General features: G+C 62.8%; 43 protein-coding genes, 1 tRNA gene and 2 pseudogenes. 22 read left to right on the top strand and 24 right to left on the bottom strand.

Annotated elements, in window-relative coordinates:
• Together E8M83_RS10755 and E8M83_RS10750 are read left to right on the top strand one after the other, a co-directional pair.
• Positions 1 to 122, top strand: a pseudogene (locus E8M83_RS10755) (IS481 family transposase); the annotation flags it as partial.
• A 44-nt stretch (positions 123 to 166) separates the two neighbouring features.
• The gene (locus E8M83_RS10750; protein ID WP_137173362.1) at positions 167 to 547 is read left to right on the top strand and encodes a hypothetical protein; all 381 of its coding nucleotides are present in this window, start codon (positions 167 to 169) and stop codon (positions 545 to 547) included.
• Between the two features lie 78 nt (positions 548 to 625).
• Here the strand turns inward: E8M83_RS10750 and gltA (E8M83_RS10745) are convergent.
• The 9 genes and pseudogenes from gltA (E8M83_RS10745) to E8M83_RS10705 form a co-directional block, all read right to left on the bottom strand.
• A pseudogene (gltA, locus tag E8M83_RS10745) lies at positions 626 to 781 on the bottom strand (citrate (Si)-synthase); the annotation flags it as partial.
• Positions 782 to 950: 169 nt separating this feature from the next.
• Positions 951 to 3,251, bottom strand: a complete 2,301-nt coding sequence (locus E8M83_RS10740) for a GGDEF domain-containing protein (RefSeq protein ID WP_170976762.1) — start codon at positions 3,249 to 3,251, stop codon at positions 951 to 953.
• A 377-nt stretch (positions 3,252 to 3,628) separates the two neighbouring features.
• Entirely contained in the window at positions 3,629 to 4,930 is a 1,302-nt protein-coding gene (gene gltA, locus E8M83_RS10735; RefSeq protein WP_137173360.1) for a citrate synthase, read from the bottom strand.
• Between the two features lie 95 nt (positions 4,931 to 5,025).
• Entirely contained in the window at positions 5,026 to 5,304 is a 279-nt protein-coding gene (locus E8M83_RS10730) for a succinate dehydrogenase assembly factor 2 (protein WP_137173359.1), read from the bottom strand.
• A 283-nt stretch (positions 5,305 to 5,587) separates the two neighbouring features.
• Entirely contained in the window at positions 5,588 to 6,298 is a 711-nt protein-coding gene (locus tag E8M83_RS10725) for a succinate dehydrogenase iron-sulfur subunit (RefSeq protein ID WP_137173358.1), read from the bottom strand.
• A gap of 47 nt (positions 6,299 to 6,345) precedes the next feature.
• Positions 6,346 to 8,124, bottom strand: a complete 1,779-nt coding sequence (gene sdhA / locus E8M83_RS10720) for a succinate dehydrogenase flavoprotein subunit (RefSeq protein WP_137173357.1) — start codon at positions 8,122 to 8,124, stop codon at positions 6,346 to 6,348.
• Positions 8,125 to 8,126: 2 nt separating this feature from the next.
• Positions 8,127 to 8,495 (bottom strand): succinate dehydrogenase, hydrophobic membrane anchor protein, encoded by a 369-nt coding sequence (gene sdhD, locus E8M83_RS10715; RefSeq protein ID WP_137173356.1) that lies wholly within the window; start codon positions 8,493 to 8,495, stop codon positions 8,127 to 8,129.
• Positions 8,496 to 8,497: 2 nt separating this feature from the next.
• Positions 8,498 to 8,923 (bottom strand): succinate dehydrogenase, cytochrome b556 subunit, encoded by a 426-nt coding sequence (gene sdhC, locus E8M83_RS10710; RefSeq protein WP_170976761.1) that lies wholly within the window; start codon positions 8,921 to 8,923, stop codon positions 8,498 to 8,500.
• A 272-nt stretch (positions 8,924 to 9,195) separates the two neighbouring features.
• Entirely contained in the window at positions 9,196 to 9,960 is a 765-nt protein-coding gene (locus E8M83_RS10705; RefSeq protein WP_137173355.1) for a GntR family transcriptional regulator, read from the bottom strand.
• Positions 9,961 to 10,299: 339 nt separating this feature from the next.
• Between E8M83_RS10705 and E8M83_RS10700 the strand changes: the two genes are divergently transcribed.
• The 4 genes from E8M83_RS10700 (at position 10,300) to acnA (ending at position 15,764) form a co-directional block, all read left to right on the top strand.
• Entirely contained in the window at positions 10,300 to 11,289 is a 990-nt protein-coding gene (locus E8M83_RS10700) for a malate dehydrogenase (protein WP_137173354.1), read from the top strand.
• A 102-nt stretch (positions 11,290 to 11,391) separates the two neighbouring features.
• A complete protein-coding gene (locus E8M83_RS10695; protein WP_137173353.1) occupies positions 11,392 to 12,381 on the top strand; it encodes a CoA ester lyase in 990 nt (329 codons plus the stop codon).
• Between the two features lie 10 nt (positions 12,382 to 12,391).
• Positions 12,392 to 12,940 carry a hypothetical protein gene (locus E8M83_RS10690; RefSeq protein WP_137173352.1) on the top strand — a complete coding sequence of 183 codons (549 nt, stop codon included), beginning with the start codon at positions 12,392 to 12,394 and terminating at the stop codon, positions 12,938 to 12,940.
• A 115-nt stretch (positions 12,941 to 13,055) separates the two neighbouring features.
• On the top strand, positions 13,056 to 15,764 hold the full coding sequence (gene acnA / locus E8M83_RS10685) for an aconitate hydratase AcnA (protein WP_137173351.1): 2,709 nt from the start codon (positions 13,056 to 13,058) through the stop codon (positions 15,762 to 15,764).
• A gap of 94 nt (positions 15,765 to 15,858) precedes the next feature.
• Here the strand turns inward: acnA and E8M83_RS10680 are convergent, their stop codons facing one another.
• Entirely contained in the window at positions 15,859 to 16,542 is a 684-nt protein-coding gene (locus E8M83_RS10680) for a Fe2+-dependent dioxygenase (RefSeq protein WP_137173350.1), read from the bottom strand.
• 414 nt (positions 16,543 to 16,956) lie between these two features.
• On the opposite strand from E8M83_RS10680, the gene E8M83_RS10675 reads away from it, so the two are divergent.
• Positions 16,957 to 18,210, top strand: a complete 1,254-nt coding sequence (locus tag E8M83_RS10675; RefSeq protein ID WP_137173349.1) for a DUF2863 family protein — start codon at positions 16,957 to 16,959, stop codon at positions 18,208 to 18,210.
• A gap of 124 nt (positions 18,211 to 18,334) precedes the next feature.
• On the opposite strand, the gene E8M83_RS10670 is transcribed toward E8M83_RS10675, so the two are convergent.
• A complete protein-coding gene (locus E8M83_RS10670; protein ID WP_137173348.1) occupies positions 18,335 to 19,279 on the bottom strand; it encodes a LysR family transcriptional regulator in 945 nt (314 codons plus the stop codon).
• A 135-nt stretch (positions 19,280 to 19,414) separates the two neighbouring features.
• Here E8M83_RS10670 and E8M83_RS10665 point away from each other — a divergent pair, with 135 nt between their 5' ends.
• Entirely contained in the window at positions 19,415 to 20,158 is a 744-nt protein-coding gene (locus E8M83_RS10665; protein WP_137173347.1) for an SDR family oxidoreductase, read from the top strand.
• 11 nt (positions 20,159 to 20,169) lie between these two features.
• On the opposite strand, the gene glf is transcribed toward E8M83_RS10665, so the two are convergent.
• The 6 genes from glf to E8M83_RS10635 form a co-directional block, all read right to left on the bottom strand.
• On the bottom strand, positions 20,170 to 21,324 hold the full coding sequence (glf, locus tag E8M83_RS10660; RefSeq protein WP_137173346.1) for a UDP-galactopyranose mutase: 1,155 nt from the start codon (positions 21,322 to 21,324) through the stop codon (positions 20,170 to 20,172).
• A gap of 217 nt (positions 21,325 to 21,541) precedes the next feature.
• A complete protein-coding gene (locus E8M83_RS10655; RefSeq protein WP_137173345.1) occupies positions 21,542 to 22,726 on the bottom strand; it encodes a serine hydrolase in 1,185 nt (394 codons plus the stop codon).
• Positions 22,723 to 23,202, bottom strand: coding sequence for a CYTH domain-containing protein (locus tag E8M83_RS10650; protein WP_137173344.1), 480 nt, complete (start codon positions 23,200 to 23,202; stop codon positions 22,723 to 22,725). The genes E8M83_RS10655 and E8M83_RS10650 overlap by 4 nt, the downstream gene beginning before the upstream one ends.
• A 4-nt stretch (positions 23,203 to 23,206) precedes the next feature.
• Positions 23,207 to 24,328 (bottom strand): M14-type cytosolic carboxypeptidase, encoded by a 1,122-nt coding sequence (locus E8M83_RS10645; RefSeq protein ID WP_137173343.1) that lies wholly within the window; start codon positions 24,326 to 24,328, stop codon positions 23,207 to 23,209.
• Between the two features lie 150 nt (positions 24,329 to 24,478).
• A complete protein-coding gene (locus E8M83_RS10640) occupies positions 24,479 to 24,880 on the bottom strand; it encodes a hypothetical protein (RefSeq protein WP_137173342.1) in 402 nt (133 codons plus the stop codon).
• Positions 24,881 to 25,020: 140 nt separating this feature from the next.
• The gene (locus E8M83_RS10635; protein WP_137173341.1) at positions 25,021 to 25,344 is read right to left on the bottom strand and encodes a KGG domain-containing protein; all 324 of its coding nucleotides are present in this window, start codon (positions 25,342 to 25,344) and stop codon (positions 25,021 to 25,023) included.
• A 341-nt stretch (positions 25,345 to 25,685) separates the two neighbouring features.
• On the opposite strand from E8M83_RS10635, the gene E8M83_RS10630 reads away from it, so the two are divergent.
• The 4 genes from E8M83_RS10630 (at position 25,686) to E8M83_RS10615 (ending at position 29,051) form a co-directional block, all read left to right on the top strand.
• Positions 25,686 to 26,567, top strand: coding sequence for a hypothetical protein (locus tag E8M83_RS10630; RefSeq protein ID WP_137173340.1), 882 nt, complete (start codon positions 25,686 to 25,688; stop codon positions 26,565 to 26,567).
• Between the two features lie 173 nt (positions 26,568 to 26,740).
• Positions 26,741 to 27,748, top strand: a complete 1,008-nt coding sequence (locus tag E8M83_RS10625; RefSeq protein WP_137173339.1) for a glycosyltransferase family 2 protein — start codon at positions 26,741 to 26,743, stop codon at positions 27,746 to 27,748.
• Positions 27,749 to 27,753: 5 nt separating this feature from the next.
• Entirely contained in the window at positions 27,754 to 28,476 is a 723-nt protein-coding gene (locus tag E8M83_RS10620) for a glycosyltransferase (RefSeq protein WP_137173338.1), read from the top strand.
• 11 nt (positions 28,477 to 28,487) lie between these two features.
• A complete protein-coding gene (locus tag E8M83_RS10615) occupies positions 28,488 to 29,051 on the top strand; it encodes an HAD-IIIA family hydrolase (protein ID WP_137173337.1) in 564 nt (187 codons plus the stop codon).
• Positions 29,052 to 29,056: 5 nt separating this feature from the next.
• Here E8M83_RS10615 and E8M83_RS10610 read toward each other — a convergent pair whose 3' ends face one another.
• The gene (locus E8M83_RS10610; protein WP_137173336.1) at positions 29,057 to 29,782 is read right to left on the bottom strand and encodes a cation transporter; all 726 of its coding nucleotides are present in this window, start codon (positions 29,780 to 29,782) and stop codon (positions 29,057 to 29,059) included.
• A gap of 71 nt (positions 29,783 to 29,853) precedes the next feature.
• Here E8M83_RS10610 and cadR point away from each other — a divergent pair, with 71 nt between their 5' ends.
• Positions 29,854 to 30,255 carry a Cd(II)/Pb(II)-responsive transcriptional regulator gene (cadR, locus tag E8M83_RS10605; protein ID WP_229491488.1) on the top strand — a complete coding sequence of 134 codons (402 nt, stop codon included), beginning with the start codon at positions 29,854 to 29,856 and terminating at the stop codon, positions 30,253 to 30,255.
• Between the two features lie 42 nt (positions 30,256 to 30,297).
• Here cadR and E8M83_RS10600 read toward each other — a convergent pair whose 3' ends face one another.
• Positions 30,298 to 30,585 carry a hypothetical protein gene (locus E8M83_RS10600; protein WP_137173335.1) on the bottom strand — a complete coding sequence of 96 codons (288 nt, stop codon included), beginning with the start codon at positions 30,583 to 30,585 and terminating at the stop codon, positions 30,298 to 30,300.
• Between the two features lie 247 nt (positions 30,586 to 30,832).
• Between E8M83_RS10600 and E8M83_RS10595 the strand changes: the two genes are divergently transcribed.
• The 4 genes from E8M83_RS10595 to E8M83_RS10580 all read left to right on the top strand — a co-directional run bounded on the left by E8M83_RS10595 (position 30,833) and on the right by E8M83_RS10580 (position 37,450).
• On the top strand, positions 30,833 to 31,852 hold the full coding sequence (locus E8M83_RS10595) for a transporter (protein ID WP_137173334.1): 1,020 nt from the start codon (positions 30,833 to 30,835) through the stop codon (positions 31,850 to 31,852).
• A gap of 150 nt (positions 31,853 to 32,002) precedes the next feature.
• Positions 32,003 to 33,724: an FAD-dependent oxidoreductase gene (locus E8M83_RS10590; protein WP_137173333.1), complete on the top strand. Its 1,722-nt coding sequence runs from the start codon at positions 32,003 to 32,005 to the stop codon at positions 33,722 to 33,724.
• Positions 33,725 to 33,811: 87 nt separating this feature from the next.
• Entirely contained in the window at positions 33,812 to 36,631 is a 2,820-nt protein-coding gene (locus tag E8M83_RS10585) for a PAS domain S-box protein (RefSeq protein WP_137173332.1), read from the top strand.
• Positions 36,632 to 36,808: 177 nt separating this feature from the next.
• A complete protein-coding gene (locus E8M83_RS10580; protein ID WP_137173331.1) occupies positions 36,809 to 37,450 on the top strand; it encodes a hydrolase in 642 nt (213 codons plus the stop codon).
• Positions 37,451 to 37,479: 29 nt separating this feature from the next.
• Here the strand turns inward: E8M83_RS10580 and E8M83_RS10575 are convergent, their stop codons facing one another.
• The 3 genes from E8M83_RS10575 to E8M83_RS10565 all read right to left on the bottom strand — a co-directional run bounded on the left by E8M83_RS10575 (position 37,480) and on the right by E8M83_RS10565 (position 40,547).
• Positions 37,480 to 38,352, bottom strand: coding sequence for a helix-turn-helix domain-containing protein (locus E8M83_RS10575; RefSeq protein WP_137173330.1), 873 nt, complete (start codon positions 38,350 to 38,352; stop codon positions 37,480 to 37,482).
• Between the two features lie 137 nt (positions 38,353 to 38,489).
• Positions 38,490 to 38,566: transfer RNA gene (locus tag E8M83_RS10570), tRNA-Pro, on the bottom strand.
• Positions 38,567 to 38,657: 91 nt separating this feature from the next.
• Positions 38,658 to 40,547, bottom strand: a complete 1,890-nt coding sequence (locus E8M83_RS10565; protein WP_137173329.1) for an MFS transporter — start codon at positions 40,545 to 40,547, stop codon at positions 38,658 to 38,660.
• 200 nt (positions 40,548 to 40,747) lie between these two features.
• Between E8M83_RS10565 and E8M83_RS10560 the strand changes: the two genes are divergently transcribed.
• A complete protein-coding gene (locus E8M83_RS10560) occupies positions 40,748 to 40,948 on the top strand; it encodes a hypothetical protein (RefSeq protein WP_137173328.1) in 201 nt (66 codons plus the stop codon).
• Position 40,949: 1 nt separating this feature from the next.
• On the opposite strand, the gene E8M83_RS10555 is transcribed toward E8M83_RS10560, so the two are convergent.
• On the bottom strand, positions 40,950 to 42,269 hold the full coding sequence (locus E8M83_RS10555; protein ID WP_137173327.1) for a homoserine dehydrogenase: 1,320 nt from the start codon (positions 42,267 to 42,269) through the stop codon (positions 40,950 to 40,952).
• Between the two features lie 39 nt (positions 42,270 to 42,308).
• Positions 42,309 to 43,580, bottom strand: coding sequence for a pyridoxal phosphate-dependent aminotransferase (locus tag E8M83_RS10550; protein ID WP_137173326.1), 1,272 nt, complete (start codon positions 43,578 to 43,580; stop codon positions 42,309 to 42,311).
• Between the two features lie 84 nt (positions 43,581 to 43,664).
• Here E8M83_RS10550 and E8M83_RS10545 point away from each other — a divergent pair, with 84 nt between their 5' ends.
• The 4 genes from E8M83_RS10545 to E8M83_RS10530 all read left to right on the top strand — a co-directional run bounded on the left by E8M83_RS10545 (position 43,665) and on the right by E8M83_RS10530 (position 47,183).
• Positions 43,665 to 44,039: an Mth938-like domain-containing protein gene (locus E8M83_RS10545; protein WP_137173325.1), complete on the top strand. Its 375-nt coding sequence runs from the start codon at positions 43,665 to 43,667 to the stop codon at positions 44,037 to 44,039.
• Positions 44,040 to 44,224: 185 nt separating this feature from the next.
• On the top strand, positions 44,225 to 44,689 hold the full coding sequence (locus tag E8M83_RS10540) for a peroxiredoxin (RefSeq protein WP_267874207.1): 465 nt from the start codon (positions 44,225 to 44,227) through the stop codon (positions 44,687 to 44,689).
• A 262-nt stretch (positions 44,690 to 44,951) separates the two neighbouring features.
• A complete protein-coding gene (locus E8M83_RS10535; protein WP_137173324.1) occupies positions 44,952 to 46,784 on the top strand; it encodes a PhoH family protein in 1,833 nt (610 codons plus the stop codon).
• Between the two features lie 105 nt (positions 46,785 to 46,889).
• A complete protein-coding gene (locus E8M83_RS10530) occupies positions 46,890 to 47,183 on the top strand; it encodes a hypothetical protein (RefSeq protein WP_137173323.1) in 294 nt (97 codons plus the stop codon).
• Positions 47,184 to 47,212 lie beyond the last annotated feature (29 nt).

Genomic DNA, 47,212 nt, shown 5'->3' with positions numbered 1-47,212 from the left:
ACCATATTCCGCAACGCGCCATCGGCAGCAAAACGCCCGTCCTCGCGCTCAAGGAATGGCAACAGAAGCGACCTGAGTTATTCGTTAAACGCGTTTATGATCAAACGGGACTCGACAGTTAATCGCGTCACTGATCCTTGGCGTAACGACAGGCGCGCCGCCGGTAATGGACGATAGCTTGGGGACTGTACAGGCAATGGGTCAGATACATCTGCCCCCGATCAGCACGATCACGATCAGGCACAGTGACACAGGATCCCCGGCTTCAGACGAAGCGGCGCACCAGTGCACCGCTTTCAAGCTCAGCCATCAGGAAATCCGTGCCTACATCGGCAAAGCCTCCCAAGTCACCGAACATGATTACCTGCACATGCTCGACTGGTCGCCCTGCCATGCGAGCGGCGAGATAATATTCAGTGACGGCGTCACGGGAACCTGGGCGATCCACCAGTATCGCGCCGGTTCGCTCAAGCTGAGCGACGGCCGAACCCTCTACCTGTATTGTCCTCGATGCCAGGCGAGAGCCTTCCCGATGACGGACGAATGAGCGGGCCACTGCGTGCCGGTGCAAGGGGCAAAAAAAAAGCAGACCGAAGCCCCGCTTTCCCAGTGACAGCGCGTTCAGTCAACGCTTGGCGATATCCTGCACGTCACGCGACGGCGAACCGACGAACAGCTGGCGTGGACGGCTAATCATCCGCTCCGGATCAGCGATCATTTCGTTCCACTGGGCGATCCAGCCGATGGTGCGGGCAATGGCGAAGATAGCCGCTAATCTGGACCAGATCCAATATTTGGACACGGGCTGGAGCTTTTCAAGAAGGAACCAACGTAGAGGCCATGTCCGAATGTTAGACCTGACCCGCTTACTTGTGTTTAAAAAAGTGAGCCCGCAGCTCGCCTTCTCAAGTAAAAGCGAAATATTTTATGCACATCAATAATTCAATTTTTCAACTTGTGATTTCAGATAGTACACTCGAAATTATCGCGTAATCGGCTTTCTTTTCTACTCTAATTTTCTCATCATAAGCACACGCGGCATTAGCGACAAGAATAAACCTATTTTTGTCGAAATTCGGACTTTTATTCTTGAAGGCATTTGCTAGTAGAACCGCATAACCAATCAATGCATTTCGGTTATTTTTTGCAACTTCGGATAATTGCTCGTCAGTCAATGAATTGAACGCCTTAAGTGCACGCTCCGTCTCTCCAAGCCCCCTAAGCACAACTCCCAAATTACTTTTATACGTAGAAACATCGGGGGACATTGCTACTGCAGCCTCGTATTGCTCAGCTGCCATTTTTTTGTTTCCAGCTCCACTATATATCAATCCGCCAAGATTTAGTAATGGAGCCTTTACAACAGCCAAGCGTAATAATCGTTCGAAATCTGCCTGACCGGACGTGTAAGCGCGAGTGTCAAGCTGAGTTCTAAGCAATCGCTGGGCCACTTTATAACCGAAATGAGTTATGCCTAGCTCACTTTCCCGACCAAATTGAGATGCAGCCAATTGAGCAAACTCTACAGAGTTTTCTGGATCAATCGCCAAGTCCATTTTTTTCAAGCGCTCCAGATCGCTATTATCAAAAACTCCAACAACCAATCCTAACTCAGGGAAATCAGAATGGAACTCATCGACAAGACGGACAATAACATCTTCATCATAAGCTTGCTGCAAACCAACAACACCCACGCTGTTGGCGTCTAGAGGCGCAATTTTTCCTACTGGACGCACACGAGCCAGGATATCTCTGTAAATCTGAGTCAAAGCGACATTTAAGGCAGCAGTTCCATATTTTCTTAAATATTCCTGATCATTTACAAACTTGAACACTGCCGAAAAAACTTTCTTTTGTACCACCTTCTGTTCTTGCAAGTAGGATTTAAGGGTTGCAGCGTCATCTTTAGACCCAGTCTCCACGCTGGAAGTGAAGTATCTAGATCGATGCGCTGTGACATATCCAATACTGCCGACGGGAATCGCTTCCAAATGAGAACCAACCTCAATATGAGTATTCTTGTCGTGTTCCTCGGAAATGAAAGCAAACGAAATCTCCGCTTGGACATTAAATGTGGTGATACGTGTCAATTCGACCCGTGGATAGATTCCGAGAGTTCGTGTTGTGCGCCCATCCTTTAAATAAAACTTCGTTGCACCATTGAATGTAGGCGAATAGACCTTGAATTCCTGTCCAACAGCTACACCAATCTTCGCACCGATATCAATCACAACTACTTGATTACTAGAATCATGCTCGAGTACTCTTCCACACGACTCAAGAATTCCATCAAAAACAATTACCTGATTTCGTCCGCCTGCCTTAGCTCGATATAACGCAATATCGGCGCGATCAAGAAGAAATTTTGCTTCGTCTGTATTAGGATCGGACGATGACGCTACAGATTGGAACGCGACGCCTATACTTGCCTTGACTGCGCGTTCTTGCTGAGGAGGGAGTTGCAAAACTGCGAGATTTTCTCTTAGAGAAAGAGCAGCCCACTCTTTAGCATTAGGCAGAATCTCATCTGCAATTCTGGACCGGAATTCTTCAGCCCACATCAGAACGTCCTCTCGACTACAGTTACCTGAGATGTATGCTAAGAATTCTTCTCCTGAGGGGTGACCCAGTACGACTTTGACTTTATTTAAAGCTCTACTTTCGATCTCAGTTGCAGCTGACTCAAGGCGCGTTGCAAACGTCTTTAGAACTTGATCACCGTATAAGTGACCATACGTGTCATTCACCTGCTTAAAATGGTCAATATCAAAAGCTAAAACTGCTAACAATTGCAAATTTGAGCTTTCATGCGCATCAGCATCTAATGCTTCCAGCGCATTAGGCGTCTTGAGAGCCATCGACAAACTTGAATGAAATGCATCTTTTGCGAGCAAAAGTGTTAACGGGTTGTGAGCGACTCTGAAGGAGTTCCGAGCTCGCTCCAACACCATCTGAAGACGGTCGCGGTAAATTTTTCTCTTAGCCAACTGCGGAGAAGTCGCAAACTTTAACGCAACAACGACCTCCAACTCCGAAAGACTAAACCACGCGAATCGCGAACTCGTTCCATGATAGGCAATCTGCTCGTCCTTTGCGCGATCGAGTGCGGTTACCTCATTTGCTGTGGGGATTCGTAATGAATCAACCGAGTTCCATTTGTCAGCGTAAAAATAGAACACTTCAAACGAAACGTCCCGCTCCAGATCTTTACCTATCTCGACCTGCAGAAACCTTAACTGCTCGAGCTTCATATGCATACACCTTCAGAAAAATATTACCAGATATTGCAATAGAAATGCTCTTTGAGCAAGTTAAAATTCGCTTATGTAACAACAACAATGGAAAGTCATCCCTACTATTTCATAATAGAGCGCTTAGTAGCAAAGCATGATGCCGGATGCGTCTAAGGCATACCTAAAGGTGCTATTTTTGATTTATGTTTATAGCATAACCGATGTGAAGTTTATTCTATACATACTAAGACCAATATCTAGCCTAACCAAACTGCGCTGCTTTGTAATTCTTTGATTTTTTATCCCTCCTCGTAGGCCAAAATTTTGCAAAATTAATCACTGCGCAACAAAAAAGCGGGCCTCGGCCCGCTTTTTTGATGATGCAGCGTCAAGAATTAACGCTTGGCGATATCCTGCACATCACGCGACGGCGAACCGACGAACAGCTGGCGTGGACGGCCGATCTTCTGCTCTGGATCGGCGATCATTTCGTTCCACTGGGCGATCCAGCCGATGGTGCGGGCCATGGCGAAGATGCCGGTGAACAGCGAGACCGGGATGCCCAGTGCCGATTGCACGATGCCCGAGTAGAAGTCGACGTTCGGGTACAGCTTGCGCGACACGAAGTATTCGTCGTTCAGGGCGATCTTTTCCAGTTCCATCGCGAGCTTGAACAGCGGGTCGTCTTGCAGGCCCAGTTCGTTCAGCACTTCGTGGCAGGTTTCGCGCATCAGGGTGGCGCGCGGGTCGAAGTTCTTGTACACGCGGTGACCGAAGCCCATCAGCTTCACGCCCGAGTTCTTGTCCTTGACCTTCTCGATGAAGGCAGGGATGTTCTCGACCGAGCCGATTTCCTTCAGCATGGTCAGGGCGGCTTCGTTCGCGCCGCCGTGGGCAGGGCCCCACAGGCAGGCGATGCCGGCTGCGATACAGGCGAACGGGTTGGCGCCCGACGAACCGGCCAGGCGGACGGTCGAGGTCGATGCGTTCTGCTCGTGGTCCGCGTGCAGGATCAGGATGCGGTCCAGGGCGCGCACCAGCACGTCGTTGACCTTGTACTCTTCGCACGGGTTACCGAACATCATGTACATGAAGTTGGCGCTGTACGACAGGTCGTTGCGCGGGTACATGAACGGCTGGCCGACGTTGTACTTGTAGGCCATCGCGACCAGGGTCGGCAGCTTGGCGATCAGGCGGATCGCCGAGATTTCGCGCTGCTTGGCATCGTTGATGTCCAGCGAGTCGTGGTAGAACGACGCCAGCGCGCCGACGGTGCCGACCAGCACCGACATCGGGTGCGCGTCGCGACGGAAGCCACGGAAGAAGAATTGCATCTGCTCGTGGATCATCGTGTGCTTGGTCACGGTGTCGCTGAACTTCTCTTTATCCACTGCGTTCGGCAGTTCGCCATTCAGCAGCAGGTAGCAGGTCTCCAGGAAGTCGCAGTTGACGGCCAGTTGCTCGATCGGGTAACCGCGGTACAGCAGCTCGCCCTTGTCACCGTCGATGTAGGTGATGCTCGAGTTGCAAGCGGCGGTCGACATGAAGCCAGGGTCGTAGGTGAACTTGCCGGTCTGGCCGTACAGCTTGCGGATGTCGATGACGTCCGGGCCGATGGTGCCCTTGTAGATTGGCATGTCGACCGACGGGCTGCCGTCCGAGAACGACAGGGTGGCTTTGGTATCAGAGATGTTCATGGCACTTCCTTCTTGTGGGAGTGGGTCTACAAAATAAAACGAAACCAGGGGGCGCCGCGACCCGCCCGCGAGACGGATCGGATGCCCAATTTCGCTTACGCTTGCCGCAGGCGCGCCAGCAAGGCGCGCACGTGCGGCAGGTCGACTTCGCCTTCGGGCTCGGAACGGCCCAGCAGCAGGTCCATCAACGGGTTGTCGGCCAGGTCCAGGAGACGCGTCAGCGCGTCGACCTCTTCGTCGGACATGTCCTGCTCGTGCGCATCGAGGAAGCGCGTGAGGATCAGGTCGTTCTCGAGGAGGCCCCGGCGTGCGCGCCAACGCAGGCGGGCACGGTTGGCAGGATCGGCTTGATGTGCGTTTAAACTGGATATCACACTAGAGTCCGTTGTGGGGTGGTCAACACTATACTCCGGCTGCCGCGATTCGGCAGTACGGTACTTTTACTGTATTGCTTCGGCATATTTAGCGCCGAAACGGGGTATGCACACGTTCGTTGAACGCGTCGGCGGGGAACCGCGGGGCCGCCGAGGCCAACCCTACGTAGGGTTGGCGGCTATGCCGCCGACGCGTTCAACCGACGCTGGAAGAACCGCGTCGCCAAACGCACGTCTGCACACCGCATGCGGCGCCCTACCGGCCGCCGCATGCAGGCGCCAATCAAATGGCGCGACGAACCAGCAGTTCCTTGATCTTGCCAATCGCCTTGTTCGGATTCAGGCCTTTCGGGCACACGTCCGTGCAGTTCATGATCGAGTGGCAGCGGAACAGGCGGTACGGATCTTCCAGGTTGTCCAGGCGATCGTTGGTCGCTTCGTCGCGGGAGTCGGCAATGAAGCGGTACGCTTGCAGCAGGCCGGCCGGGCCGACGAATTTATCCGGATTCCACCAGAACGACGGGCACGAGGTCGAGCAGCAGGCGCACAGGATGCACTCGTACAGGCCATCGAGCTCTTCGCGCTCTTCGGGCGACTGCAGGCGCTCTTTCTCGGGCTTGATCGACTCATTGATCAGGTACGGCTTGACCGAGTGGTACTGCTTGAAGAAGTTGGTCATGTCGACGATCAGGTCGCGCACCACCGGCAGGCCCGGCAGAGGACGCAGCACGATCGGCTGGGTCAGCTCGTTCAGGTTGGTGGTGCAGGCCAGGCCGTTCTTGCCGTTGATGTTCATCGCGTCCGAACCGCACACGCCTTCACGGCACGAGCGGCGCAGCGCCAGCGAGTCGTCGACGTCCGACTTGATGCGCTGCAAAACGTCCAGCAGCATCTTGTCAGTGTCTTGCAGCTCGACGGTCACGTCTTGCATGTATGGCTTCGTATCCTTGTCCGGATCGTAGCGGTAAATTTTCAGTTGGACGGTGCGTGCCATTTGATTACCTGTTCTAGGCCGGGGCCGAGCCCCGGCGCTTCACAATATTAGAAAGTACGGGCCTTCGGCTTGAAGGTGTCGACGGTCAGCGGTTTTTGCACGACAGGCTTGTAGTCGAGACGATTGCCTTCCGAGAAGAACAGCGTGTGCTTCATCCAGTTCTCATCGTCGCGGTTCGGGAAGTCGCTGTGCGCGTGGGCGCCGCGCGATTCCGGACGCGCCGCTGCCGACACGATGGTTGCCTTGGCGGTCTCGATCAGGTTGTCGAGTTCCAGCGCTTCCACGCGGGCGGTGTTGAACACCTTCGACTTGTCCTGGAACGACACGTGCTTGCGACGCTCGTCGAGCTTCATGATCTCGCGCACGCCCGTCTCCAGCAGTTCCTGGGTACGGAACACGCCGCAGTATTTCTGCATGGTGGCGCGGATGTCGTTGGCGACGTGCTGCACTTTTTCGCCGCCGACCGAGGTCTCGAGCTTGTTCAGGCGCGCCAGCGCGAAGTCTGCTGCGTCTGCAGGCATCGGCTTGTTCGACTTTTGCTTGAGGTTCGAGGCCACCACGTGGTTGCCGGCTGCGCGGCCGAACACCACCAGGTCGAGCAGCGAGTTGGTGCCAAGGCGGTTCGCGCCGTGGACCGAGACGCAGGCGCATTCGCCGATTGCGTACAGGCCGTTGACGATCTTCTGTCCGCCAGTGCCGTCAGGAGCGACGACTTGACCGTGGATATTGGTCGGGATGCCGCCCATCTGGTAGTGGATGGTCGGCACGACAGGAATCGGTTCCTTGGTCGCGTCGACGTTGGCGAACTTGTGGCCGATTTCCAGGATCGACGGCAGGCGCTTCTCGATGGTGTCCTTGCCGATGTGGCGCAGGTCCAGCAGCACGTGGTCTTTATTCGGACCGCAACCGCGGCCTTCCTTGATCTCCTGGTCCATCGAACGCGACACGAAGTCGCGCGGCGCCAGGTCCTTCAGGGTCGGCGCATAGCGCTCCATGAAGCGCTCGCCGTTCGAGTTGATCAGGATACCGCCCTCGCCGCGCACACCTTCGGTGATCAGGACGCCCGCGCCCGAGACACCGGTTGGGTGGAACTGCCAGAACTCCATGTCTTGCAGCGGCAGGCCGGCGCGCGCCGCCATGCCCATGCCGTCGCCGGTGTTGATGAAGGCGTTGGTCGATGCGGCGAAGATGCGGCCTGCGCCGCCGGTGGCGAAGATGGTGGTCTTCGCTTCCAGGATCATCACGTCGCCGGTTTCCATTTCCAGGGCCATCACGCCGACCACGTCGCCATCGGCGTCACGGATCAGGTCCAGCGCCATCCACTCGACGAAGAAGTGGGTGCGGGCGCGGACATTACGCTGGTACAGCGTGTGCAGCAGTGCGTGGCCGGTACGGTCGGCCGCCGCGCAGGCGCGCTGGACCGGCTTTTCGCCGAAGTTCGCGGTATGGCCGCCGAACGGACGCTGGTAGATGGTGCCGTCGGGGTTGCGGTCGAACGGCATGCCGAAGTGTTCGAGCTCGTACACGACTTTCGGTGCTTCGCGGCACATGAATTCGATCGCATCCTGGTCGCCCAGGTAGTCGCCACCCTTGACGGTGTCGAACATATGCCAGTACCAGTCATCCTCGCTCATATTGCCCAGCGAAGCGCCGATGCCGCCCTGCGCCGCCACGGTGTGCGAGCGGGTCGGGAAGACTTTCGACAGGACTGCGACGTTCAGGCCGGCTTCGGCCAGTTGCAGCGAGGCGCGCATGCCGGAACCGCCGGCGCCAACGATGACCGCGTCAAAACGACGGGTAGGGATTGCGGTTTTGATTGCTGCCACGATTACACACTCCACAGAATTTGCACGGTCCAGGCGGCGCAGGCGATCAGCCAGAAGATCGTTGCGAGCTGGAGCAGCAGGCGCACGCCTGCGTTCTTGACGTAGTCCATCCAGATGTCACGAAGGCCAACCCAGGCGTGGTAGTACAGGCCGAGGAAGGTGACCAGCGAGAACAGCTTGAACCACTGGCGGGCGAACAGGCCGGCCCAGCCTTCATAGGTGAAGTTCTGGCCGGTCAGGAACATGACCAGCAGGACGATGGTGTAGACGGCCATGACGATGGCGGTGACGCGCTGCGCCAGCCAGTCCTTGACGCCATAGTGCGCGCCGACGACGAGGCGGCGTGGACCGATATTATTCTTGCTTGCCATGATTAGAACACTCCGAACAGTTTCAGGCCGACCAGTGCGGTCAGCAGCAGGCTGATGACCAGGACCCAGCGTGCGGTCTTCTGGGCTGCATCCTTGTCCAGGGCGAAGTGGTTATCCATGAACAGGTGGCGAATGCCGGCGGTGAAGTGGTGCAGGTAAGCCCACGACAGGCCCAGCAGGATGATCTTGACCAGCGGGTGCGAAACGATGCCGGCGAAATAGCCGAACGACGATTCGGACAGCAGGCTTTGCTGGAACAGGTAGAGCAGGAAAGGCAGCATCAGGAACAGTCCGGCGCCGCTGACACGGTGCAGGATCGACACGATGGCCGATGGGGGCATGCGATATTTGCCAGTGATATCGCCGATGCCAATATTGCGGAACTCCGGCCGCCCTTTCTGCTTTGCTTCTCTCACGGCTTCGGACATGATGGTACACCTCCCTTATGACAACAGTTTTTATGTGAACCCTTTGGATTGTCGCCGATTTCCCGACCGGCCCGCCGAAAGTGGGGCCAGTGGGCGGGACAGCGAGCGGCGAACCGGGTCATGTCCGTCGCGTACCCAAAACCAATATATTCTAATCGCATTCGTGCGATTGCCGCAGGGAGTGGAATTATCCCATTCGGCTATTTTCCGAATTATTTGAAAGGACAGAAATCAGTGAATATTTACCTTGCCGATTCCTGCCTTGTTTCTCCTTACGACAGCTCGTTCAAATAATGGTGCTTGGCGGTCGAATACATCTCGCGGCGCAGCTCGACGGCCTTGTCGCCATAGGTGAACGACACGCGCTCGCCGCACAGCAGCGGCGTGCCGGGCGCCACCTTCAGGTGCTCGGCCGTGACGGCATCGGCCGACACCGCGCGGATCTTCTCGGTCGCGCGGATCATGCGGGTGCCAAATTCCGTCTCGAACAGGCCATACATCGGCCCCTTGTACTCCACCAGCCGCTCCGCGCTCAGGCCCTTGAACAACTGCCCCGGCAGCCACAGCTCTTCCAGGATGGTCGGCTGGCCGTCGAACGACTGCACACGCTTGATGTAGACGACGGCGTCGCCCGATTTGAGCTCGAGCAGGCGCGCGACCTCGGCCGGCGCACGGATGCGCTTGACTTCGAGGAAGCGGTTCTCTGGATGATGGGGGAGGCCTTCGTCGGGCATCAGGCGCAGGAAGCGGAAATGGGCGCGCTCTTCGGCGTGGCTGGCCACGAAGGTGCCCTTGCCCTGGCGCCGCAGCACGAGATTTTCCGCGGCCAGCTCGTCGATCGCCTTGCGCACCGTGCCCTGGCTGACCTTGAAACGGGCCGCCAGCTCGACTTCGCTCGGCATGAGTTCGCCAGGTTTCCACTCACCGGCCTGCAGGCTCTGGGTGATCAGCGCCTTGATCTGCTGGTACAGGGGCCGGAACGAGGGCGAACCACTGGCGACAGGATCAACGGCCGGATTGGACGGGGTGGAATTCATAGACCGCGATTTCACCACAAAAGTGCATGACCGTCCAGTATTAGAGGTCTTTAGATATGTGTCTTATATAAGACATATGATATTGAATTGACAGATCAAACGGCAGAGGAATACACTCATGGCCGACCGGGAGTCGGCGCCACTCTTCCACCATTGTACGCGCGCGACACCCGTCTTCCGACGCTGGAGGCAATCAGTGCGCTCCTGGTATCAATGTGTGCGCTTTTGGTATCATTGCAGCTTCATCAAACGCTGTGAAAGCAAACCGTAACCAGACAGGCGTATGCTCGGCGTCGACCTCGGCGCAAACCGTTTTCATTCCCACTTTGGAGATTCATCATGGCTAAAACCCCAATGCGCGTCGCCGTTACCGGCGCGGCCGGCCAGATCGGCTATTCCCTGCTGTTCCGCATCGCCAATGGCGACATGCTGGGCAAGGACCAGCCGGTCATCCTTCAGCTGCTCGAAATCGACAACGAGAAGGCACAGAAGGCGCTCAAGGGCGTCATGATGGAAATCGACGACTGCGCATTCCCCCTGCTCGAAGGCATGACCGCCCACTCCGACCCGATGACCGCCTTCAAGGACGCCGATGTCGCCCTGCTGGTCGGCGCCCGTCCACGCGGCCCGGGCATGGAACGCAAGGACCTGCTGGAAGCCAACGCCCAGATCTTCACCGTGCAAGGCAAGGCCCTGGACGCCGTCGCTTCGCGCAACGTCAAGGTGCTGGTGGTCGGCAACCCGGCCAACACCAACGCCTACATCGCGATGAAATCGGCCCCGAGCCTGCCGGCCAGGAACTTCACCGCCATGCTGCGCCTGGACCACAACCGCGCCCTGTCGCAAGTGGCCGCCAAGACCGGCAAGGCCGTCAAGGACATCGAAAAAATGGTCGTCTGGGGCAACCACTCGCCAACCATGTACGCCGACTACCGCTTCGCGACCGCCGGCGGCGATGCAGTCAAGGACCTGATCAACGATCAGGAATGGAACGCCAACACCTTCCTGCCGACCGTCGGCAAGCGCGGCGCCGCCATCATCGAAGCGCGCGGCCTGTCGTCGGCAGCGTCGGCAGCCAACGCCGCCATCGACCACGTGCGCGACTGGGTGCTGGGCACCAATGGCAAGTGGACCACCATGGGTATCCCTTCAGATGGTTCCTACGGTATCCCTGAAGGCACCATGTTCGGTTTCCCTGTCACCACCGAGAATGGCGAGTACACCATCGTCCAGGGCCTGGACATCGATTCGTTCTCGCAAGAACGCATCAACCTGACCCTGAAAGAGCTGGAAGAAGAGAAAGCCGGCGTCGCTCACCTGCTGGGTTGATCCTGATCATGGCGCGCGGCGATTGCCGTGCGCCAACAACGCCGTGCCCTTCAACCGGCACGGCGGTTTTACGTGGTAACCAAGCGTTGTACATAGAGAGATATGCATCCATCCGAGGTTTTATTCCAGGGCAAACGCCAGCCGCTCCTTCTGCCAGCCTGCGATCACTACGCCGGTTCCGAGAAGCTGATGCGCAAATCGATGGCCCTGCAACAAGAGCTTGGCCCCCTGTTCGACATCACTTTCGACTGTGAGGACGGCGCCACCGCCGGCAGCGAACTGGAACACGCCATCCTGGTCGCGCAGCTCGTCAATAGCGACGACAATCGCTTCGGCCGCATCGGCGCCCGCCTGCACGAGCCGGCCAGCCCACATTTTGCGAAAGACGTCGAATTCATCGTCGGCGGCGCCGCCAACCGCCTGGCCTATGTGGTGTTGCCGAAGGTGGAAAGCGCGATGGAAGTCACCCGCGCGATCGACCTGATCAACCAGCACGCCCAGGCCGCCGGCCGCCCGGACTTGCCGGTGCACGTGCTGGTCGAAACCCACGGCGCGCTGCGCGAAGCCCATGACATCGCCGCCCTGCCCCAGGTCGAGTGCCTGTCGTTCGGCATCATGGATTTCGTCTCGAGCCACTACGGCGCGATTCCGGCCAGTGCGATGCGCACCCCGGGCCAGTTCACCCACCCGCTGGTGGTGCGCGCCAAGCTCGAGATGGTCGCGGCCTGCCATGCCCACGGCAAGGTGGCGTCGCACAATGTCACGACCGATATCAAGGACAGCCCGACGGTGGCCAACGACGCCCAGCGCGCCGGCGCCGAGTTCGGTTTTACGCGCATGTGGAGCATCCATCCGGACCAGATCAAGCCGATCCTGAAAGCATTCACGCCGCGCCTGTCCGAGGTCAATGAAGCGACGAATATCCTGCTTGAGGCCATGGCTGCGGAATGGGGACCGATCGCACAACATGGCCGCTTGCACGACCGTGCAAGCTACCGATATTATTGGTCGGTGTTGCAGCGTGCCAAGCTGGCCGGCCTCGCGCTGCCGGAAGCCGCTGCCGCTATCGTCAACCTTCCCGACAGCGAGTAATCCTCCGACCATGGCCATCCTCCTCCCAAAAATGATCGCCGCCTGCGCCGTCGCGCTCGCGGCTGCCGTCGTGTGCGCACCGGCAAGCGCCGCAGTTGCTAAGGAAAAACATCCGAAAGCGGAAGCGGTGCTGAAGGCGCAAGCGAAGAAGAAACCGACCAAGAAGGCGCAAGCGGCAGCCGCTGCTGCCGCGGCCGCCGCTGCGGCTGCCGCCGTGGCTGCGAACCCGCTCGAAGTGAACGAGCCGGACATCGCCGACACCAAGGTGACCGAGTACGCTTGCGAACTCGGCAACAAGATCACGATCTATACCAACGAGACCGATGACAGCCATATCGCGCTGCGCTGGAAACAGCGCCTGCACCGGCTGTCGCGCATCGGCACCACCACCGGCGCGCTGCGCTTCGAGAATCCGCACTATGGCCTGATCTGGATCGGTATTCCAGCCAAGGGCATCCTGCTCGACTCGAAGCTCAACCGCCAGTTGGCCAACGAATGCAAGAACGCCGAACAGTCCGCGATCGTGGCGACCGCGGCACCGGAGGCCAGCACCACTTGAAGAATGTGGCCGGATTCCCGGATCCGGCCGTCCTGTCGCCCGATGCTATTTCTATCCGTTATTTCGGTCGATTTGCCGCTGTTGAAATAACAATATCCCCACTGAAGGAGAGATTATGTCTCGCAACACTCTGAACACACTGAAGGAATTCCCGATCGGCGCAGGCCAGAGCGGCCAGTTCCATTCGCTGCCGGCGCTGGCGGAAAACCTCGGTGTGAACCTGTCGCGCCTGCCGGTGTCGATCCGTATCGTCCTCGAGTCCGTGCTGCGTAACTGCGACGGCAAGAAGGTCACCGAAGAACACGTCAAGCAAGTTGCCACCTGGGGCGCGACCGCAGAGCGTACCGACGAGATCCCGTTCGTCGTGGCCCGCGTCGTGCTGCAAGACTTCACCGGCGTGCCGCTGCTGGCCGACCTGGCCGCGATGCGCAACGTCGCCGCCAAGATGGGCCTTGACGCGAAGAAGATCGAGCCGCTGGTGCCGGTCGACCTGGTGGTCGACCACTCGGTCACGATCGACCACTTCCGCGAGCCGAATGCACTCGACCTGAACATGAAACTGGAATTCTCGCGCAACAACGAGCGCTACCAGTTCATGAAGTGGGGCATGCAAGCCTTCGACACCTTCGGCGTCGTGCCACCGGGCTTCGGCATCGTCCACCAGGTCAACCTGGAATACCTGGCGCGCGGCGTCATGAAGCAAGGCGACGTGTACTACCCTGACACCCTGGTCGGCACCGACTCGCACACCACCATGATCAACGGCGTCGGCGTCGTCGGCTGGGGCGTGGGCGGCATCGAAGCCGAAGCCGGCATGCTGGGCCAGCCGGTCTACTTCCTGACCCCGGACGTCATCGGCGTCAACCTCAAGGGCAAGCTGCGCGAAGGCTGCACCGCGACCGACCTGGTGCTGACCATCACCGAACTGCTGCGCAAAGAGAAAGTCGTCGGCAAGTTCGTCGAGTTCTTCGGTGCGGGCACCCGTTCGCTGTCGACCACCGACCGCGCGACCATCGGCAATATGGCGCCTGAATACGGCGCGACCATGGGCTTCTTCCCGGTCGACGAAGCGACCGTCGACTACTTCCGCGGCACCGGCCGTACCGAAGAAGAACTGGCTGCCTTCGAAGGCTACTACAAGGCCCAGGGCATGTTCGGCATCCCGCAAGAAGGCGAGATTGACTACACCCGCGTGGTGGAACTCGACCTGTCGACCGTGACCCCATCGCTGGCAGGTCCAAAGCGTCCGCAAGACCGTATCGAACTGGGCAACGTCAAGAACAACTTCACCGAGCTGTTCAGCAAACCTACCACCCAGAACGGCTTCAACAAGAACCCGGACGACCTGCACAAGGTCTACGAGACCACCAACGGCGTGCGCGTGAAGAACGGCGACATCCTGATCGCCGCCATCACTTCGTGCACCAACACCTCGAACCCGAGCGTGCTGCTGGCCGCAGGCCTGTTGGCCAAGAAAGCCGTCGAGCGCGGCCTGACCGTGGCGCCGCACATCAAGTCGTCGCTGGCCCCTGGATCGCGCGTGGTCACCGAGTACCTGACCGCCGCCGGCCTCTTGCCTTACCTGGACAAGCTGGGCTTCGGCGTGACCGCCTACGGCTGCACCACCTGCATCGGCAATGCCGGCGACCTGACCCCGGAACTGAACGCCGCGATCACCCAGAACGACATCGTCGCGTCGGCCGTGCTGTCCGGTAACCGCAACTTCGAAGCACGTATCCACCCGAACATCCGCTCGAACTTCCTGGCTTCGCCACCGCTGGTCGTCGCCTACGCGATCGCCGGCAACATGACGAAAGACCTGATGACCGAGCCAGTCGGCAAGGACAGCAACGGCGTCGACGTCTACCTGGGCGACATCTGGCCGACCTCGCAAGAAATCGGCGAGCTGATGCGCTTCGCGATGAATTCGGAGGTGTTCAAGAAGAACTACGCCGACGTCAAGGGCAACCCGGGCGAGCTGTGGGAACGCGTGTCTTCGACCGAAGGCCAGGTGTACAACTGGCCTGAGTCGACCTATATCGCCGAACCACCGTTCTTTGCCGATTTCGAGATGACCCCGAAAGCGGCCGCCACCGGCATCACCGCGGCCCGCGCCCTGGGCGTGTTCGGCGACTCGATCACCACCGACCACATCTCCCCGGCCGGTTCGATCAAGGAAGACGGCCCAGCAGGCAAGTGGCTCAAGGAACATGACGTCTTGAAAGCGGACTTCAACTCCTACGGTTCGCGCCGCGGCAACCACGAAATCATGATGCGTGGCACCTTCGCCAACGTGCGTATCAAGAACCGCATGATCCCGGCCAAGGCCGACGGTTCGGCGGTCGAAGGCGGCATCACCCTGCACCAGCCGAGCGGCGAACAGATGTCGATCTATGACGCTGCCATGAAGTATGTGGAAGCAGGCACCCCGACCATGATCTTCGGCGGCGAAGAATACGGCACCGGCTCGTCGCGCGACTGGGCGGCCAAGGGCACCCAGCTGCTGGGCGTGAAGGCGGTGATCGTGCGTTCGTTCGAGCGTATCCACCGTTCGAACCTGGTCGGCATGGGCGTGCTGCCGCTGCAATTCATCGGCAACGACAGCGTCGACACCCTGGGCATTACCGGCAAGGAAACCTACGACCTGAAGGGCCTGGAAGGCGAGATCAAGCCGCAACAACTGGCGACCCTGGTGATCCACCGCGAAAACGGCGAATCGCAAGAAGTCAAAGTGCTGCTGCGTATCGACACCCCGATCGAAGTCGACTACTACAAGCATGGCGGCATCCTGCCGTTCGTGCTGCGTCAGCTGCTGGCTGCGTAAATTCGGAAAGCCCGCTTCGGCGGGCTGGCTGACAAGCAAAAGGGCTGGAATCCTCGCGGGTTCCAGCCCTTTTTACGTCGGCGTCAGCGCCGCCTCACACCTCGGCCCACATCCTCAGCAGGTTGTGATAATGCGCCGTCAACCCCACCGTGATCTCCGATTCCCCATGCTGGGCGCGCAGCTTCTGGATCTGCGTATCGAGATCGAACAGCATGCCGCGCTTGCCGTCGTCGCGCACCATGCTCTGGGTCCAGAGGAAGGATGCGACCCGCTCGCCGCGCGTGACGGGCCGCACCTGGTGCACGCTGCCCGACGAATACACGATCGCATCGCCCGCCGCCAGCTTGACCTCGTGGGTGCCGTACAAATCGACGACTTCCAGCTCGCCGCCTTCGTAATCATCGGGCTCGCTCAGGAACACGGTAGTCGAGACGTCGGCCCGCACCGGGGCCCCGCCGCCGCGCTGGGCGCGGATCGCGCCGTCCACGTGCAGGCCGTAATGCTCGCCACCGCCATAGGCATTGAAGTAAGGGGCCAGCACCCGCAGCGGCAGGACGCTGGAAAAGAATACCGGATTGGCCATCAGCGCCGCGCTCACGACCTGGCCCAGCTCCACGGCCAGCGGCGAACCCTCGCCCAGTTGCCGGTTGCGCTTGACCTGCGCGCCCTGCGCGCCCACGCTTTCGCGGCCGTCGATCCATTCGGGCGCGCCGGCCATGCGGGCGCGGATGTGGGCTACCTGGCCAGGCGTCAGCACGCCGGGGATATGCAGCATCATGTCGTTGTTCTTTTTGTCGAGCCAACAAAAAAAATCCCTCCTGACATTGCCAGGAGGGCAGAATCCGGTTGCCCGGCGGGGGTGGTACTCCGTGAGAAACATCCGTCAGCGCTTTCCCGGTCGCCAACGGCTACTGCTTGCAACACAAGTTGGAAACACAACTTGAACACTCCAATCAACTCCCAAACATTTTTGAATGAGAATTATTCTCATTATGTACCCTGTTCGCGCTTTGTGCAAGCATTCGCTTGCAAGAATTTGCCGGCATGGCCGCCCTCCCCCATTGTTCATGACCTGTGGCCGAATCAACTACAATACGGGGGATATGGGTTTAAGATGACCCTTCGGGCTATTGAACCGAACTTCAGAACCCGAACTTCAGAACTATTAACTGACAAGAGACCCACCAGCGCCATGCGTCGTCCTTCCAAAGATTCAACTCCAAAACTTTCCGCAGAAAGCCAGCGCCTCGTCAGCCTCTCGCAAGCCCTCATGCAGGCCGCCAGCCGTGCCGAGGAAAGGGCGTGGGAACGCCAGCTGGATACCTGTCTGCAAAAGCTGCTCAAGACGAACCACCAGGACAGCATCGACAGCGCCCTGAACGCCCTGTTCAAGGATGACCTCGCCTCTTACGACGTGCTGATGGACACCGTCGAAGCCGTGAGCGAATCGGCCACCATGGTCGAGCAGACCGCCAATGGCGACGTCAGCTGGCAGGCCCTGCTGGTCGCCGCGCCGATCCTCGCCTGGACCCGCTTCTCGATCGCCACCGGCACCATCCCGAACGACCTGCTGTCGACCCTGGGCGCGCATTTTTCGGCCCATCTGCTGGCCGAAGGCACCAAGATGGCGGTCGCGCCCACCTTGTATTCGCTCGACCAGCTGCCGCGCACCCATGCCGAAACCGCCGCGCTGACGCAAAAGCTGGCGGCCGCGGCCCACAAGGGCGGCACCATCAAGCCGGCGCCGCACCTCGACGAGACCGCGCCGTTCCTGGCCGACACGCGCTACCTGTTGATCGCGATCGTCGCCCCGGCCGGCGAGCCACTGTTCCGCTGGCAAGAGCCGCAGCATCAACTGCGGTTCGCCGAAGAGCGCAACCGCAGCCTAGAGCAATGGCGCGCGCAAGCCACCGCCAATGTGGCGCGCCTGCTGCCGGGCTGCGGCATCGAGCTGCTGCTGCCCGAGGCGTATTACGTCGCCTGCCGCGAAGCCGATAAATTGATCCGCCCGATCTCGATCCGCGCCGCGGTGCACTACCTGACCAATACGCTGGACGTCGAAGCGTCCGACCTGCGCGCCGTGATCGCCGGCTTCGGCGAAGAAGCACCAGACATCCAGATCGACGAATACCGCGTCTCGTTCACCATGCGCCAGAGCGCGGACGTGGTGTACGGCATCGTCTGGCCGCTGTACGGGCAAGAAGACGAAGAAGGCACGCCGATGGAAGGCCCGCTGGCGGTCCAGGCTACGCCGCTGTCGCCGATCAACGAGATCGCGGCCCATCTGAACGACGCCGGCATCGCCCACATCAAGCGCATCAACGAGCGCTATGTGGCCGAGTACTGCGACGACTGCGGCGCGCCGCTGTTTGCCGATCCGACCGGCGAACTGGTGCATGCCGAGATGCCAGAGGATGCGCCGGCCGGCACCGAGCATTTCCACTGATTCCACGCTGGATGAACGCGTCGGCAACGGAGTTGCCAACCCTAGGGTCTCGCTGCCCGCTCACCCTGTAGGGTTGGCAGCTCTGCTGTCGACGCGTCCAAATCACTTGAAAACCGCGGCGAACCTACTTCCCCGCCGGACCGTCCGGCCGCATGAACTGCCGTCCCAACCCCTGCTCCTCGAAGCGCTCGACCACGAAGTCGATGAACACCCGCGTCTTGGCCGGCAACAGCCTGCGGCTTGCGTAATACAGGCATAGCGGCCGCCCCTGCACGAACCACCCCGGCAAGACATCGACCAGCGCCCCGCTGCGCAGGAACGGTTGCGCGTGCGGCAGCGGCAGCACCGCCATGCCGATGCCCGCCAGCGCCGCCTGTGCCATCGCCTCGGGATCGTCGCACACCACCACCGTGCGCAGGTCGACCGGCGCCTGCCGGCCATCGTCGCGGCGCAGGGTCCAGCTCAGCAGGCGGCCGCTGCCTACGGCGCGGCGGGCGATGCCGTCGTGCCGCGCCAGGTCATCAGGGTCGAGCGGCCGGCCGCGCCGCGCCAGGTAGGCCGGGCTGGCCAGCACGACGCTGCGCACCATGGTCAGTTCGCGCGCCACCATACCCTCGTTCAGGTCGACGCCACCGCCGATCGCCACGTCGAAACCGTCCTTGACCAGGTCGACCTGGCGGTTTTCGAGATGCAGGTCGGGGACGATGGCCGGATAGCGCTGCAGGAAGGCTTCCAGCATCGGCACGAAATACGTTCGTCCGACCAGCGGCGCCATGGCGATCTTGAGCGTGCCGCCCGGCTGGCCGGCGCCCTGGCGCGTGGCCAGGGTCGCCTCTTCGATGCGCTTCCAGGGCTCGGCCACTTCATGGAAGTAGCGTTCCCCCTCGCTCGTCAGGCGCAGCTGGCGCGTGGTGCGCTGGAACAGGCGCACGCCCAGGTGCTGCTCGAGGCGGGCGACGTTCTTGCTGACCGCGGCCGGACTCAGGCCGAGCCGGCGCGCGGCCGGCGAGAACCCGCGCTCCTCGGCGCTGTAGATGAAGGAGACGAGATGGCTGATCGATTCCGGCATGGCGTGGTCAAGGACGATGGCATTGCCGGGATTTTATACCGGCGGTTGAAAGTCATACGACTTCAGGCCCGCTAGTTTCAACTCCTGGTCCGCAGCATACTAAGATCCTGTCCAATCACTTACAGGGAGTCCATCATGAACAAGACATTCGAAGGCAAGGTTGCCGTGGTTACCGGCGGTTCGCGCGGCATCGGCGCCGCCATTGCGCGCCGCCTGGCGAGCCAGGGCGCGCACGTGGCGCTGACTTACCAGCAATCGTCGAGCGCCGCCGAGTCGCTGGTGGCCGAGATCAAGGCCAGTGGCGGCAGCGCCGAAGCGATCCGCAGCGATGCGGCCGATCCGGCGGCAATCGAAGCCGCCGTCGCCCAGGTCGCGCAGCAGCACGGCCATATCGATATCCTGGTGAACAATGCCGGCATCGCCGTATTCGGCCCGGTCGATGAGTTCACGCTGGAAGACTTCGACAAGACGGTGGCGGTCAATGTGCGCGCGGTCTTTGCCGGCGTGAAGGCGGTATTGCCGCATATGGGACAGGGCGGACGCATCGTCAACATCAGCAGCACCAATGCGCTGCGCATGCCGATGGTCGGCGGTTCGGTGTATGCGATGAGCAAGTCGGCCCTGAGCGGCCTGGCCCAGGGACTGGCGCGCGAGCTGGGGCCACGCGGGATCACGATCAATAATGTGCTGCCCGGCCCGGTCGACACCGATATGAACCCGGAGAAAACCGAGTTCGGCGCGGGCCTGCACGACTATATGGCGATCAAGCGCCATGGCCGCCCCGAAGAGATCGCGGCCATGGTTGCCTACCTGGCCGGGCCGGAAGCGGCCTACGTCACCGGCGGCGACCTGTTGATCGACGGCGGTTTCGCGGCCTGATTGCGGCGGCCTTACGCCATCGGATCGATGGTGAAGGCCGGCATGCGCTCGCCGTTCTTCGCGCTCTCGAGGAATTTATCCGACGTGAGCAGCGCCTCATGGATGGTGACGTCCATGTCCAGGTAGCGATAGGTGCCCAGGCGGCCGACGAAGGTGACGTTTTCTTCGTTCTTCGCCTTGTTCACGTACAGCTCCAGCTGCGCCTTTTCGCGCGTCTGGCGGATCGGGTAGTACGGGACATCTTTTTCTTCGCACTGGCGGCTGTACTCGGCGTAGCAGATGGTCTTCTCGTGCTGTTCCCACGGCGAGAAATGCTTGTGCTCGGTGATGCGGGTGTATTTCTTGTCGTCGTCGCAGTAGTTGATGACGGCATTGCCCTGGTAGTCGCCGTCGGCGCGGAAGGTCTCGAAGTCCAGCGTGCGGTAAGGCAGGCGGCCGTCTTCGTGCTTGAACCAGGCGTCGATCGGGCCGCTGTAGAACACGTGGGCGTAATTGCCTTTGTCGGCCGGGTCGAAGGCCGTGCTCAGGTGGACGGTCACGCCCGGCACGTCGATGATGTTCTGGACCAGCTCGGTATAGCCGTTGGCCGGCATGCCCTGGTATTTGTGGTTGAAGTAATTGTCGTCGTAGTTGAAGCGCACCGGCAGGCGCTTGAGGATGCTGGCCGGCAGCTCGCTCGGGTGCAGGCCCCACTGCTTGATCGTATAGGTCTTGAAGAAAGCCTCGTACAGCTCGCGGCCCACGAAGCGCAGCGCCTGTTCTTCGAAGGTGGTCGGGTTCTCGATCGACTTGTCGCCCAGGTTCTGCAAGAACTCTTGCGCCTCGGCCGGGCCCATGGTCTTGTTGAAGAACTGGTTGATGGTCAACAGGTTGATCGGCAGGGTGAACACCTTGCCGCCGGTAATAGCCTTGACGCGATTGACGTAGGGCTTGAACTCGGCATAGCGGTTCACGAATTCCCAGGCACGCTCGTTATCGGTGTGGAAGATGTGCGGGCCGTAGACGTGGACCATGACGCCGGTCTCGGCATCGCGTTCCGAGTAGCAGTTGCCGGCGATATGGGGACGCGATTCGAACACGTCGACGGTGTAGCCGGCCTGCGCCAGCTGGTTTGCGATCACGGCCCCGGAGAATCCCGCGCCGACGATGGCGATATTCTTGTTCATGCTTGTGTGTCCTGGTGGTGTTGGCAATGCCGGAGCGTATGCCTTGACCTCGACCCAACCCGGGATTACTTCAAGAACAAATTGTCGGGTCAATCTTGGACACACTACGCCGCATCGCGGGTGGAATTAATGATAAAAATATATCACCCAAATCCCGTTTTGCCCCGCACAATTGGCGGGGCAAAGTTAGACCTTGCGTTGCGGATATTGAACGTCTTTATTTACGGATTGCCGAGATCACGCGCGTCGCGAATTCGGCAGCATTGCCGGCATGCCAGCGCCACACGATCACCAGGTCGTGCTCGGGGGAGACGACGATGTCATTGCTGCCCGCCCCCAGCGCCGCGAAGGCGGTGGCTGGCATTCCTGGCAGGTTCTTGCCCTTGGTATTGAGCCACCACAGATAGCCATAATCCGGACCGTGCGTGCTCGGGGTGAGCGCTTCTTTCACATACGCGGCAGGCAGGATCTGCTTGCCGGCCCAGTTACCCTCGTGCAGCCACAGGTAGCCGAAGCGGGCCATGTCCCAGCTGTCGATCCACATGCCGCCGCCCCAGCGCGTGCCGCCACTGACCGATGGCATCTGCTTGCCGTTCACTTCCACATAGCTGTTATGGTAAGGAACCCACTTCCAGGTCTGCGAGGCGCCGATCGGGTCCATGACCTGCTGCTGGAAGACGTCCGGCACCGCCTGGCCGAACACGCGCAGCAGCGACAGCGCGAAGCGATTGACGCGGGTGTCGTTGTACTCGTAGAAGCTGCCCGGCGCCTTGATCGCGCGTGGCTTCTTCTCGCCCTTGCCGAAGGCTTGCTTGCCGATGAAATTGCTGTGCTTGCCCCACAGCTCGCCTTCCCACTCGGATTCCTGCTGCAAGTGCTGCTTCCAGGTCACATGGGCGTTGTGCGGCGCGGCATAGCCGCCATCGTCGACCGTCTTCGCGACCGGGTCCCCGACCTTGATGCGGCCATCGCGCACGGCCACCCCGGCCACGGTCGCCAACATGCTCTTGGCCACCGAATACGTCGGATCGACGAAGCGCGTGTCGCCGAACTCGGCCACCACATACCCCTTGTAGATCACCACGCCATTGGTATGGGCGCGCCGGGTCGGCATCGAGCCCAGCCGGGTGCCGAACACGGCTTCCTGGTCGGACAGGTCGAGCGGGCGCTCGGTCTCGCGCGACTGCGCGAACTGGACGGCCGCGGCCAGGGCCGCCGGGTCCATGCCCAGCTGGGCCGGGTCCTTGCGCGCCCACTCGCCTGCCGGCGGGAAATAAGCAGGATGCGAAGCCGTGGCATCGGCGGCAAAGGCGCCCGCTGCCGGGAGCGCCAGGCCCAGTGCGGTGGCGAGGGACAGTGCGATAAGGCTGCGGCGCGAAATGAGGGGCAAGGCGGTCTTCATGGATGGGTGTCGGTCCAGGTGGAATACGGCGAACGGATCAGGTTGGAGTTGTAATAGCGCTTGTCGGCGGTAACTTCCTGGCCGATCCAGTCCGGCTTGTCGAACACCGTGTCTTCGGCCGGCAGCTCGATCTCGGCCACCACCAGGCCCGCGTTCTCGCCCAGGAATTCGTCGACTTCCCAGGTGAAGCCCGCGTGCTCGATGCGGCGCCGGTATTTCTCGACCAGCGGCCGCTCGCACAGGCGGTCGAGCAGTTCGGCGGCATCGCCCAGGGGAATCGGATACTCCCACTCCCCGCGCGCCGCGCCTTCGCTCTTGCTCTTGATGGTGAGAAAACCCTGGTCGCCATAGATGCGCGCCCGCACGGTGCGCAGCGGATCCGACGTCAGGTAACCCTGGCGCACCAGGACCGGCGTGCCCAGCTGGCGCCAGGCATCGTTCGCCAGCAGGAACTTGCGTTCGATTTCAACGCCCATGCGATCAGCCCAGCGCCTGCAGGATCGGCTGCAGCATCGCCGCACCCAGGCCGGCGCTGCGCGCGCCGTTCCAACCGACATGCGGATCGGGCAGGTTGGCATTGTCCTTGAACGGCATCTCGAGCGTCAGCGACAGGCATTTGTAATGGTGGCCCACGTACTTGGAGGCCAGGGTCAGGAGCTCGTCGTTGTACTTGCTGGCGGCGTAGCCGTATTCCTTCTGGAAATCCGGGCTGCACGAGATATAGCGGTCGATGAAGGTGCTCTGCTCCAGCGCGCGTTCGGCCGTGAAGTCTTCGAGCATTTCACAGCCGGCCACGAAGTTGTAGGGCAGCGCTTCGTCGCCATGGATGTCGAAGAACATGTCGATGCCGACTTCCTCGATCTTTTTCTTGACGCAGTACACTTCGGGGCTGCGCTCGAGCGAGGGCGTCATCCACTCGCGGTTCAGGTTGGCGCCGGCGGCATTGGTGCGCAGGTTGCCGCGCACCGAACCGTCCGGGTTCATGTTCGGCACGATGTAGAACACGGCGCGCTGCAAGAGCTTGCGCGCGACCGGATTGGCGTTGTCGAGCAGCGCATCCATCATGCCTTCGACAAACCATTCGGCCATCGATTCGCCCGGGTGCTGGCGCGCGATGACCCAGATTTTTTTCTCGGCCTGCGGGTTGCCGATCACTACCAGGTTCATGTCGCGGCCGTCGACCGTGCTGCCGATGTCGTGCACGCGCGCAATCGGATTCTCGGCCACTTCGCCCAGCAGGCGCAGATGGCGTTCCCAGGTGTAGGGTTCGAAATAGGCGTAGTAGACGCTGTCCAGTTCCGGGGTGTGCTCGACCGTCATCACCTGGCCATCGAAGCTGGTGGGAACCCGGAACCAGTTCTCGGTATCGTAGCTCGCTACCGCCTGGTAGCCTTCGAAGCCCTTTGGATAGGTGGCCTGGCCGGCGTTCAGGAAGCGCATCGTGACGGCCTGCCCACGCGCGCCCTGCAGGCGGAAGTGGAACCACTGGTGGATGTCGGCGTGCGAATCCTTGCGCAGGTTCAGGTCGATCTGTTTCGGGTTGTCGGCGCGGACGACGTCGATCGAGCCGGAGTCGAACATCGTGCTGATCTTGATGGGCATCGTAGGAATCCTTTCATGGCCCGTCGCTGGGGACGGTAAGGGGGTCGAACGGGCGCCGGGCGCAGCCCGACGCCGGCTTCTGCCAGCCCGGCCATGATACCGGATCGGCCACGCCGACCGGTCGGGCCACGCCGGGGCGCTGGCGCGTGTTTACTGTGCGTCGAGGTCGATCAGGTCCTTGGTGTACATGGCCATGATCTGGCGCATCAATTCGACGTTGCCGCGATCGAGCACGACGGTCAGGTCGGACTTGCTGTCGAGCACGAAGTGCATGCGGATTGCGTTTGGCAATTCCTTGCAGTTCACGTATTGCGCGCGCGGCGTGGGGCTGTCCCAGTCGGCCTGGCCGATGATCGGGCCGGCTGGCGGCGGTTTCAGCCTGGTATCGCGGTTGACCGGCAAGTGCTTGAGCAGCCAGAACACCATCGTGGCCGGGATGTGGATGGCCAGGTCGCTCGCACCCTGGGTGGAGAACTTGGTGAGCAACAGGTTGCCGACCCGGTCGCAGGACATGGACAGGCTCTTGACTTGACGAATGACCGCTGGTTTCACGACGTTGTTCCTTGGGGAAGGTTGAAAAAGGCGCAGCGATTCTACCAAATCCCTTCCTCGTTATGTGTGTATTAAAAGCAAAACGGGAAGCGCATGGCTTCCCGTGTGGTCTGGCGCCGGCACGCACGCCGGCTGGCTGCTTATTCTTTCGAGCCGCCGCTGCGGTTGCCGCCCTGTGCGCTCTGGCGGTTGCCGCTCTTGCTCGAGGTGCGCGCCGCGCCGCCGGCACTGGCGTTGGCCGACTGGCGATTACCGTGGCTCAAGCTGCCGGCGCGACGGGCTTCTTCGGACGTGAATTCGTGGGCGGTACCCTTGGCGTGGGCGGCCTTGCCACCCTGGCTGGCGATTTCGCGCTGGCGCGCCGGATCCATCGAGGCGAATCCGCGGTTACGGGTGCCGCTGGCAGTGCTCTGGCTATTGCCTTGGTTGCCCGATTGCTTGTTACCTTGGTTGCTTGAGGCCATGATGACGTTCTCCCTTATACACTTGTGGAAACCGCCGCGTCCTGCGGCAGGCTTGAAGACCCGATCGCCGCCGGCGTCTGACCGGCGAACGATGAGTCGAAGCCCATCTTAGGCAGGCATCTCCGATGCGGCTATAGGAGCATTTCAGATGACTTTGTAGGACTTCGCGCGACAAATAATGCATCTGCGAAAAAGAACTTCCAGTCGTCAACAAACTCGACAGGATCAGTCCTACATCCCTCCCCTACCTCTTCCTATTCTGTGCCCGCCGGGAGGCGAGCATGATGATGCTATCCGGCAGGACTTAAACCTGCCCGCCTCGCAATGCAAAGGAGACCGACATGGACGCGAATCAACGCAGCGAAATGAACAACCAAACCAATAATGGCGCCAACGAAAAATGGACGCCAGGCGCCAAAGGGAATACCACGAGCGGTCCGATGGACCACACCCATCCGCATGGCGCCAGTGAACAGCGCGGCGAAGGCGCGGTGGATGGCGCGGGCACCGGCACCGGCATGGCGCATCCGGGTTCGATGCAGGGCCAGCAGACCGGCGGCTCGGGTGCGACCCAGGGCGTGAGCGATAGCCATCAGCGCCAGATGGAAATGCATTCCGACGCCTGGGGCAAGCTGGAGCAGCCGCTCGGCAACCGCCAGCGCGATACCGGCGTCTCGGTGAGCCAAGACGTGGCCAATCGCCAGGGCAAGACCCAGACTGGCGACACGCTCAATCCGCAGGATCCGGCGCATCCGCAACTGCATGCCGGCGAGCCGGGCCGCGACGGCCGCGTGCCGGGCACCGTGCCGCCTGAACCGGTCGGCACCGAGGCCGGCGTGCCGGGCGTTCAACATGGCGACATTTATGGCAACCGCCAGGGGGCCGACGACAACCGCGCCGATACCCAGGACGCCAGCGCCAGCCAGGTGCAGCGCAGCACCGATCGCCAGGGTTCGCAGTCCGGCGCCGGCGCGCGCGATACCGGCACCGAAGACGTTCATCAATCGAACAACGTCTCTGGCGGCCTGCCGCGCAGTCCGGGCAACTCGGGACCGCGCACCGAGGGCGAGGGCTACCAGGTCGGCGGCAGCATGCATGCCGAACCGAATCCGGTGCACCAGTCGAACGATGCCGCCGGCGGCTACCCGCGCAGCCCGGGCGGCGCCAACAAGCTGGCGGGCGACCGCAAGATGGACGACGATACCGGCTTCTCGCGCGGCTGACCCCGCCATTTTTGCATGACAAGCGGCCCCATCCAGGGGCCGTTTGCTTTTCCGGCGTAGAGCTTGATCCAGCTCCAAGCCGTACCGGACCGGAGGAACCGGGCCGGGTGCAAGGCAATCGAACCGCTCGACATCGCCACGATCACGCCGTGGCCAGACCAGCGGAGACCCCTATGCCTGCAACGGAAGATGCCCCCAATATCGCCACGCCCACGGTATCCGTGGTGCTGCCGGCCTGTGGCCGCATGGACCTGCTCGACCGCAGCCTCGACGCCCTGATGCGCCAGAGCGTCGACCCGCGCAGCATCGAAGTCATCGTTGTCGACGACGAACCCAACCACAACACGCTGCACCTGGTGGCCGGCTGGCGCACCCGCACGCTCGAGCGCGGGCCGCGCCTGGCCTATGTCGCCAACACCGGGCCGCGCGGTCCCGGCGCCTCGCGCAACCGCGGCTGGCGGGCGGCGCGCGCCAGCATCGTTGCGTTCACCAGCGACGATGCCGTGCCCAGTCCCGACTGGCTGGCCCAGGGGCTGGCCGCCTTCGACGGCGGCGCCGAGGTGGTATGCGGGCGCATCGAAACGCCCGTGCCGGCCCGCCCCACCGACCGCCAGCTTAGCGCGCATGCGCACGAGCGCGCCGATTTCACCAGCGCCAACTGCTTCATGCACAAGCCGGTGCTCGAAAAGCTCGACGGCTTCGACGAGCGTTTCAGTGTCCAGCGCGGCAGCGACGCCGACCTGCATTTCCGCCTGCTCGAACAAGGCATCCGCATCGTGCGCGCGCCGCAGGCGCTGGCCGTGCATCCGGTGCGTCCGGCGCCATGGGGCGCGAGCCTGCTGCAGATCCGCCACGCCGTATTCGACGCGCTGCTGTACAAGAAGCATCCGGCGCTGTACCGCGAGCGCATCGAACCGCGCCCCTGCTGGGACCACTACGCCATCGTCGCCGCCCTGCTGCTGGCCCTGCCCTGCTGGGCGCTGGGCGTGCGCTGGCTGGCGCTGGCCGCCACGCTGGCCTGGCTGACGCTCACGCTACGCCTGTGCATGCGCCGCCTGAAAGGCACGGCCCACAGCGCCTCGCACGTGGCCGAGATGGCGATCACCTCGTTCCTGCTGCCGCCCCTGTCCGTGTTCTGGCGCCTGGCCGGTGCGGTGCGCTACCGCGTGCGCTTCGCCTGAGCGCCATGCGCCTGCCCTCCGCGCGCGTGGCGCGCCTGCGCCTGGACCTCGCGCCATCGCGCTTCGTGGTCTTGTGCGCCGGCCCAGCCGTGGGCCCGATCGCGCCGCGCGACGGCATCGACACCGTCATCCTGGCGTGCGCGATGCTACAGCAGCGTCATGGGGTCGATACGATGCTGATCGTGATCGGCGGTGAGCGAAGTGGCAGGCGAGACGATAAGGGAGATGATAAGCGAGACGATGAGGGAGACGATGAGCGAGGCGATAAGGGGGACGATGAGCGAGGGGGCGACAGCGGAAACGACACCGAACTCACACGCCTGCGCCAGCTTGCGCGCGAACTCGGCGTGGGGCGAGCCATCCGCTTCGCCGCGTGCCAGCCGCATACGTTTCTCGACCACTGCCATGCAGCCGCCGACGTGTTCGCGAGCACGCCCTGGCATCCATCGCCCGCGGCGGCGAGCGCAGTGGCCAGGGCGATGTCCTGCGCCCTGCCTGTCGTCGGCACTGCGGGAGGTACTGCGGTCGACGCGACGGTCAGCACCGCGATCGGCACCGCGGCCTGCGCCATCACGGCCACCGTGCGCGATGGCGTCACCGGCTACCTGGTTCCCCCACGCGATCCCGAAAACCTGTGCCAATGCCTGGCCCGCCTGCAGCGCCAGCCATTGCTGGCGCGTGCCATGGGCATGGCCGGCCAGGCGCACGTATCCGCCACCTCGCACTGAAAGACAAGCGCATGAAAGCCATCTTCCTCGACCAGGACGGTACGCTGGTCGACGATATTCCCTTCAATGCCGAGCCGCGCCGCATCCGCCTGGTGAGCGGCGCCGGTCCGGCGCTGCGCCTGCTGGCCGGCCTCGATTACCGCCTGTTCGTGGTGTCGAATCAGTCCGGCATCGCGCACGGCTGTTTCGGCGAAGACGCGATGGGACCGGTCTCCGACCGCCTGAACGACCTGCTGTTTCGCGAACAGCTCGCATTGGAGGGGTTCTATTATTGCCCGCACCATCCGCTGGGCACCGTCAGCGACTACGCCTTCACCTGCGCCTGCCGCAAGCCCTCGCCCGGCATGCTGCTGCGCGCGGCGCACGAGCACGCCATCGACCTGCGCGCTTCCTGGATGATCGGCGACATCCTGCACGACGTCGAAGCCGGCAACCGGGCCGGCTGCCGCACCTTGCTCATCGACAACGGCAGCGAGACCGAATGGCGACTCGGCCCGCGCCGCCTGCCCACGCGCATGGCGCCCGACCTGTACAGCGCGGCCATGCTGATCGCCCAGCACGGCGAGCTGCGATGAATGCTTTAGCGCTGACGGATCTCGATGATATGCACCGGCGCCGGCAGTGGCACGGGCAAGTCGGTCGACGGCGCCTGCACGCCAGGCGACGAGGCCTGCACGCCTGCCGTTGCCGCCTGCGCACGCAACTCGGCGCGCGCCTGGCGCATGACCTCGCGCGCGGCCCACAGGCCGAGGCAGGCCATGATGCTCGCCACCACGATGTCCGGCCATCCGGCGCGGGTGCCGAACACGCCGAGGGCGGCCAGCATGACGGCCAGGTTGCCGATCATGTCGTTGCGGGTGCACAGCCACACCGAGCGCATATTGGCGTCGCCATGCCGAAACGCATACAGCATGGCCGCCACCGCGCCATTGGCTGCCAGCGCCGCGAAGCCGATAACGCCCATGGTCCCGGCATGCGGCACATGCCCGTCAAGCCCGAACCACAGCGCGCGCGCCAGCACCAGCAAGCCAAAGGCGCCCATCACGACGCCCTTGGCATACGCCGCGCGCGAACGCCAGGCCATGGCCATCCCGAGCACGAACAGCGACACCGCGTAATTGGCGGCGTCTCCCAAAAAATCGACCGAATCGGCCAGCAGCGACACCGAACCGGCCGCCATGCTGCTGGCCAGCTCGACGCCGAACATAAGAAAATTGATGAACAGCGCCGCCCACAGCACCTTGCGGTAACGCCCGTCGGGCGGCGGCGTGGAAGAACTGCAGGGTCCTGAACAACAGGCAGACATGACGAGCACCTCGAATGACGATATCTGCATTAGAATCCCTGTAGTTACTACAAGGTCAAGCGAGGAAATCCATGCTGATGCGTATTGGAGAATTGGCGAAACTGACGGGCTGCCAGTCCGAGACGGTGCGCTTCTATGAGCAAAAAGGGTTGTTGCCGCCACCGGTCAGGTCGCAGGCAAATTACCGGATGTACAATGCCAGCCACGCCGAGCGGCTGCATTTCATCCGCCGCTGCCGGTCGCTGGGCATGTCCCTGAATGAGGTCGAGACCCTGCTCGGCTACCAGGACCAGCCCGAGCGTTCCTGCAGCGGGGTCAATGCGCTGGTCGACCATCAGCTATCCGAGATCGACCGCCAGATCCTCGAACTGAGCAAGCTGCGCACCGAGCTGTCGAACCTGCGCGGACGCTGCGATTCGGCGCGCCCGGCCGGCCAGTGCGCCATCCTGCGCGAGCTGACCGAGCACGCATAACCAGGGCCCGCCTACCCGCATGGGGTACGGGCGGGCCGGCAATCACATCCTGGGATCGTCGATCGCCACGTCATCGTCGCGCAGCGCCACCGCGTCGAGCGCGGACTGGTCGGCGTCGCGTACGTTCTCTCCCATCAGCACGCGGTGGATCACGGCGCCATGCACGCCGTGCTGCTTCAGGAATTCGACGGCGCTACGGGTGCCCAAGCTGGCCTGGATGACCATGCCCTGGCGCACGACATGGGTCGCGCCCGCATACGGATTGGCAAGGGAATTGTCAGCCATGTCGGTCGGCGCCGCGCCGCGGCGGTCGAGCTCTGAGACTTGCATCTGTTTCCTTTCATCGAGCCATCGAGGACGGCCCATCGTGCAGATAAAAAAATCCGTCGACCGTGAAGCCGACGGAAAACGCAGTATCCGGTTGAGGGATCACGCGGAGAGACACAGGAGCAATCTTAACGACAGTTGGTTTCAACTTGATGACATTGCAAGGTCGCTCGGAGGTGTCGCCCGAACCCAACATCGCCCGCCCGGAACGCTCTACAATTACCTATCGCTTATTCAGGCAGGAAGGTCGATGACGCAGATGGCGGCTCCCGGTTTCAGTTACGGCTCCGACGATTCGGGCCTGGTGTGGGGATTCCTGTTCAAGCACGATGCCACCGCGGCGCCGATCGGCGCCCACGAGGCCCTGGCCTGGATGCGCGATCCGCAACCGGAACAGTTCATCTGGCTGCACTTCAACCTGTCGAACACCGCCAGCGAGCGCTGGCTACGCACCCACGCCGCGCTGGCCGACGAATTCTATGAAACCCTGCACCAGGGTTCGCGCTCGACCCGCATCGAGCTGGCCGACAATGCCCTGATCGCGGTCGTCAACGACGTGCTGCACGGCTTTTCGCTCGACAGCGCCGAGATCTCGACCCTGTGGGTCCACGTCACCCCGCACGTCGCGATCAGCGCGCGCAGGAAGCCCCTGGCCTCGATCGAGCGCCTGCGCCAGGACGTGCGCCAGGGCGCCCCGCTGCGCTCGTCGAGCGAACTCCTGATCCACCTGCTGCGCGACCAGGCCGACGTGCTGGTAAATATCGTGCGCGAGGCGGTGGCGCGGGTCGACACCATCGAAGACCGGCTGCTGGCCGGCCGCCTGACCCGCCAGCGCGAAGACCTGGGCTCGCTGCGCCGCGTGCTGGTGCGCCTGCAGCGCCTGCTGGCGCCGGAACCGGCCGCCCTGTTCCGCCTGCTGCAACGCCCGCCGACCTGGGTCGACGGCGAAGACCGCCAGGATCTGCGCCAGGCGACCGAGGAATTCACGGTGGTGCTGAGCGACCTGGCCGCGCTGCAGGAGCGCATCAAGTTGCTGCAGGAAGAAATCGCCGCCCGCGTCAACGAAGACAATGCCCGCAGCCTCTACCTGTTGACGATCGTGACGGTGATGGCGCTGCCGATCAACCTGATCGCCGGCCTCTTGGGCATGAACGTGGGCGGCATCCCGCTGGCCGACGAGGGCCACGGCTTCTGGATCGCGCTGGGCCTGGTCGTGGCCTTCACCACGGTGGCCGGCTGGCTGCTGCTGCGCCTGCAGCGCCAGCGCTGAATAGAAAGGGAATTACCCGCATTGTGAACCCATCCTAGGGTATAGCTTACAAAGCGGTGCGCCTGCATTACCATGCACTCGCCAGCGTACCATCCAGGCGCACCGAGCCAACGTACCGAGACAACGTCGCAAAACCCGCCGAGAGCCGCCATGAACGACAGCACGCCAGAACCCGTATCGGAACCATCCGTCATCGATCCGCGCTACCTGATCGACCTCAAGACGCGCGGCCACCAGGTCTATCCCGTCCTCGGCGACGACGACATCAAGCGCATCCGCCGCTTCGCCACCGAACGCAGCTGGCACGACGGCGACTTCGTGTTCCGGGCCCTGGTCGATTCGCCCGGCATGGTCGTGGTGCTGTCCGGCCAGCTGCGCTGCAGCCGCAGCAATGCCCTCGGTCATCGGGTCGAGGTGCACCTGTTCGATCCCGGCCAGTTCACGGGCGAGGTGTCCCAGCTGTCGGGCCGTCCGCCGCTGGTCGACGGCGTCGCGGTCGGCCGCCTGGAAGCGCTGGTGCTCGCCCCCGATGCGCTGCGCGCGCTCCTGATGGCCGAGGCGGTGCTGGGCGAGCGCGTGATGCGCGCCTTCATGCTGCGCCGCGCGCGCCTGATCGGCGAGCAGCCGACCGGACCGATCCTGATCGGGCCGCCGGGCCACGCGCGCCTGTTCGAACTCGAGAGCTTTTTGTCGCGCAACGCGCAGCCCTATACCCGGCGCGACCCGACATCGGACCAGGACGCCGCCCAGCTGGTGCGCGAACACTGGCGCCAGGAGCACGACTGGCCGCTGGTCGCGATGCCGGACGGCTTCGTGGTCAAGAACCCGAGCCTGCTCGAGATGGGCCGCTTCCTGGGCACCATGCCGCGCATCACGCGCGACATGGTCTATGACGTGCTGGTGGTCGGCGCCGGCCCGGCCGGCCTGGCGACGGCCGTGTATGCCGCCTCCGAGGGATTGTCGGTGATGGTGCTCGAACAGCGCGCCTACGGCGGCCAGGCCGGCGCCAGCGCGCGCATCGAGAATTTCTTCGGCTTCCCGACCGGCATCTCGGGCCACGCCCTGGTCAGCCGCGCTTTCGTCCAGGCCAGCAAGTTCGGGGCCGAGATCGCGATCCCCGCGCCGGCCATGCGCCTCCTGTGCCACGAGCGGCCATTACGCATCGAACTGGACGACGGCACCTGCGCGCGGGCACGCAGCGTGGTGCTGGCGGCCGGCGCGCGCTACCGCAAGCCCGACCTGGACGACCTGGCCCGCTTCGAGGGCCGCGGCGTGTATTACTGGGCGTCGCCGGTCGAAGCCAGGGTGTGCCGCCAGCAGACCGTGGTGCTGGTCGGCGGCGGCAATTCGGCCGGCCAGGCCGCCGTCTACCTGGCGGCGCACGCGAAGACCGTGCACCTGATGGTGCGCGGCAGCGGGCTGGAAGCGAGCATGTCGAGCTACCTGATCGAGCGCATCGCCGCCACCGCCAACATCGTGCTGCATACCCGGCTCGAACTGGCCGCGCTCGAGGGAGATGCAAGCGGCCTGGAGCGGGTGCACTGCCGCAGCCGCAGCGGCGGCGCCCCCACGGTATTCGACACCCACCACCTGTTCCTGTTCATCGGCGCCGACCCGAACAGCGACTGGCTGCTCGAATGCGGCGTGGCACTCGACCGCAAGGGCTTCGTACTGACCGGCTTCGATGCCAACCGGCAGCATGGCGGACGCGATCTCGAGACCAGCGTGCCCGGCGTGTTCGCCGTGGGCGACCTGCGCGCCGGCTCGACCAAGCGCGTCGCCGCGGCAGCGGGAGAAGGCGCGGCGGTCGTGGCCCAGGTCCACCGCTTCCTGGCCGAGCAACAGCAGTTGGAGGACAACGCGTCGGCCTGAGCCAGGTATTGCCACGCACCATTACAGTTGCCAAGCGATCAAGCAAGCCGTATCGTGTACGGCTACCCACCTTCTATCCCGATCACTTTGAATTCCAGTTTCAGCTTCATGGCCGGCGGCGGCGAGATGGGCGCCCTCATGCGCGCCTACGATTGGCATGACAGCCCCCTCGGCCCGCCCGGCGGCTGGCCCTCGACCCTCAAGACCGTGCTGCGGGTGCTGCTGTCGAGCAATCACCCGATGTTCATCTGGTGGGGCGATGATCTGATCCAGTTCTACAACGACGGCTACCGCCAGACCATGGGACCGGAACGCCATCCGGCCGCGCTGGGCCAGCCCGGCCGGCCGTGCTGGGAAGAAGCCTGGGACCTGATCGGGCCGGATATCGAGCGAGTGATGCGCGAAGGCGCCAGCGCCTGGCATGAGGACCGGCTGGTGCCATTGACCCGCAACGGCCGGCGCGAAGACGTCTGGTGGACCTATGGCTACAGCCCGATCGAGGACGAAACCGGCATCCACGGCGTGCTGGTGATCTGCAACGACGTCACCGAAGATCACGTGTTGCGCGAACGCCTGCGGCAAACCAATCACGCATTGATCGAAACCATGGACGACGGCTTCGGCCTGATCGAGATGGTCGACGATGCCGACGGCCGCGCGATCGACTACCGGTTCATCGAGGCGAACCACGCCTTTGCCCGCCACACCGGCCTGGTCGACAGCGTCGGCAAGACCGCACGCGATCTGGTGCCGGGCCTGGAACAGGGCTGGGTCGACACCTACGACGCGATCGCGCGCAGCGGCGTGGCGCGCCGCTTCGAGGAAGGCTCGGAAGCGATGGGCCGCTGGTTCACCGTCTACGCCAGCCCGATCGACCACCCTGGCAAACGCCGGGTGGCCCTGCTGTTTACCGACATTACCGAAAAGAAGAACGCCGAGCGGATCCTGCAGGCCAGCGAGGCCGCAGCGCGCGCCGCGGCAAGCCAGGCCGAAGCCGACCGCCGCCGCCTCGACGCCCTGCTCAGCTCTGCGCCGGTCGGCATCGTCTATGTCGACGAGCATGGCGCGCTGTCGGCCGTCAACCGCATGAACCGCCAGCTGTGGGGCGAACACCCGATGTCCACCAGCCAGGACCAGTATGCCGAGTGGCGCGGCTGGTGGGCCGACGGTTCGGAACGCCATGGCAGGCGCATCGCACCGGCCGAGTGGGCGCTGGCGCGCGCGCTGCGCGGCGAGGAGGTCGACGCCGACATCGTCGAGATCGAGCCCTTCGGGCGGCCGCAGGAACGGCGCATCCTGCTCACCCGCGCCACGCCGATCCGCGCCGAGGATGGCGCTGTCAGCGGCGCGGTGGCGGCCTCGATGGATCTCACGGACCAGGTCGACACCCAGCGCGCCTTGCGCGAGAGCGAGGAAAAGTTCCGCACCATCACCGACGCCATGCCGCAGATGGTGTGGTCGAGCCGGGCCGACGGCCAGAACGACTACTCCAACCGGCGCTGGAGCGATTTCACCGGCCTGTCCAATGCCGAGCTGCTGGGCACCAGCTGGGTGACGATCATCCATCCCGACGACCTCGCACGGCTGCAGGCGCTATGGGCCGACAGCCTGGCGACGGGCGCGCTGTTCGAGATCGAGCACCGGCTGCGCCATCACAGCGGCGAGTACCGCTGGGTGCTGAACCGCGCGCTGCCGGTGCGCGACGAGGCCGGCCGCGTCATCCGCTGGATGGGCACGGTCACCGACATGCACGACCAGAAGCTGGCGGCCGAGGAACTGAAGGCGGCCAATGCGCGCAAGGACGAGTTCCTGGCGATGCTGGCCCACGAACTGCGCAACCCGCTGGCGCCGATCAGCACCGCCGCCCAGATGCTCAAGCTGTCCGGCGCCGATCCGAAGCGCATCGCCCATGCGAGCGACGTCATCGGGCGCCAGGTTCGCCACATGGTCGAACTGGTGGACGACCTGCTCGACGTCTCGCGCGTCACGCGCGGCCTGGTCGAGCTCGAGCGCGAGCCGGTCGACCTCAAGTCGGTGATCCAGAACGCCATCGAGCAGGCCCGCCCGCTGATCGAAAAGAAGGGCCATACCCTGTCGACCAGGCTCGGCGCCGCCAATGTCAGCGTCACCGGCGACCGCAAGCGCCTGGTGCAGGTGATGGCCAACCTGATCAACAATGCGGCCAAGTACACGCCGGATGGCGGCGAAATCACGGTCTGCGCCGACCCGGTGCCGGATGCGGGCCAGGTCAAGCTGAGCGTCAAGGACAATGGCATCGGCATCGAGGCCGCGCTGCTGCCCAATATCTTTGAACTGTTCACGCAGGCCAAGCGTACGCCGGACCGCGCCCAGGGCGGCCTCGGGCTCGGGTTGGCGCTGGTGCGCAGCATGGTCAACCTGCATGGCGGGCAGGTGGAGGCGCACAGCGCTGGGCCGGGGCGCGGCAGCTGCTTCAGCGTCGTGCTGCCGCTTGGCGCCGACGGCGCTGCCCATGAAGGGCATGGCGAGCTGGACGCCACGCTGGCCGCGGGCCCCGCGCTGCGCATCCTGATCGTTGACGACAACCGCGACGCGGCCGAATCGCTGGGCATAGTGCTGTCGGCGGTAGGACACGCCGTGCGGGTGGAAGATTCGTCGATGGCGGCGCTGCGCCGGGCGCAGACAGACGGCTTCGACGTGTGCCTGCTCGATATCGGCTTGCCGGACCTGGATGGCTATCAACTGGTGGGACGGCTGCGCGCGGCGCCGCTGTTGGCCGTTGCGGTGATGATCGCCCTGAGCGGTTACGGCCAGCCCCAGGACATGGCGGCGTCGAAACAGGCCGGGTTTGCCAGGCACCTGGTCAAGCCGGTGGACGTCGGCCAGTTGCTGGCCGTGCTGGGCGAAGTGGCGCCGCGCGTCTCCTGAGGGACGCGGTACCGGGGTGGAACCCGGCGATCAATTCAGACTGTCAGGCGCAAGACGAGTCAGTGCCATGCGCAAGCTGCCATGGCACCATCCTTGCGTGACCGACAGGCGGCGGCGTCGCCCGGTCACAGTCTTTCGCAACGGCGCACGAACGCCACATCCACCAAGGAGTGTTACATGTCCAAGACCGGACTTCCCGCCCTGCTTCGCCCCGAAGACAGCATCCTCGTGCTCATCGACCACCAGCCCTACCAGTTCGCCAACCTGCACAGCCACGAACCGACGATGATCGTCAATAACGTGGTCGGCCTGGCCAAGGCCGCAAAGGTGTTCGACGTCCCGACCATCCTCACGACGGTGATCGAGGAGCGCGGCGGCAACCTGATCAAGGGACTGCAAGACGTGTTCCCCGACCAGAAGCCGATCAACCGCACCTTCATCAATACCTGGCAAGACCCGAACGTCACCGACATCGTGAAACAGAGCGGCCGCAAGCAGCTCATCCTGGCGGCGCTGTGGACCGAGATCTGCCTGGCCATGCCGGCGATCCAGGCCCTGGGCGAAGGCTATGACGTGTTCATCGTGACCGACGCCTCGGGCGGCGTGTCGGCCGAGGCGCACGATATGGCGGTGCGCAGGCTGGTGCAGGCCGGCGCCGTGCCGATCACCTGGATGGCGGTGATCTCGGAGTGGCAGCGCGACTGGGCGCGCGTGGAATCGGCCACCGCGCTCTCGAGCGTGGTGCTGGAACACGGCGGCGCGAGCGGCGTCGCGCTGGCCTGGGAACTGCAACTGCTGCAAACGACCCCACCGGCCTGAACCGAGTACCGGGCGCGCAGGCCGCTCGCCTAGCTCAAGCGGTCCCTGCGCCAGGCTGACGGGGTGGCGCCCGTCAGCTTGCGGAAGGTCCGGCCGAAATGCACGGCATCCGCGAAGCCGGTCGCTGCGGCCACATCGTCGAGCGAAGCGAGGGTGTCGAGCAGCAGCGCCTTGGCGCGCTCGATGCGCGCCAGCAACTGCCACTGGTAGGGCGCGAGGCCAGTGGAGGCCTTGAAGGCCCGGTGGTAGTGGGACTGGGATAATCCCGCAAGGCCCGCCAGCGTGGCCAGGTCGACCCTGGCGGGCAGGCTCGCTTCCAGGAAACCCAGCGCATCTTTCAGCTGCGAGGCAGACAGCCTGGCCGCCCCCTTGGCGTCGGATCGATTGCTGCGCAACAGCCGGATCGCGATCGCGGACACAAGCGCGTCGCCATACAACTGCGCGGACGGATCCGGATCGCTCACCGCGTCCGCCAGCAGGCCGACGAGCGCATGGATGCCATCGTCGATGAAGCGCATCCGCGGCGTGCCGGCGAGGTCGTGCGGCACCTCGATCTCGCAGCGCTCGCCGAGCGCGCCGATATCGAAGCACAGGTTGATGTCACGGGCGTAGCGAACGTCGTCGCTGTATCCCCACAATGGCATCCCTGCGGGCGTGAAGTGCATCTGGCGCGGCTTGTAGTCGATCGGACAGGGCACGTTGCCGCGCAGCCGCGGCTCGGCGCGGCCTTCGCCGACTTCGTCGAGGATCATGCCCAGTCGCGACTGGTCGTCGTGCGCCAGCTGGAGCAGCACGCGGCCGGTGGCTGAAAACTCGGTGAGCACGACGTCGACGCCATTCCAGCTGCGCACGACGCTCGATAGATCGACCAGGTTTTCCGGAAGCGCAATCTGGTTTGCCATGTGCAGGACTGGAAGGTGGGCGGATTGTCGATTGTAGACGTGTTGTCGCCCAGACTGCAATATGCGGCCAGGATATGCACTTCCAGTAAGAAACGAAAAAGGCCAACTCTGCAGTTGGCCTTTTTCGCTGATTCTATTGGTCGGGGCGAGAGGATTCGAACCTCCGACCCCGTGCACCCCATGCACGTACGCTACCAGGCTGCGCTACGCCCCGACTAGCCAACAATTATATCAGAGCCAGCGAAAAAATCTTGCGTTTTTGCCATACGGCGCACGATCTTCGCTGGGCCATGAACAACAGCCACTCACTTCCAGTCCCCGCGCAGCGCCATCACCTGCTGCTGCAGGTATTCCGGCGTCGCCAGCTCCGGCGCCACCGGCTGGCCGACCGCCAGCGACAGCTGCGAACGCATGCCGCGCGCGACGCGGCGGCCGAACAGATTGCTCTTGTCGCGCGTAAACCAGCTGCCCCACAGGCCGCGCAGCGCCATCGGGATCACCGGCACCTTGCTGCGCTCCACGACCTTGGCGATGCCGTTGCGGAATTCGTTGATCTCGCCGGTCGAGGTCAGTCGCCCTTCCGGGAAGATGCACACCAGCTCGCCGTTGTGCAGTGCCTGCGCGATGTCCACGAACGCCTTTTCCATCGTCCACGGATCTTCCTTGGCCGGCGCGATCGGAATCGCGTTCACCGCGCGGAATATCCAGCGCAGGAATGGCGTTTTAAAGATGCGATGGTCCATCACGAAGCGGATCGGCCGCGGGCTGGCCGCATTGATCACGATCGCGTCCACATAGCTGACGTGATTGCACACCAGCACCGCCGGGCCTTCGGCCGGGATGCGCGCCGTGTCCAGCGTGCGCACCCGGTACACGGTATGGATCAGCAGCCAGGCCAGGAAGCGCATCAAAAATTCGGGTACCAGCGAGAAGATGTACACCGCCACCAGCGCATTGAGCAGGGCCGTGGTCAGGAACAGTTCGGGAATGCTGAAGCCCTGCCCCAACAGCAGGATGGCGACGCCGGCCGACGCCACCATGAAGATCGCGTTCAGGATATTCATGCCGGCAATCGTGCGCGAGACGTGCTTCTGGTCGCAGCGTGTCTGGATCAGGGCGAACAGCGGCACGATGTAGAAACCGCCGAACACGCCGATCATCACCAGGTCGCCCAGGATGCGCAGCGCGCCCGGTTGGCCGAGCAAGGTCATCCAGTCCACCATGGCGCCGCCGGCCGTGAACGCTTCGCTGGCGAAATACAGGTCGATGCCGAACACCGACAGGCCGATCGAGCCGAATGGCACCAGGCCGATCTCGACCTTGTGGCCCGACAACCGTTCGCACAGCAGCGAACCGATGCCGATGCCGAGCGAGAACACGGTCAGCAACAGCACGAACACGCTGTGGTCGCCCATCAGGTAGTCTTTCGAGAACACCGGGAACTGGGCCAGCAGCAGGGCGCCATAGAACCAGAACCAGGAATTGCCAAGCATCGACAGGAATACCGTGCGGTTCTGGCGCGAGAACGACAGGTTGCGCCACGATTCGGCGATGAAATTACGGCTGATGCGCAGCTCGGGCGCCGGCGCCGGCGATGGCGGGATGCGCCAGGCGGTGGCCAGGCCCAGCACGGCAAACAGCAGGGTGGCGCCGGCCACCAGCATGATGCCGTGCGGCTTGTAGCCGACCAGCACCGCGCCGGCCACCTCGCCCAAGAGGATGCCGACGAAGGTGCCCATCTCCACCACCCCATTGCCGCCGACCAGCTCGTCGGGCTTGAGGTTTTGCGGCAGGTAGGCGTACTTGACCGGCCCGAACAGGGTCGAATGCATGCCCATGCCAATCACCGCCGCGATCAGCAGCCACAGGGTATGCGTGTACCAGCCGATGCCGGCCACCAGCATGATTGCGATCTCGGCGACCTTGACGATGCGCGCCAGCCTGGCCTTGTCGAATTTATCGGCGATCTGGCCCGAGGTGGCCGAGAACACGACATAGGGCAGGATGAACAGGCCCGGGATCAGGTTGTTCAGCAGGGACGGGTCGAGCGTGGTCCAGTTGATCGCGTCATAGGTCATGACGACCAGCAGCGCGGTCTTGAACAGGTTATCGTTGAAGGCGCCCAGGAACTGGGTCCAGAAGAACGGGCCGAAACGGCGTTGGGTCAGCAGGGAAAACTGGCTCGGTTGGCTCATCTGGGAAGCTCGGGTATTGTGGAGTGCGTAATGTACAACGGCAAGCACAGCGGAACAAACGCTGTTTCTCAGATTCACGCTTGCGTATTCTCAATTGATACTGCAAGTCTTGTCCGATAGTACGAGACAGACGATTGAAGCCGGTCAAATCCAGCTTGATCTGGCACATTGGTGCAATGCAGCGCGCGTAGAATCCGCGGATGACTTCCGCCAACTTCCAGATGAGCTACGCCAGCGTCGCCAATGCGCTGTTCGAACATATCGAGCAAGATTTGATCGCCCTGACTACCGCCCTCCTGGACGATGACGAGGAATTGCCAACCTTGCACCGCCAGCGTAAAAACGCCGATCCCGCGCAGCGAGATCGGCGTGCATACGATAGTGGCGTCGACGGAGCCTAGCTCAGCCCAGTGCTTCCAGGCGAATCCGCGTCACCTTGCCGATCACCGCCGGCAAGCCTTCGATCTTGGCGATCGCCGCGTCGATATTCTTTTCGCGCGTCTGGTGCGTCAGCATGATGATGTCGATATCGACCTGGTCGCCCGGCTCCTTCTGCAGCACGGCATCGATCGAGATGCCGGCGTCGGCCAGAATGCGGGTCAGGTCGGCCATCACGCCCAGCTTGTCCTGCACGTGCACGCGCAGGTAGTAGCTGCTGGTGATCTCCGACATCGGCATGATCGCGACGTCGGTCATCTGGTTCGGCTGGAAGGCCAGGTGCGGCACGCGGCTGTACGGATCGACCGTCGCCAGGCGGGTCACGTCGACCAGGTCGGCAATCACGGCCGAGGCGGTCGGTTCCGAACCGGCGCCCTTGCCGTAGTACAGGGTAGCGCCAACGGCGTCGGCCTGCACCAGCACCGCGTTCATCGCGCCTTCGACATTCGCGATCAGGCGCGAGGACGGGATCAGGGTCGGGTGCACGCGCAGCTCGACGCCTTCGCCCGCCTCGGTGTGGGTGCGGCGCGTAATGCCCAGGAGCTTGATGCGGTAGCCCAGTTGCTCGGCGTAGCGGATGTCGGCCGCCTGCAGTTGGCTGATGCCTTCGATATACGCCTTGTCGAACTGCACCGGGATGCCGAAGGCGATCGCCGACATGATGGTCAGTTTATGGGCCGCATCGACGCCCTCGATGTCGAAGGTCGGGTCGGCCTCGGCATAGCCGAGCTCTTGCGCCTGCTTGAGCACAGTGGCAAAGTCCAGGCCTTTCTCGCGCATCTCGGTCAGGATGAAGTTGGTGGTGCCGTTGATGATGCCGGCCACCGATTCGATGCGGTTGGCGGTCAGGCCTTCGCGCAGTGCCTTGATGATCGGCACGCCGCCGGCCACGGCCGCCTCGAAGGCCACCATCACGCCCTTTTCCTGGGCCGCCGCGAAGATCTCGTTGCCGTGCAGCGCCAGCAATGCCTTGTTGGCGGTGACCACATGCTTGCCGTTGGCAATCGCTTGCAGCACCAGCTCGCGTGGCAGCTCGTAGCCGCCGATCAGCTCGACGACGATGTCGATATCCGGATTGTTGACCACCGCAAACGGGTCGGCCACGATCTCGACCGCGCCGCCGGTGACTTCGCGTGCGCGCTCAATATTGCGCGCCGCAATCATCGCAATCTCGATGCCGCGGCCGGCGCGGCGGCGGATGTCTTCCTGGTTGCGTCGAAGGACGTTGAAGGTGCCGGCACCGACGGTGCCGATACCCAGGAGGCCAACTTGAATCGGTTTCATAAAATCTGTTTCTCTTGATGGTCTGGACACCAGCCCGGTTCAGGCATGGCGTCGTCGGTAACCGTCGAGGAAGCGCGCGATGCGTCCGCAAGCGTCGGTCAGGTCGTCGGAATTGGGCAGGAACACCAGCCGGAAATGGTCTGGGGCGATCCAGTTGAAGCCGGTGCCTTGCACCAGCAGCACTTTTTCCTCGGACAGCAGTTCGCAAATGAACTGCTGGTCGTCCGTGATCGGATACATCTTCGGATCGAGGCGCGGGAACATGTAGAGCGCGGCTTTTGGCTTGACGCAGGACACGCCCGGTATTTCGGTAAGCAGTTTGTGCGCGAGATCGCGCTGTTTCAGCAGACGCCCGCCCGGCCCCACCAGCTCCTTGATGCTCTGGTGGCCGCCAAGCGCCGTCTGGATCGCGAACTGGCCCGGCGCATTGGCGCACAGGCGCATCGAGGCCAGGATGTTCAGGCCGTCGATATAGCCTTTCGCGTGGCGCTTCTCGCCCGAGACCACCATCCAGCCGGCTCGGTAGCCGCAGGAACGGTAGTTCTTCGACAGGCCGTTCAGGGTTACGAACAGCACGTCATCGGCCAGCGATGCGATCGAGACGTGCTCCGCGCCGTCGTACAGGGTCTTGTCGTAGATTTCGTCGGCGTAGACGATCAGCTGGTGCTGGCGCGCCAGCTCGATGATGTCGAGCAGCACTTCGCGCGGATACAGGGCGCCGGTCGGGTTGTTCGGGTTGATGACCACGATCGCGCGCGTATTCGGCGTGATCTTGCGGCGCATGTCCTCGATGTCGGGCATCCAGCCCGAGCCCTCGTCGCATACATAGTGGACGGGCGCGCCGCCGGCCAGGCTCACCGCCGCGGTCCACAGCGGGTAATCGGGCGCCGGCACCAGCACCTCGTCGCCATTGTTCAGCAGGCCCTGCATCGCCATCACGATCAGTTCTGAGGCGCCATTGCCGAGGTAGATATCATCCATGCCCACGCCGGCGATATTCTTCTCTTGCGTGTAGTGCATGACGGCCTTGCGCGGCGCAAACATGCCCTTCGAATCGGTATAACCGGCCGCCCCGTGCATATTGCGGATCATGTCGCTCACGATCTCGTCCGGCGCGTCGAAGCCGAACACGGCGAGATTGCCGATATTGAGCTTGATGATCTTCTGGCCGTCTTCTTCCATCTGGCGCGCCTGGTCCAGGGCCGGTCCGCGGATTTCGTAGCAGACGTCGTCGAGCTTGTTGGATTTGGCGATCGGTCTCAAGATGTCCCCTGGTGTGAGCGTGCTCTGTTGCAGTGCGAAAAATACCATTCTGCCGAAACCGCCCCAATTAGGCAACCTTGCCGATCCGGTTACAATGGGCCTTCACCCAGCACACCACATTCAAGCACCGCCATGAAGCTTCATTCCGACAACACCCAACAATACCAGACCGTCACCGGCTACGACGCCTCGGGCGTCGAAATCAATGCCGAACGCTTTAATTACAGCCTGACGGTGTTGCCCGAGATCCCTCCACGCCCCTGGAGCGTGACGCACTTCGACGATCTCACCGCTGCCCATTTCGAGGAAATCGCCAGGGATGCACCAGACGTCGTCATCCTCGGCACCGGCGAGCGCCAGCGTTTCGTGCATCCGCGCCTGGTGGCCAGCCTGTCGGCCATGCACATCGGCGTCGAGAGCATGGACAACCAGGCTGCCTGCCGCACCTATAACGTGTTGATGGGCGAAGGCCGCAAGGTCACGCTGGCCCTGATCATCGGGGCCTGAGCGGATTAGCCAGGTCTTAAATTGGCAGAAACATTTCCAAATCCGGGTAAATATCGTGTTTCTGCCCGGGCGGGCACTAGCGGCAGGAGGTATGGACGGATTATCATGCCAGTGCCGCTCCCCGCCATCACGCGCCGGGAGGTTATTACGGCAGCGCGTCGCGCTGTCACTGCCAGGAGAAGCCCGTGGCCGAGAGCCAAGCAACCATCGCCCCATTTTCCGCCCCGATGACCGGTGGCCAGACCTTCGAGCTGCTTGGCCGTCCCGCCAGGTACACCGTGTTGTACTTCTACCCGAAAGACAATACCCCGGGCTGCACCACCGAGAGCATCGCGTTTCGCGAAGCCTGGCCCGAATTCCAGGCCCTGGGCGCCGACATCGTCGGCCTGAGCCGCGATTCGCTGCGCTCGCACGAGAACTTCAAAGGCAAGCTTGGCCTGCCCTTCGAGCTGATCTCCGACGCTGACGAAGCCGTGTGCACGCAATTCAATGTCATGAAGATGAAAAATATGTATGGCAAACAGGTGCGTGGGGTCGAGCGCAGTACGTTTGTCATTGACGCTCAAGGCCGATTGGTGAAAGAATGGCGTGGCGTGAAAGTCAACGATCACGTCGCCGAAGTGCTGGAATTTTTGAAGAGCCAGCCCTGAATTCATGGATGGCTCCAGTTGTTCAACCTGCTGGATCGCTATCCTTATTTTGAGTCAACCCGCAACACATCCGCATCAATCCAATCTGGTTTCCCGCCGGGCCAGGGCATTTCCAGGCTCGGCCAACCTGCAAACATTTGTTCTCGCAGTTCCCTTGCGCGGTCCTTCCGCGACCCACCTTAGTAGCATCGAATCCGTGCGGCAGCGCGCCACGTGGCCCGCGCGCGCACGTCCATCCAGACTTTTTTAGATTGAGAACCTGATGCCACTGCCAAAGATGCCTACCCAGCCAGCGACCATGCTGCTGGCAAAAGATTACCCCAAGGCCGAACCCGGCAAATCGCCGGTACGTCCCGTCTCGGCCCAGGCCAACGACGACGTCGAGGACCTGATCAGCGGCCAGGCCGTGCCGACGCCGAAATCGCGCGCACGCCGCAAGGCGCAAGACACCCTCGCCGCGGCGCAAACGCCCGCGGTCGTCAAACCTGTCGCAGCATCGCCAGCCGTCGCCGAACAGGCTGTCCAGCCAGAGCGCAAGACTGCCAAACAAGGCAAGCAGAACTGGCCGGAAGCCGCGCCGGCGCAAGCCAGGCTGCGCGAAACCGATGCCGACCAGCCGCATCCGGCCAAGCACAAGCCGGTCGAAGTCACCATCAAGTCGTCCGCCAGCCGCAAGGCCGACCGTTCCGGCACCACCAAGGTGTTCGTGCTCGACACCAATGTGCTGATGCACGATCCGACTTCGCTGTTCCGCTTCGAAGAGCACGACGTCTACCTGCCGATGATGACGCTCGAAGAGCTGGACAACCACAAGAAGGGCATGTCCGAAGTGGCGCGCAATGCACGCCAGGTGTCGCGCACGCTCGACGCCCTGATCGCCAACGTCGACGACGACGCGATCGAGTCCGGCATTCCGCTGTCCAAGCTGGGCAACAAGGATGCCAAGGGGCGCTTGCTGTTCCAGACCCGCCTGCACAGCGCCGCCCTGCCCGAAGGCCTGCCGTCCGGCAAGGCCGACAACCAGATCCTGGGTGTCGTGCGCGCGCTGGAACAACAAATGGCGGGCCGCGCCATCGTGCTGGTGTCGAAAGACATCAATATGCGCATCAAGGCGCGCGCCATCGGCCTGCCGGCCGAGGATTATTTCAACGACCACGTGCTCGAAGACACCGACCTGCTGTACTCGGGCATCGTCCAGCTGCCGGACGACTTCTGGGACAAGCACGGCAAGGACGTCGAATCCTGGCAAGAGAACAAGAACGGCAGCTCGGCGACCTATTATCGCGTTACCGGCCCCGTCATCCCGACCCTGCTGGCAAACCAGTTCGTGTTCCTCGAGCCGAAGGACGGCCAGTCGCCGCTGTACGCCCAGGTCAAGCAGATCAACGGCAAGACCGCCGTGCTGCAGACCCTGCGCGACTATAGCCACAACAAGAACAACGTCTGGGGCATCACGGCGCGCAACCGCGAGCAGAATTTCGCCCTCAACCTGCTCATGAACCCCGAGGTCGACTTCGTCACCCTGCTGGGCCAGGCCGGTACTGGTAAAACCCTGCTGGCGCTGGCGGCCGGCCTGGCGCAGGTGCTGGAGACCAAGCTCTACAACGAGATCATCGTCACCCGCGTGACGGTGCCGGTGGGCGAGGACATCGGCTTCCTGCCGGGCACCGAAGAAGAGAAAATGTCGCCATGGATGGGCGCCTTCGACGACAACCTCGAGGTGCTCATGAAGTCGGACGGCGATGCCGGCGACTGGGGCCGCGCCGCCACGCAAGACCTGATCCGCTCGCGCATCAAGATCAAGTCGCTCAACTTCATGCGTGGCCGCACCTTCGTGAACAAGTTCCTCATCATCGACGAGGCGCAGAACCTGACGCCGAAGCAGATGAAGACCCTGGTCACGCGCGCCGGCCCCGGCACCAAGATCCTGTGCCTGGGTAATATCGCGCAGATCGACACGCCTTACCTCACCGAGGGTTCGAGCGGCCTGACCTATGTGGTCGACCGCTTCAAGGGCTGGAGCCACGGCGGCCACGTGACCCTGGCGCGCGGCGAACGCTCGCGCCTGGCCGACCACGCCAGCGACGTGCTGTGAGCTTGACGGTTGCGCCGGCAACGGCGTAGTCTCGACCGACGCCCGCCCTCACCGGCGGGCGTTTTTCATTGGGGCGCCAGCGCCCGCACCATCACAAGCCCAACCATGCCTTTCGTCCTGAAACTGCTGCTCGTTCCGTCCCTGATCGCCCTCGTCACCCTTGCCGGCCGCCGCTGGGGCCCCGGCGTGGCCGGCTGGCTGTCGGCCTTCCCCATCGTCTCGGGCCCGATCCTGCTGGCGATCGCGCTCGAGCAGGGGAGCGACTTCGCCGCCATCGCCGCCGCCAATACCCTGCTGGCGGTGCTGGCCATCGTCGTCTTCAGCATCGTCTATGCCCGCATCGCGGCGCGGCCCGGCGCCGGGGTAATCCTGTGCCTCGTGGCCGCCCTGCTGGCCTGATGCCTGGCGGTGGCCGCGCTGCAAGGCCT

Source organism: Massilia sp. HP4 (assembly GCF_005222695.1).
Lineage (GTDB): Bacteria > Pseudomonadota > Gammaproteobacteria > Burkholderiales > Burkholderiaceae_D > Telluria.
The sequence above is the reverse complement of the archived record's forward strand: the minus strand, read 5'-3'. Positions and strand labels throughout refer to the sequence as shown.

Bases quoted from the DNA above. Each gene is read 5' to 3' on its own strand.
- E8M83_RS10750 (WP_137173362.1), top strand. From the start codon at position 167: ATGGACGATAGCTTGGGGACTGTACAGGCAATGGGTCAGATACATCTG.
- E8M83_RS10740 (WP_170976762.1), bottom strand. From the start codon at position 3,251: ATGAAGCTCGAGCAGTTAAGGTTTCTGCAGGTCGAGATAGGTAAAGAT.
- gltA (WP_137173360.1), bottom strand. From the start codon at position 4,930: ATGAACATCTCTGATACCAAAGCCACCCTGTCGTTCTCGGACGGCAGC.
- E8M83_RS10725 (WP_137173358.1), bottom strand. From the start codon at position 6,298: ATGGCACGCACCGTCCAACTGAAAATTTACCGCTACGATCCGGACAAG.
- sdhD (WP_137173356.1), bottom strand. From the start codon at position 8,495: ATGGCAAGCAAGAATAATATCGGTCCACGCCGCCTCGTCGTCGGCGCG.
- sdhC (WP_170976761.1), bottom strand. From the start codon at position 8,923: ATGTCCGAAGCCGTGAGAGAAGCAAAGCAGAAAGGGCGGCCGGAGTTC.
- E8M83_RS10705 (WP_137173355.1), bottom strand. From the start codon at position 9,960: ATGAATTCCACCCCGTCCAATCCGGCCGTTGATCCTGTCGCCAGTGGT.
- E8M83_RS10700 (WP_137173354.1), top strand. From the start codon at position 10,300: ATGGCTAAAACCCCAATGCGCGTCGCCGTTACCGGCGCGGCCGGCCAG.
- E8M83_RS10695 (WP_137173353.1), top strand. From the start codon at position 11,392: ATGCATCCATCCGAGGTTTTATTCCAGGGCAAACGCCAGCCGCTCCTT.
- E8M83_RS10690 (WP_137173352.1), top strand. From the start codon at position 12,392: ATGGCCATCCTCCTCCCAAAAATGATCGCCGCCTGCGCCGTCGCGCTC.
- acnA (WP_137173351.1), top strand. From the start codon at position 13,056: ATGTCTCGCAACACTCTGAACACACTGAAGGAATTCCCGATCGGCGCA.
- E8M83_RS10680 (WP_137173350.1), bottom strand. From the start codon at position 16,542: ATGATGCTGCATATCCCCGGCGTGCTGACGCCTGGCCAGGTAGCCCAC.
- E8M83_RS10675 (WP_137173349.1), top strand. From the start codon at position 16,957: ATGCGTCGTCCTTCCAAAGATTCAACTCCAAAACTTTCCGCAGAAAGC.
- E8M83_RS10670 (WP_137173348.1), bottom strand. From the start codon at position 19,279: ATGCCGGAATCGATCAGCCATCTCGTCTCCTTCATCTACAGCGCCGAG.
- E8M83_RS10665 (WP_137173347.1), top strand. From the start codon at position 19,415: ATGAACAAGACATTCGAAGGCAAGGTTGCCGTGGTTACCGGCGGTTCG.
- glf (WP_137173346.1), bottom strand. From the start codon at position 21,324: ATGAACAAGAATATCGCCATCGTCGGCGCGGGATTCTCCGGGGCCGTG.
- E8M83_RS10655 (WP_137173345.1), bottom strand. From the start codon at position 22,726: ATGAAGACCGCCTTGCCCCTCATTTCGCGCCGCAGCCTTATCGCACTG.
- E8M83_RS10650 (WP_137173344.1), bottom strand. From the start codon at position 23,202: ATGGGCGTTGAAATCGAACGCAAGTTCCTGCTGGCGAACGATGCCTGG.
- E8M83_RS10645 (WP_137173343.1), bottom strand. From the start codon at position 24,328: ATGCCCATCAAGATCAGCACGATGTTCGACTCCGGCTCGATCGACGTC.
- E8M83_RS10635 (WP_137173341.1), bottom strand. From the start codon at position 25,344: ATGGCCTCAAGCAACCAAGGTAACAAGCAATCGGGCAACCAAGGCAAT.
- E8M83_RS10630 (WP_137173340.1), top strand. From the start codon at position 25,686: ATGGACGCGAATCAACGCAGCGAAATGAACAACCAAACCAATAATGGC.
- E8M83_RS10625 (WP_137173339.1), top strand. From the start codon at position 26,741: ATGCCTGCAACGGAAGATGCCCCCAATATCGCCACGCCCACGGTATCC.
- E8M83_RS10620 (WP_137173338.1), top strand. From the start codon at position 27,754: ATGCGCCTGCCCTCCGCGCGCGTGGCGCGCCTGCGCCTGGACCTCGCG.
- E8M83_RS10615 (WP_137173337.1), top strand. From the start codon at position 28,488: ATGAAAGCCATCTTCCTCGACCAGGACGGTACGCTGGTCGACGATATT.
- E8M83_RS10610 (WP_137173336.1), bottom strand. From the start codon at position 29,782: ATGTCTGCCTGTTGTTCAGGACCCTGCAGTTCTTCCACGCCGCCGCCC.
- cadR (WP_229491488.1), top strand. From the start codon at position 29,854: ATGCTGATGCGTATTGGAGAATTGGCGAAACTGACGGGCTGCCAGTCC.
- E8M83_RS10600 (WP_137173335.1), bottom strand. From the start codon at position 30,585: ATGCAAGTCTCAGAGCTCGACCGCCGCGGCGCGGCGCCGACCGACATG.
- E8M83_RS10595 (WP_137173334.1), top strand. From the start codon at position 30,833: ATGACGCAGATGGCGGCTCCCGGTTTCAGTTACGGCTCCGACGATTCG.
- E8M83_RS10590 (WP_137173333.1), top strand. From the start codon at position 32,003: ATGAACGACAGCACGCCAGAACCCGTATCGGAACCATCCGTCATCGAT.
- E8M83_RS10580 (WP_137173331.1), top strand. From the start codon at position 36,809: ATGTCCAAGACCGGACTTCCCGCCCTGCTTCGCCCCGAAGACAGCATC.
- E8M83_RS10575 (WP_137173330.1), bottom strand. From the start codon at position 38,352: ATGGCAAACCAGATTGCGCTTCCGGAAAACCTGGTCGATCTATCGAGC.
- E8M83_RS10565 (WP_137173329.1), bottom strand. From the start codon at position 40,547: ATGAGCCAACCGAGCCAGTTTTCCCTGCTGACCCAACGCCGTTTCGGC.
- E8M83_RS10560 (WP_137173328.1), top strand. From the start codon at position 40,748: ATGACTTCCGCCAACTTCCAGATGAGCTACGCCAGCGTCGCCAATGCG.
- E8M83_RS10555 (WP_137173327.1), bottom strand. From the start codon at position 42,269: ATGAAACCGATTCAAGTTGGCCTCCTGGGTATCGGCACCGTCGGTGCC.
- E8M83_RS10550 (WP_137173326.1), bottom strand. From the start codon at position 43,580: ATGGTATTTTTCGCACTGCAACAGAGCACGCTCACACCAGGGGACATC.
- E8M83_RS10545 (WP_137173325.1), top strand. From the start codon at position 43,665: ATGAAGCTTCATTCCGACAACACCCAACAATACCAGACCGTCACCGGC.
- E8M83_RS10535 (WP_137173324.1), top strand. From the start codon at position 44,952: ATGCCACTGCCAAAGATGCCTACCCAGCCAGCGACCATGCTGCTGGCA.
- E8M83_RS10530 (WP_137173323.1), top strand. From the start codon at position 46,890: ATGCCTTTCGTCCTGAAACTGCTGCTCGTTCCGTCCCTGATCGCCCTC.